Source organism: Pantoea sp. M_10, from assembly GCF_008631515.1.
Lineage (GTDB): Bacteria > Pseudomonadota > Gammaproteobacteria > Enterobacterales > Enterobacteriaceae > Pantoea > Pantoea anthophila.
The window spans coordinates 1-56,805 of record NZ_VWUL01000002.1; the positions used below are offsets into that span (position 1 = coordinate 1).

General features: G+C 55.3%; 53 protein-coding genes and 2 rRNA genes. 14 read left to right on the forward strand and 41 right to left on the reverse strand.

Annotation, left to right across the window (positions count from 1 at the left end; genetic code table 11):
• The 3 genes from F3I47_RS06870 to F3I47_RS06880 all read left to right on the forward strand — a co-directional run.
• Positions 1-100 (forward strand): 23S ribosomal RNA (locus tag F3I47_RS06870); the annotation flags it as partial.
• A gap of 204 nt (positions 101-304) precedes the next feature.
• Positions 305-420 (forward strand): 5S ribosomal RNA (gene rrf, locus F3I47_RS06875).
• A gap of 277 nt (positions 421-697) precedes the next feature.
• Entirely contained in the window at positions 698-1,987 is a 1,290-nt protein-coding gene (locus F3I47_RS06880) for an MFS family transporter (protein WP_150028979.1), read from the forward strand.
• A gap of 158 nt (positions 1,988-2,145) precedes the next feature.
• Here F3I47_RS06880 and pssA read toward each other — a convergent pair whose 3' ends face one another.
• The 4 genes from pssA to trxC all read right to left on the reverse strand — a co-directional run bounded on the left by pssA (position 2,146) and on the right by trxC (position 7,587).
• The gene (pssA, locus tag F3I47_RS06885; RefSeq protein WP_058957954.1) at positions 2,146-3,501 is read right to left on the reverse strand and encodes a CDP-diacylglycerol--serine O-phosphatidyltransferase; all 1,356 of its coding nucleotides are present in this window, start codon (positions 3,499-3,501) and stop codon (positions 2,146-2,148) included.
• 117 nt (positions 3,502-3,618) lie between these two features.
• Positions 3,619-6,276 carry a bifunctional acetate--CoA ligase family protein/GNAT family N-acetyltransferase gene (locus F3I47_RS06890; RefSeq protein WP_150028978.1) on the reverse strand — a complete coding sequence of 886 codons (2,658 nt, stop codon included), beginning with the start codon at positions 6,274-6,276 and terminating at the stop codon, positions 3,619-3,621.
• 125 nt (positions 6,277-6,401) lie between these two features.
• Complete coding sequence (locus F3I47_RS06895) at positions 6,402-7,079, reverse strand: tRNA-uridine aminocarboxypropyltransferase (protein WP_150028977.1); 678 nt, start codon at positions 7,077-7,079, stop codon at positions 6,402-6,404.
• 88 nt (positions 7,080-7,167) lie between these two features.
• Positions 7,168-7,587, reverse strand: a complete 420-nt coding sequence (trxC, locus tag F3I47_RS06900; RefSeq protein WP_009088541.1) for a thioredoxin TrxC — start codon at positions 7,585-7,587, stop codon at positions 7,168-7,170.
• 159 nt (positions 7,588-7,746) lie between these two features.
• Between trxC and F3I47_RS06905 the strand changes: the two genes are divergently transcribed.
• Complete coding sequence (locus F3I47_RS06905) at positions 7,747-8,919, forward strand: tRNA/rRNA methyltransferase (protein WP_058957956.1); 1,173 nt, start codon at positions 7,747-7,749, stop codon at positions 8,917-8,919.
• Between the two features lie 36 nt (positions 8,920-8,955).
• Here the strand turns inward: F3I47_RS06905 and emrB are convergent, their stop codons facing one another.
• The 8 genes from emrB to F3I47_RS06950 form a co-directional block, all read right to left on the reverse strand.
• Positions 8,956-10,491 (reverse strand): multidrug efflux MFS transporter permease subunit EmrB, encoded by a 1,536-nt coding sequence (gene emrB / locus F3I47_RS06910; RefSeq protein ID WP_009088545.1) that lies wholly within the window; start codon positions 10,489-10,491, stop codon positions 8,956-8,958.
• A gap of 16 nt (positions 10,492-10,507) precedes the next feature.
• Positions 10,508-11,683 carry a multidrug efflux MFS transporter periplasmic adaptor subunit EmrA gene (emrA, locus tag F3I47_RS06915; protein ID WP_150028976.1) on the reverse strand — a complete coding sequence of 392 codons (1,176 nt, stop codon included), beginning with the start codon at positions 11,681-11,683 and terminating at the stop codon, positions 10,508-10,510.
• A gap of 153 nt (positions 11,684-11,836) precedes the next feature.
• Complete coding sequence (gene mprA, locus F3I47_RS06920; protein ID WP_003850381.1) at positions 11,837-12,367, reverse strand: transcriptional repressor MprA; 531 nt, start codon at positions 12,365-12,367, stop codon at positions 11,837-11,839.
• A gap of 855 nt (positions 12,368-13,222) precedes the next feature.
• Positions 13,223-14,182, reverse strand: coding sequence for a class 1b ribonucleoside-diphosphate reductase subunit beta (nrdF, locus tag F3I47_RS06930; protein WP_111209037.1), 960 nt, complete (start codon positions 14,180-14,182; stop codon positions 13,223-13,225).
• Positions 14,183-14,190: 8 nt separating this feature from the next.
• Positions 14,191-16,329 carry a class 1b ribonucleoside-diphosphate reductase subunit alpha gene (nrdE, locus tag F3I47_RS06935; RefSeq protein WP_072215515.1) on the reverse strand — a complete coding sequence of 713 codons (2,139 nt, stop codon included), beginning with the start codon at positions 16,327-16,329 and terminating at the stop codon, positions 14,191-14,193.
• Positions 16,299-16,712 carry a class Ib ribonucleoside-diphosphate reductase assembly flavoprotein NrdI gene (nrdI, locus tag F3I47_RS06940; RefSeq protein WP_009088554.1) on the reverse strand — a complete coding sequence of 138 codons (414 nt, stop codon included), beginning with the start codon at positions 16,710-16,712 and terminating at the stop codon, positions 16,299-16,301. The genes nrdE and nrdI overlap by 31 nt, the downstream gene beginning before the upstream one ends.
• A gap of 4 nt (positions 16,713-16,716) precedes the next feature.
• Complete coding sequence (gene nrdH, locus F3I47_RS06945; protein WP_009088556.1) at positions 16,717-16,959, reverse strand: glutaredoxin-like protein NrdH; 243 nt, start codon at positions 16,957-16,959, stop codon at positions 16,717-16,719.
• A gap of 298 nt (positions 16,960-17,257) precedes the next feature.
• Positions 17,258-17,575, reverse strand: coding sequence for a DUF883 family protein (locus tag F3I47_RS06950; RefSeq protein ID WP_009088558.1), 318 nt, complete (start codon positions 17,573-17,575; stop codon positions 17,258-17,260).
• Between the two features lie 153 nt (positions 17,576-17,728).
• Between F3I47_RS06950 and F3I47_RS06955 the strand changes: the two genes are divergently transcribed.
• From F3I47_RS06955 to F3I47_RS06970, 4 genes are all read left to right on the forward strand, one after another.
• Positions 17,729-18,064: a DUF2002 family protein gene (locus F3I47_RS06955; RefSeq protein WP_009088560.1), complete on the forward strand. Its 336-nt coding sequence runs from the start codon at positions 17,729-17,731 to the stop codon at positions 18,062-18,064.
• A gap of 135 nt (positions 18,065-18,199) precedes the next feature.
• Positions 18,200-19,609, forward strand: coding sequence for an S-methylmethionine permease (mmuP, locus tag F3I47_RS06960; RefSeq protein WP_009088562.1), 1,410 nt, complete (start codon positions 18,200-18,202; stop codon positions 19,607-19,609).
• Positions 19,599-20,534 carry a homocysteine S-methyltransferase gene (gene mmuM / locus F3I47_RS06965; protein ID WP_058957958.1) on the forward strand — a complete coding sequence of 312 codons (936 nt, stop codon included), beginning with the start codon at positions 19,599-19,601 and terminating at the stop codon, positions 20,532-20,534. Before mmuP ends, mmuM begins: the two co-directional genes overlap by 11 nt.
• Before the next feature lie 86 nt (positions 20,535-20,620).
• Positions 20,621-21,040, forward strand: coding sequence for a hypothetical protein (locus F3I47_RS06970; protein ID WP_009088566.1), 420 nt, complete (start codon positions 20,621-20,623; stop codon positions 21,038-21,040).
• On the opposite strand, the gene speG is transcribed toward F3I47_RS06970, so the two are convergent.
• The 6 genes from speG to F3I47_RS07000 form a co-directional block, all read right to left on the reverse strand.
• Positions 21,041-21,586: a spermidine N1-acetyltransferase gene (gene speG, locus F3I47_RS06975; RefSeq protein ID WP_009088567.1), complete on the reverse strand. Its 546-nt coding sequence runs from the start codon at positions 21,584-21,586 to the stop codon at positions 21,041-21,043.
• Between the two features lie 157 nt (positions 21,587-21,743).
• Positions 21,744-22,421 carry an ABC transporter ATP-binding protein gene (locus F3I47_RS06980; RefSeq protein ID WP_009088569.1) on the reverse strand — a complete coding sequence of 226 codons (678 nt, stop codon included), beginning with the start codon at positions 22,419-22,421 and terminating at the stop codon, positions 21,744-21,746.
• A complete protein-coding gene (locus F3I47_RS06985; protein WP_058957961.1) occupies positions 22,414-23,244 on the reverse strand; it encodes an ABC transporter ATP-binding protein in 831 nt (276 codons plus the stop codon). The genes F3I47_RS06980 and F3I47_RS06985 overlap by 8 nt, the downstream gene beginning before the upstream one ends.
• Entirely contained in the window at positions 23,234-24,091 is an 858-nt protein-coding gene (locus F3I47_RS06990) for an ABC transporter permease (protein ID WP_009088573.1), read from the reverse strand. The genes F3I47_RS06985 and F3I47_RS06990 overlap by 11 nt, the downstream gene beginning before the upstream one ends.
• Positions 24,088-25,140 carry an ABC transporter permease gene (locus F3I47_RS06995; protein ID WP_046102403.1) on the reverse strand — a complete coding sequence of 351 codons (1,053 nt, stop codon included), beginning with the start codon at positions 25,138-25,140 and terminating at the stop codon, positions 24,088-24,090. The genes F3I47_RS06990 and F3I47_RS06995 overlap by 4 nt, the downstream gene beginning before the upstream one ends.
• Positions 25,140-26,708 carry an ABC transporter substrate-binding protein gene (locus tag F3I47_RS07000; RefSeq protein WP_009088577.1) on the reverse strand — a complete coding sequence of 523 codons (1,569 nt, stop codon included), beginning with the start codon at positions 26,706-26,708 and terminating at the stop codon, positions 25,140-25,142. The genes F3I47_RS06995 and F3I47_RS07000 overlap by 1 nt, the downstream gene beginning before the upstream one ends.
• Positions 26,709-27,365: 657 nt before the next feature.
• On the opposite strand from F3I47_RS07000, the gene mgtA reads away from it, so the two are divergent.
• Positions 27,366-30,068, forward strand: a complete 2,703-nt coding sequence (mgtA, locus tag F3I47_RS07005) for a magnesium-translocating P-type ATPase (protein WP_150028975.1) — start codon at positions 27,366-27,368, stop codon at positions 30,066-30,068.
• Between the two features lie 10 nt (positions 30,069-30,078).
• Positions 30,079-30,165: a magnesium transporter protection protein MgtU gene (mgtU, locus tag F3I47_RS22705; protein WP_350769224.1), complete on the forward strand. Its 87-nt coding sequence runs from the start codon at positions 30,079-30,081 to the stop codon at positions 30,163-30,165.
• 58 nt (positions 30,166-30,223) lie between these two features.
• Here mgtU and F3I47_RS07010 read toward each other — a convergent pair whose 3' ends face one another.
• From F3I47_RS07010 to F3I47_RS07085, 16 genes are all read right to left on the reverse strand, one after another.
• The gene (locus F3I47_RS07010; RefSeq protein ID WP_009088581.1) at positions 30,224-31,078 is read right to left on the reverse strand and encodes a PA4780 family RIO1-like protein kinase; all 855 of its coding nucleotides are present in this window, start codon (positions 31,076-31,078) and stop codon (positions 30,224-30,226) included.
• A gap of 332 nt (positions 31,079-31,410) precedes the next feature.
• Complete coding sequence (locus tag F3I47_RS07015; protein WP_009088583.1) at positions 31,411-31,899, reverse strand: cold-shock protein; 489 nt, start codon at positions 31,897-31,899, stop codon at positions 31,411-31,413.
• 261 nt (positions 31,900-32,160) lie between these two features.
• Positions 32,161-32,406 carry a YmjA family protein gene (locus F3I47_RS07020; RefSeq protein ID WP_150028974.1) on the reverse strand — a complete coding sequence of 82 codons (246 nt, stop codon included), beginning with the start codon at positions 32,404-32,406 and terminating at the stop codon, positions 32,161-32,163.
• A gap of 137 nt (positions 32,407-32,543) precedes the next feature.
• Entirely contained in the window at positions 32,544-33,506 is a 963-nt protein-coding gene (locus F3I47_RS07025) for a ribokinase (protein WP_111208350.1), read from the reverse strand.
• Positions 33,503-34,399, reverse strand: a complete 897-nt coding sequence (gene alsK / locus F3I47_RS07030; RefSeq protein ID WP_150028973.1) for an allose kinase — start codon at positions 34,397-34,399, stop codon at positions 33,503-33,505. The genes F3I47_RS07025 and alsK overlap by 4 nt, the downstream gene beginning before the upstream one ends.
• The gene (alsE, locus tag F3I47_RS07035; RefSeq protein ID WP_058957966.1) at positions 34,396-35,088 is read right to left on the reverse strand and encodes a D-allulose 6-phosphate 3-epimerase; all 693 of its coding nucleotides are present in this window, start codon (positions 35,086-35,088) and stop codon (positions 34,396-34,398) included. Before alsE ends, alsK begins: the two co-directional genes overlap by 4 nt.
• On the reverse strand, positions 35,088-36,137 hold the full coding sequence (locus tag F3I47_RS07040; protein WP_150028991.1) for an ABC transporter permease: 1,050 nt from the start codon (positions 36,135-36,137) through the stop codon (positions 35,088-35,090). Before F3I47_RS07040 ends, alsE begins: the two co-directional genes overlap by 1 nt.
• 15 nt (positions 36,138-36,152) lie before the next feature.
• Positions 36,153-37,142 (reverse strand): ABC transporter permease, encoded by a 990-nt coding sequence (locus tag F3I47_RS07045; protein WP_150028972.1) that lies wholly within the window; start codon positions 37,140-37,142, stop codon positions 36,153-36,155.
• Entirely contained in the window at positions 37,135-38,640 is a 1,506-nt protein-coding gene (locus F3I47_RS07050; protein ID WP_058957968.1) for a sugar ABC transporter ATP-binding protein, read from the reverse strand. Before F3I47_RS07050 ends, F3I47_RS07045 begins: the two co-directional genes overlap by 8 nt.
• A gap of 1 nt (position 38,641) precedes the next feature.
• The gene (locus F3I47_RS07055) at positions 38,642-39,625 is read right to left on the reverse strand and encodes a substrate-binding domain-containing protein (RefSeq protein ID WP_009088600.1); all 984 of its coding nucleotides are present in this window, start codon (positions 39,623-39,625) and stop codon (positions 38,642-38,644) included.
• A gap of 12 nt (positions 39,626-39,637) precedes the next feature.
• Positions 39,638-40,468 carry a DeoR/GlpR family DNA-binding transcription regulator gene (locus F3I47_RS07060; protein ID WP_009088604.1) on the reverse strand — a complete coding sequence of 277 codons (831 nt, stop codon included), beginning with the start codon at positions 40,466-40,468 and terminating at the stop codon, positions 39,638-39,640.
• Between the two features lie 441 nt (positions 40,469-40,909).
• A complete protein-coding gene (gene oxlT, locus F3I47_RS07065) occupies positions 40,910-42,166 on the reverse strand; it encodes an oxalate/formate MFS antiporter (protein WP_150028971.1) in 1,257 nt (418 codons plus the stop codon).
• 304 nt (positions 42,167-42,470) lie between these two features.
• On the reverse strand, positions 42,471-42,950 hold the full coding sequence (locus F3I47_RS07070; protein WP_150028970.1) for a hypothetical protein: 480 nt from the start codon (positions 42,948-42,950) through the stop codon (positions 42,471-42,473).
• 138 nt (positions 42,951-43,088) lie between these two features.
• On the reverse strand, positions 43,089-43,556 hold the full coding sequence (locus F3I47_RS07075) for a DUF943 family protein (RefSeq protein ID WP_150028969.1): 468 nt from the start codon (positions 43,554-43,556) through the stop codon (positions 43,089-43,091).
• A complete protein-coding gene (locus F3I47_RS07080) occupies positions 43,553-44,395 on the reverse strand; it encodes a YPO3983 family protein (protein ID WP_150028968.1) in 843 nt (280 codons plus the stop codon). The genes F3I47_RS07075 and F3I47_RS07080 overlap by 4 nt, the downstream gene beginning before the upstream one ends.
• 1,067 nt (positions 44,396-45,462) lie before the next feature.
• Positions 45,463-45,621 (reverse strand): primase-like DNA-binding domain-containing protein, encoded by a 159-nt coding sequence (locus F3I47_RS07085; protein ID WP_223812714.1) that lies wholly within the window; start codon positions 45,619-45,621, stop codon positions 45,463-45,465.
• A 303-nt stretch (positions 45,622-45,924) separates the two neighbouring features.
• On the opposite strand from F3I47_RS07085, the gene F3I47_RS07090 reads away from it, so the two are divergent.
• Positions 45,925-46,731: a hypothetical protein gene (locus F3I47_RS07090; RefSeq protein ID WP_150041100.1), complete on the forward strand. Its 807-nt coding sequence runs from the start codon at positions 45,925-45,927 to the stop codon at positions 46,729-46,731.
• Here the strand turns inward: F3I47_RS07090 and F3I47_RS07095 are convergent.
• From F3I47_RS07095 to F3I47_RS07120, 6 genes are all read right to left on the reverse strand, one after another.
• Entirely contained in the window at positions 46,728-47,426 is a 699-nt protein-coding gene (locus tag F3I47_RS07095; RefSeq protein WP_223812713.1) for an HAD family phosphatase, read from the reverse strand. The genes F3I47_RS07090 and F3I47_RS07095 overlap by 4 nt on opposite strands.
• Positions 47,427-47,992: 566 nt before the next feature.
• Complete coding sequence (locus F3I47_RS07100; RefSeq protein WP_150028966.1) at positions 47,993-50,317, reverse strand: phage/plasmid primase, P4 family; 2,325 nt, start codon at positions 50,315-50,317, stop codon at positions 47,993-47,995.
• 14 nt (positions 50,318-50,331) lie between these two features.
• Positions 50,332-50,655 (reverse strand): DUF5375 domain-containing protein, encoded by a 324-nt coding sequence (locus tag F3I47_RS07105; RefSeq protein ID WP_009088615.1) that lies wholly within the window; start codon positions 50,653-50,655, stop codon positions 50,332-50,334.
• The gene (locus tag F3I47_RS07110) at positions 50,652-50,876 is read right to left on the reverse strand and encodes a hypothetical protein (protein ID WP_150028965.1); all 225 of its coding nucleotides are present in this window, start codon (positions 50,874-50,876) and stop codon (positions 50,652-50,654) included. The genes F3I47_RS07105 and F3I47_RS07110 overlap by 4 nt, the downstream gene beginning before the upstream one ends.
• On the reverse strand, positions 50,873-51,412 hold the full coding sequence (locus tag F3I47_RS07115) for a host cell division inhibitor Icd-like protein (protein WP_150028989.1): 540 nt from the start codon (positions 51,410-51,412) through the stop codon (positions 50,873-50,875). Before F3I47_RS07115 ends, F3I47_RS07110 begins: the two co-directional genes overlap by 4 nt.
• A gap of 28 nt (positions 51,413-51,440) precedes the next feature.
• The gene (locus F3I47_RS07120) at positions 51,441-51,707 is read right to left on the reverse strand and encodes an AlpA family transcriptional regulator (RefSeq protein WP_150028964.1); all 267 of its coding nucleotides are present in this window, start codon (positions 51,705-51,707) and stop codon (positions 51,441-51,443) included.
• Between the two features lie 532 nt (positions 51,708-52,239).
• Between F3I47_RS07120 and F3I47_RS07125 the strand changes: the two genes are divergently transcribed.
• From F3I47_RS07125 to F3I47_RS07135, 3 genes are all read left to right on the forward strand, one after another.
• Positions 52,240-52,515 carry an ogr/Delta-like zinc finger family protein gene (locus F3I47_RS07125; RefSeq protein WP_111208338.1) on the forward strand — a complete coding sequence of 92 codons (276 nt, stop codon included), beginning with the start codon at positions 52,240-52,242 and terminating at the stop codon, positions 52,513-52,515.
• 17 nt (positions 52,516-52,532) lie between these two features.
• Positions 52,533-53,345, forward strand: a complete 813-nt coding sequence (locus tag F3I47_RS07130; RefSeq protein ID WP_150028963.1) for a hypothetical protein — start codon at positions 52,533-52,535, stop codon at positions 53,343-53,345.
• Between the two features lie 493 nt (positions 53,346-53,838).
• Positions 53,839-55,410, forward strand: a complete 1,572-nt coding sequence (locus F3I47_RS07135) for an LA2681 family HEPN domain-containing protein (RefSeq protein WP_150042058.1) — start codon at positions 53,839-53,841, stop codon at positions 55,408-55,410.
• A gap of 36 nt (positions 55,411-55,446) precedes the next feature.
• Here the strand turns inward: F3I47_RS07135 and F3I47_RS07140 are convergent, their stop codons facing one another.
• Positions 55,447-56,634 carry an integrase domain-containing protein gene (locus F3I47_RS07140; RefSeq protein ID WP_150028961.1) on the reverse strand — a complete coding sequence of 396 codons (1,188 nt, stop codon included), beginning with the start codon at positions 56,632-56,634 and terminating at the stop codon, positions 55,447-55,449.
• Between the last annotated feature and the right edge of the window lie 171 nt (positions 56,635-56,805).

Below are 56,805 nucleotides of genomic sequence, written 5' to 3' on the forward strand. Positions count from 1 at the left end.
CCTGAAGGGACGTTGAAGACGACGACGTTGATAGGCCGGGTGTGTAAGCGCAGCGATGCGTTGAGCTAACCGGTACTAATGACCCGTGAGGCTTAACCTTACAACGCCAGAGGCGTTTTTGAGAGACACGATTTTCAGCTTTGTTTACCGGATTAAAGAATCTGCGGGAACGAAAGATTTTGCGGCGTGACAAGGCGCAGAGCGAGGACATCAGCGGGAGCATACTGAGGTATGTGACCGGTGTGGCTGAGCGATGGCAACGCGGTCATGACGTAAAAGATTCGTTCCGTGCACCAAGAATTTGCCTGGCGGCTGTAGCGCGGTGGTCCCACCTGACCCCATGCCGAACTCAGAAGTGAAACGCCGTAGCGCCGATGGTAGTGTGGGGCCTCCCCATGCGAGAGTAGGGAACTGCCAGGCATTATATAAGTGAAGAAGCCCCGCACTGACGTGCGGGGCTTTTTTACGTCTGAATTTTTCTGTTTTAAACTGAAATGCGGCGCTGATCCTCTGCATTCCTTCACTTTCTGACCTTCCATTTTTCCTGCCTTTATCGCCAGCAAACCGCTGATTTTTCGATAATTAGCGATGCGGCTCACAATAATAATCTCAGATTAGGCCGCCTTTACCTTCCGTGGACTTAAATGCTTTACTCATACTTTAAACGCTGTTGATCAGCAAGGAACAGAGGTAAGGCATGACACCCACAACAAATAAAATGCAGACGGATGATACAAAAAAGCGTATCTGGGCCATCGTCGGTGCGTCATCGGGTAACCTGGTAGAGTGGTTCGACTTTTATGTCTATTCATTCTTCTCACTCTATTTTGCCCACATTTTCTTCCCGCAGGGTGATACCACGACCCAGCTGCTCCAGACAGCGGGCGTATTTGCGGCCGGCTTCTTAATGCGTCCGATAGGGGGCTGGCTGTTCGGCTATATCGGCGACAAACATGGCCGAAAAAATTCGATGCTGGTTTCAGTCTGTATGATGTGTTTTGGCTCACTGGTGATCGCCTGCTTACCCGGTTATGCCACCATTGGTGTGGCGGCTCCGGTCATTCTGCTGCTGGCGCGTATGTTTCAGGGGCTGTCGGTAGGGGGCGAGTATGGAACCAGCGCAACCTACATGAGCGAAGTTGCGCTGGAAGGTCGCAAAGGTTTTTACGCCTCATTCCAGTATGTCACGCTGATCGGAGGCCAGTTAGCCGCAGTGCTCACCGTCGTGGTGTTGCAGTTTCTGCTCACCGATGCAGAACTGCGGAGCTGGGGCTGGCGTATTCCGTTCTTCCTTGGTGCGCTGCTCGCCGTTGTTGCGCTCTGGCTGCGCCGATCGCTGGAAGAGACCTCAGATAAAACCAGCCGTGAACATCGCGATGCAGGAAGCGTAATCGGGTTGCTGCGTAATCATACCCGTCCCTTCCTGATGGTGCTGGGTTTCACCGCTGGCGGCTCTCTGAGTTTCTACACGTTCACGACCTATATGCAGAAGTATCTGGTTAACACCTCGGGGATGGATCCTAAGACCGCCAGCGGCCTGATGACCGGCGCACTGCTGGTCTTTATGCTGATTCAGCCCATTATTGGTGCCCTGTCAGATAAAATTGGCCGTCGTACTTCAATGATGATTTTTGGCGCGGGCGCGGCCATCTGTACAGTCCCGATCCTGACCCTGCTGCAAAATGTGCAGAGCCCCGGCGTGGCTTTCATGTTGATCATGCTGGCGCTGCTAATCACCAGCTTCTACACCGCCATCAGCGGCATCCTTAAAGCCGAAATGTTTCCGCCTCAGGTGCGTGCACTGGGGGTAGGACTCTCCTATGCGGTCGCCAATGCGATTTTCGGTGGGTCGGCCGAGTATGTGGCCTTACTGATGAAGAAGCAGGGCATTGAGACAACCTTCTTCTGGTATGTCTCCGCGATGGGGGCGGTGGCCTTTGTGGTGTCGCTGTTACTGCATAAGCGCGGGAAGGGTATCAGGCTCTGACGCGATTACCGGCCTGGATTCCACGGGGCAATGCCGCTGGCTGTACCGGCGGCATCCCGGGTGAAGCTCCAGCCTGCGCCATCCGACCGGCTCTCATATCCCTTTGCCTGCTCCGGGGCCGCAGGATTCACATAGTGCGGCCTCTGAGCGGCAACCTTTTAAAGAATACGGCTGATTAGGCGATCGATACGGATCCGGCGCAGACGGCGGATCAGTTTCCGCACCTTGGCTGGATAATCCGCAATACTTTCGAGTTCACGGAAATGGTTCACGACCGTGGTGTGCTGCCGGATTAACGTCAGCTCCTTCTCACGCTGGACTGCTAACTCCTGATGCGGATCGTGGATCAGCACCGCATTTTCCAGATCGAGTCGCCATGCGCGCGGATTGAGATTATTACCGGTGATCAGCTGCCACTCATCATCCACCCACATCCCTTTGAGGTGATAGCTGTTCTCGCCATCCTTCCACAACCGTACGACCAGCTGTTCGTTGCTGACGTAGTATTGCAGGCGGCTCAGGAAGCGACGCAGGTTAATCTCATAGAGATAAGGCAGCGCACCAATGATCTTGAAGGGCTGATCGGGGGCGATGTAGAAGTCATTGGCGGTTTTATCCCCCACAATGATCTCAACCTGCTTACCCTGACGCAGCAGATGAATGATATTGCGAACCAGCAGCGCAGGCAGGTTGAAGTAGGGGGTGCAGATAATGAGTTTCTGCTCTGCACAGGGCATCAGGTGGAAAATCGTTTTGTTCAGCAGGCTATGCTTACCCAGTCCCACCAGCGGGGTGACCGCCAGCTCTTCGTTACCCGCATTTCCGTCGAACTGATAGTTAAAGCCACGCAGATCCTGACGAAACTGACGCGTTTCATTTTTGATTTCAGGACTGGAAGGGCGTTCTGCCACGTCGAGCCGGTTGACCGCTTCGGCTGGCTTAAGATTGAGATCGATCCAGGCATACATCGTATCGGTCAGCTGAGCATTGCGGATGATCTGGTAGCGGTCATAGCGATATTTATCATGCTGATGCAGATAGACATCATTAATGCTGGCTCCGCTGTAGATCAGCGTGTCATCAATAATGAAGCCTTTCAGATGGAGCACACCCAGCGCTTCGCGGGTATTAACCGGGATGCCATACACCGGAATCGCAATGTCGGCATGGCGGGTCGCCATTTCGCAATACCAGTCAGCGTTAGTGACGCCTCGCGCGGCACCAATGCGTCCACGCTGTGCACGATGCCAGTCAACCAGGATTGAAATATCCAGTTCCGGACGCGCCTGCTTCGCACGGTAGAGCGCATCCATGATGGCGCGCCCGGCATCATCATTTTCCAGATAGAGCGCAACGATACAGATGCGGGTCTGCGCTGCGGCAATTTTTTCCAGCAGCGTCTCACGAAATTCGGCAGGCGAGTAAAGTGTCGACACATCCGCAACGGATTGTGACAGTTTCGGCAACTGTGCGAGGTGTTGTTGGTGTTTATTACGTTTGAATTTAGACAACATCACAGTGCACTTCTTCTCTGTTCATTGCATGGCCTTTTGCCATCAAATCAGGGTTATAACCATAAATAATAACATTAACTCCGTCGACCCGAACCTTTTTTACCTTTCTCTACAAGGTTAGTTGATCCCCTCCTGTAAAGGCAATTTCAGGCTGACAATACCGTCATCCAGTTGAATATCAACATGAAAGTTAAGTTTTCGTGCCAGCGTAATCATGCCGCGGTTGTGGGGCATGGTGATACCGTTTAATTGTTGCAAGCCGTGATGGCGCGTATAGCGGATCATCTTTTCCAGCAGGCGGCGCCCCATTCCCAGCCCTTTGAGGTCAGAACGCACCAGCACCGAGAACTCGGCGTCGATGTTATCGGCATCTGAGATAGCGCGCGTGACGCCGATGATCTCAGGGTGTCCCTGATGGTGACGCACGGCCACAATCGCCATCTCACGGTCATAATCGATTTGCGTCATGTTGGCGAGGTCTTCATGGGTAAACTCATTGATTTCGCTAAAATAGCGATAGTAGAGATCCTCTTTCGTGACCTGGCTGATAAAGTCGCGCAGCAGGGGTTCATCTTCAGGCAGGATGGGACGGAACAGGCAGAACTGCCCATCTTTTAATTCGACCTGCTCTTCCAGATGCTGCGGATAAGGGCGGATAGCCAGCCGTGCTTCATTGTCACCGTGGAAGGGGGCCAGCGTCAGGGTGACGTCCAGCAGGGTAAAATCACTACCCGCCGCCAGCAGCGGATGGATATCGAGCCGATCGATTTCCGGGCAGTCGACCACAAGGTTTGAGACCTGCACCAGCAGCTGACTTAATCCGGCGATATCCAGCGGATTCAGGGCGCTGCGGCTGCGGATTTTTCCGCTCTTGATCGCCTGAATCACCAGATAGCGCGCCAGCGTCATGTTGAGCGGCGGCAGCGCAACGGCGGCCTGTTTGTCAGCCTGCCACTCGACGCCGCCTTCACCCAGCATGATGATCGGGCCAAACAGTGCATCCTGTTCGACCACAACCCGCAGCTCCTGTGCGCCCGCACGGCTTGCCATGCCCTGAACCAGTAGCCCTTCAATACGCGCCTGCGGCAGCGTCTGCCTGACCCGATCGAAAATGGCTTCGGCGGCGCGCTCCACTTCACTGGCATTGCGCAGGTAGAGCATCACCCCCTGCACCTCCGACTTATGCGCGATATCGGGTGAACGCAGCTTGAGCGCCACCGGATAGCCAATCTGGTCGGCAATCGTTACGGCCGACGCGCTGTCGCTGGCAATCCAGGTCGGCAGCGTGGTCAGCCCGTATGCCTGAAGAACCGGCTGCACTTCGTGCGTATCCAGCGCCGTGATCCCGCGCGCCAGGGCCTGGGAGAGTAACTGGTGAACATGCGCGCTATCCTGCGTCAGCGTCGCGGGGAGGGCAGGGGTTTCGCGCAGCTGCTTCTGGTTACGCCGGTATTCAACCTGATGCATAAACGCGGTGACGGTGCCCTCCGGCGTGCGCCAGGTGGGGATTCCCGCCTGGGTAAAGGCGCGTCGTGCCGCCTGCGAAGAGAACTCTCCGCTCCAGTTAGTCAGCAGGGTTACCCGCTTACCGCGCGGGTGACGGGCAAGGGTTTCGATAAGGTGGCTGGCCGTTTCGGTAGGGGGCGCAACCGCGCTTGGCGCATGAATAATCATCAGCGCATCAAAGTCATGACTGTCGAGCAGGATCTCCACACAGGCGGCATAGCGCGCGGGCGTTGCATCATCCTTTAAGTCGAGCGGATTGCCCCGGCCCGCGCCTGTGGGCAACAGCGCCTCCAGCTGCTGACGGGTCTGTTCGCTGAGCTGTGCCAGTTTGCCGTTGCGGGCATAGAGCTCATCCAGCGCCAGCGCAGCAGGGGCGGCACCATTACTGACGATCATCAGCCGGTCACCCCGCAGCGGCCGCATATGACTCAGCGATTCCACCGCAGAGAAGAGCTCATGGGTATCCTGCACCCGTAGCAACCCGGCACGCTGAATGGCGGCATCCCAGGCCGCATCCAGGCCGCTATGGGTGCCGAGCAGCGCCTGCGCTTCACGGCTGCGACCGCTCTTAATCACCAGAATCGGCTTGTTGCGGGAGGCACTGCGCGAGGCGGAAACGAAACGGCGTGCGTCACTGAGGTGTTCAAGGTAGAGCAGAATGGCGCTGGTTTTACCGTCGCGCGCCAGGAAGTCGAGCAGGTCGTCGACATCGGTGTCCAGGCTGTCACCCAGAGCGATAAACCAGGAGAACCCGAGGTTACGCTGCTGCGCCCAGTCGAGAATGGTATTCGAGACGGCGGCGGACTGGGAGATAAAGGCGAGTCGGCCTTTGGCTATCGGCACCGGTGAGAAGCTGGCATTTAATCCCTGCCAGGGGGCCAGCAGGCCAAGACTGTTTGGTCCCAGCAGGCGTATCTGCCACTGACTGGCGCACGCTTTAAGTTCAGCAGACTGGCTGGCGGGGGCCGAAAGGATGATGCAGGCCTTGCAGCCTTTTTCGCCGAGCTGTTGCAGCAGCGCAAGGTTGCGCTTTGAATGGGTGCAGATGACCGCCAGATCCGGCGCGAAAGGCAGGCTGTCGATGGTGGGCCAGGCCAGGACACCGCTGACCGCCTTATATTTCGGCGTCACCGGCAGCACCGGTCCGCTGAATCCGCCCGCCAGCAGGTTTCGCATCATAAAGTAGCCGGCGCGCCCCGGCGTCACCGAGGCACCAATAACCGCAATGGATTTAGGTCGTAACAGCGCTTCCAGCCCACGTTGACTCATCGCGTCCTCCAGAGTTCGGGATTTGCGTGATTGTAAACGCTTTTTGCGGGCCGTGCTTTCGGGCAGATCGCAGCCTGAGCATCCGGCCGCGCAGGCCTCAGGCAACCGGTGAGAAGCGGTGCCGGTTAATCCTGCCCGGCGTGATGCGGTTTGCCCGCCAGGTAGGCGGCACGAAAGCGATCAAAATGGTGAGATAATGCGTCTGCCGCGAGCCGATCGCCCGCCTGCTCCAGCAGCGCCGCGGCGACTTCAGCGGTACAGTGCTGACCTGCGCCATGGGCTTCGCGCAGCGTGTAACGCGAAGGGGTAGTGACATTCAGCGACATGACCGGCAGGGCATCGAGCCAGGGGCTTTTGCGGAACATTTTGCGCGCTTCGGTCCAGGTGCCATCCAGCATAATAAACAGCGGCGGTTTCCCCTGCGTGGGCGGCGAGGTCAGCACCTCCCGGCCCGGATCGGCATAGCTGGCCGGAAAGACCACCAGCGGCTGGTAATCGGGGTTGCGCACAGCCGCCAGCAGCAGCGGATCGGGCTCGGTGCGTGACCAGCCGAAGGCCTGGGTGTCGGGCAGAATATCGGCAATCAGACGGCCGGTGTTGCTCGGCTTCATCGGTTCGGTATCAAACATCACCAGACAAAAGCGGCTGCGGGCGGCTTGCGGGACGATCTGGCTGCAGAGACAGCTGGCCTCAGGCAGCAGGCAGCCCTGGCAGCGAATGACCCGGTTTCCGCGCGCGAGGAAAGGACGGGTCGCGCGGGCGAGACGTTGGGTGCGCAAGCGCAAAACAGCATTATCAGACATGAGTATTCAGGGCAGGAAAAACGTCAGTGTAATCGAAGCGCAGGCGAAAAGGAAAAGGCCAGCCGGGCTGGCCTGGGAAGATTGAAGATTAAAGGGATTCGTCCAGCCATTCGTTAAACGGCGCTTTGGGCATGGCACCGTTCAGCATGTCGACCCGCTCGCCGTTTTTAAACAGCATGATGGTCGGGATACTGCGAATGTTGAAGCGGGCGCTCAGCGCCGGTTCCGCTTCGGTGTTCACTTTAATGAAGCGCACTTTACCGCTGCGCTCACTGGCGACATCTTTAAAGACCGGCGCAAAGTTGACGCACGGACCGCACCACGGCGCCCAGAAATCAATCACGACGGGCAGGTCGTCCTGGAGATATTTGTCGAAGGTCGCGGCGGTGGCGTTGACCACTTCACCGTCGAACAGTTCGCTTCCACAGCGTCCGCATTTCGCCGCATCGGCAAGGCGCTCTTCGGGAACGCGATTAGTTGCCTGGCAGGAAGCGCATACCGTATTCATAGGAACCTCTGAAGTTGGAAAGTGTCAGTCTGGTAATTATTGTCCATTATGAAAGGGGAGCGATTTACCCTCAATCTGGATCGCTCTATAGGTTCAATAGTTGATAGCTAAGCGCCGGCACATCAGGTAATCTGCGCGCTCTCAATGCAGGAGGAAGACATGAACGACGAATTTAAAGGCAAAAGCGGTAAGGTTAAGGTGATGTACGTGCGTGGCGAGGATGAAAAGAGCACATCTAATCCTCGTACAGGCAAAGGTGGTTACGCTGCCGCCCGCCAGGATGATAATCGTCGTTCATCGGGTTCCCGCACAGAACGTAGCCAGGAAGGCGGCCGCTCTGCGGGTCGTCGCAGCGACGACAGCGGCCGCAGCGGTTCAGCGCGCCGCGACGAAGGCGGACGGGGTGCGCCACGCCGCTCGGGTGAGGGTTCAGGCCGTCGCAACGAGCGCTCTGACGATCGTAGCTACGGCAGCAGCGACTCCCCATGGCGGACCGTGTCACGCGCGCCTTCTGCCGATCGCACCGCGGCGTCAGAAAGCGACAAGCCGGATCACGGCGGCATCAGCGGCAAGAGCTTCGTCGATCCGGAGCAGATTCGTCGTCAGCGTAACGAAGAGACGCGCGTCTATGGTGAGAACGCCTGTCAGGCCCTGTTCCAGAGCCGTCCGGAAGCGATTGTCCGCGCCTGGTTTGTGCAGGAAGTGACACCGCGTTTCCGCGAAACCCTGCGCTGGCTGGCGGCCAACCGCAAAGCCTATCATGTGGTTGAAGATGCCGAGATCACCAAAGCCTCCGGCACTGAGCATCATGGCGGCGTCTGCTTCCTGATCAAAAAGCGCATGGGTATGGCGGTTTCTGAGTGGCTGGGTCAGGCGAATGCCAAAGATTGTGTACTGGCACTGGAAGATGTCAGCAACCCGCATAACCTCGGCGCAATCATGCGCAGCTGCGCGCACTTTGGCGTGAAAGGTCTGCTGGTCAACGACGCCTCTCTGCTGGAGTCCGGTGCGGCGGTGCGTACCGCAGAGGGCGGAGCCGAGCATGTGCAGGCGATCAGCGGTGCCACCTTCAGTGAAGGTCTGGAAGCGTTTCGCAAAGCGGGTTACACCATCGTCACCACCTCCAGCCATCAGGGTACGCCCCTGGCTCAGGCTGAGCTGCCGGAAAAAATGGTGCTGGTATTAGGTCAGGAGCGCGAAGGTCTCTCTGACACGGCGTTTCAGCAGGGGGATATGAGCGTGTCGATTGGCGGCACCGGCAACGTCGAGAGCCTTAATGTCTCGGTTGCTACCGGCGTGCTGCTCGCCGAATGGTGGCGTCAGAACGCATAAAAAAACGGGCCGAAAGGCCCGTTTTGCTTTGTCTCATCAATGCGCGCCACCGCCCCCGCCGCCCGCGCCAAACGGCGGACGGGCAAACCAGATCAGCACCAGCAGGATCAGAAACACCCCCGCCGACGCCCAGAAAATTTCATTCGCTGAAATAATCAGTCCCTGGTTAGTGATCTGCTGCGCGATCCAGGCCGACGCCTGTTGCTGCGTCATCCCCATGCCCTCCAGCTGGCTGTACATCTGCTGCGAATTGACGTTGTACGGGGTAATCGACTCCGTCAGATAGCTGTGATGCATTGACTCGCGATTGGTCCACATGGTGGTGGTAATCGACGTACCCACTGACCCGGCAAAGGTTCGCAGGAAGTTTGACAGGCTGGAAGCGGCCGCCAGACGCTCCGGGGGGAGGCCCGACAGCGTGATGGTGGTCAGCGGCATAAAGAAGCAGGCCACGGCAAAGCCCTGAATAAACTGCGGCCAGGCGGAAGCGCCGAAGTCCATACCCGGTTCAAACGTCCAGGCGCGCCAGTAGAAGCAGACCGCATACATAATGAAACTGAAGGTGACCAGCCGTCGCATGTCGAGCTTATGGGCGAAGCGACCGATAATCGGCGACAGGATCACGGGGATGATCCCCACCGGCGCAGAGGCCAGACCGGCCCAGGTCGCGGTATAGCCGTAGACCTCCTGCAGCAGCTGCGGCAGCAGCACAATCGAGCCAAAGTAGAGCATGTAAGCCAGACTGATCGACAGGCAGCCGATGGTGAAATTGCGCGACTTAAACAGCGACAGGTCGATGATCGGATGATCGTCCGTCAGCTCCCACACCAGCAGCACGGAGAGCGCAATCACGGCCACCACCCCCAGCACGATGATCTCCGTCGAGCTGAACCAGTCGAGCTCTTTCCCGCGATCGAGCATCACCTGCAGACAGCCGATCCCGACGACCAGCAGCACCAGACCGACCGTATCGATGGGGCGGATTTCGGTTTTAGTTTCCCGGCCTCGCAGCGTCTGCAGCGTCAGCATCACCACCACCGCACCAATCGGTACGTTGATGAAGAAGATCCAGCCCCAGTGATAGTTGTCGCTGATCCAGCCGCCCAGAATCGGGCCGCAGATCGGCGCTACGATCACCGTCATCGCCCACAGCGACAGCGCGATACTGCGTTTAGCGGGCGGATAGTTACTGAGCAACAGACTTTGCGACAGCGGGATCAGCGGACCCGCCACGATCCCCTGCAGGATACGGAAGAAGATCAGCATCTCCAGGCTCTCTGACATGCCGCACGCCCAGGAGGCGACAGCAAACAGAATGGTCGCCCAGGTAAACAGCTTCACTTCACCGATGCGTCTGGCCAGCCAGCCGGTCAGGGGGATCGAAATCGCATTGGCTACGCCAAACGAGGTGATCACCCAGGTTCCCTGCGAGTTAGACGCGCCCAGGTTCCCGGCAATGGTGGGGATAGCCACGTTGGCGATGGTCGAGTCCAGCACCTGCATGAACGTGGCCAGCGACAGCGCCACGGTCATCAGGACCAGCGGCATCCCTTCAAGCGGTTTTTGTGCCATTACAGCCTCCGCGGCATCATCCGGCGTTGGCGCGGACGATATCGGTGATCAGTTTATTGACCGGCGCAAGTTCAATCGCCAGGGCGTTGCTGCTGTAAGCGGCCTGCTGCCGGACACTGTTCGCCAGCGTAATGCCCTCTTTGCTGGTGGTATCGATCTTCACCAGCGTTGAGAGGCCAATACGCAGGGGATGTCTGGCGATATCGTCCTGATTCAGTTCGATTCGCACCGGCAGGCGCTGAACCACCTTAATCCAGTTACCGGTGGCATTCTGGGCGGGCAGCAGCGAGAAGGCGCTGCCGGTGCCCATATCCAGACCGGCGACTTTGCCGTGATAGACCACATCATCACCATAGATATCCGCCACCACGGTAGCGGGCTGACCAATACGCACGCCAGCCAGCTGTGTCTCTTTAAAGTTGGCGTCGACCCACAGATTGGTTGCCGGAACAACGGCCAGCAGCGGGGTGCTGGTGGAGATTTGTGAACCCACCTGAACGCTGCGACGGGAGACATAACCGTCCATCGGGCTGCGGATGTCGGTTCGCTGCAGGGCCAGCCAGGCGTCACGCAGTTCAGCGGCGCTCTGCTGCACCGCAGGCTGATTTTCCAGCGTGGTATTGAGGATCATCGCCTGATTGGCATTGTATTGCTGAACGGCGACGTCCAGCTGCGCTTTGGCGGTCGCCACGGCGTCGCGGGCATGCTGCAGCTCTTCACGGCCAATCAGATTAGCGGCACCCAGAGGCTCCCGGCGTTTCAGGTCAGCCTGCGCCTGGGCCAGAGCGGTCTGCTGCAGGGTGATGCTGGCTTCATACTGCTTACCGTTGATCATCAGCTGATGCGTCTGACGCACGCTGGTGGCGAGGGCCGTCTGCGCTTTTTCAAACGCCTGCTCGGCATCGGTCTTATCCAGGGAGACCAGCACATCGCCTTTTTTGACGTAGTCGGTGTCTTCAAACCAGACTTTATTGACGCTGCCGGAGACCTGGGCCATCACCTGCACCTGGTTACCGGCAACGTAGGCATCATCCGTTTCCTGAAAATGGCGCAGTACCAGGAACCAGTAAACACCCCAGGCAATCCCAATCAGCACAAATATCAGCGCCAGCACAATGAGCACACCTTTGCGCTTCTTCTTTTTGTTGCTGGCTGACGGTTGCGGGCTCTGTGCTTCTGCCGTTGCACTCATGTCTTTCTCCACGTATTCCATTGAGTCGGGGAGGGGCAGGGATCCCTGTCCGCCGGCGCCCGAGTCGAAAAAGCCAGCGACTGAGCGCTGGCCAGATAAAAAAGGAACTTAAAATAACGATTCCGACAGGTGATTGTGTCGCACTTATTGCTATCAGCGGGACAGTGAGGCGATCAGCTGATCTTCATCCATTTTGTCGAGGCGGTTAAGCAGCTTGCGGGTGATTCCTTCCAGCTGCGACTTCTCATCAACCGACAGAGAAGACCAGAGATATTGCAGGCTCTGATGCTGCGGGGGCAGCAGCTGACGCAGGAACTCCATGCCTTTGTCGGTCAGATGCAGGTGCAGGCAACGGCGGTCGTGATCGCTTTCGCGACGCTCAATCCAGCCGCGTTTTTCCAGCTCATCAGCAATACGCGTAGCATTGGTGCGTGACGAGCCAAGGGCTGAGCTGAGTTCCGAAGGCTGAATGCTGTGATTTTCCTGAGCATCCAGCGTGATCAGCGCCATAAACAGGGTTTCGTTGATCCCCTGTGCTTTCAACATCTTATTACGATTGTCCAGCAGTTTACCCTGCATATGCATACAGAGACGCGTCAGGATAATTTCCTGTAACGGAAAATCCTTATGGCGATTGGCACGGATGTTTAGCATCTGCTCAATGGGAGTAAACGAACTTTCCATTAAAAAAAACCTCACTAATTGCAACTTGTATAATAACTATGGTGACAGGCTAAGCGTAGTCACTTTTCGGCAGGTGATCGCTGACCGACGCACGCTGCACCATTAAAGGTGTTCCAGGCCATTCCCTGGCCCTGGGTCAAAAACCCGTCCGCCCGGCGGCAGCCGCAGTGCCAGAGCGTTATCAAAAAGGGGGCAAATTTAATAATATCGCGAGGAAAAATAACTGAAGTGAATAGGTTTGCTGCTAACCATAACAAACCTAACCATTTGTGACCAGATGCAATCCGCTTTCCGGACAGAGTTCAGTGAATTTTTCGGGTTCAGCATGCGATCCGGCGGCCCCCACCCGACCCGGCAGGCCGATTTCATCCTCTGAGACGTGACAGGGTGCTCCGGCGAGGCTGACAGAGAGGGAAGAGTGCTGAGCAATCGTATGAGCAGGGGCTGAACGTCGTCGTTGCTGCCCACGCAGAGGCCGGTGGCTACCGACTGCGGGAGCACTGAAACGGGCGTCAGACCCTGACGGGGCGCAGGCATAAACTGTGTCGTTCGCTAATAATCATTTGAGGTTAATAATAACTCAAAAAACTATTTCACACGCATGTTTATTAGCAGGCCAGACCAGTCATAACAAGAGGTTTAAACCTCGGTAGAGGATTTACGGGTGACGTTATGCGAACAGGCTCAGGAAGCATACGCCTTTCGCAAAGACGCAAAAGATGCCATCCATGGCATGCTCAGCGCGGGCCATCCCTGGCCCGCTATGCTTTGCTACAGGCGTATGCTCCCATCGCTTTGAGTTTTGGCGCCGTCTGAATGAAGAAACGCTTTCAGATCAGGACGACCTGCCCGCCATCAGAAGTTCCAGTCCTCATCTTCCGTCTCGACCGCCTTACCCATCACATAGGATGAGCCCGAACCGGAGAAGAAGTCGTGGTTTTCATCTGCGTTGGGTGACAGCGCTGACAGAATGGCCGGATTCACCGCCGTCAGCTCCGCCGGGAACAGCGCCTCGTAGCCGAGGTTCATCAGGGCCTTGTTGGCGTTGTAGTGCAGAAAAGTCTTCACCTCCTCCACCCAGCCGACCTCACCATACAGCGCCTCGGTATAAGCCACTTCATTCTCATACAATGCCAGCAGCAGATCGTATGCGAACTGCTGCAGCGCTTCGCGGCGCTGATCGTCCACCGTCGCCAGCGCCTGCTGGAACTTGTAGCCAATGTAATAACCGTGCACCGCCTCATCACGAATAATCAGGCGGATCAGATCCGCGGTGTTGGTCAGCTTGCCGCGACTCGACCAGTACATCGGCAGCCAGAAGCCGGAATAGAACAAAAACGACTCCAGGAAAACGCTGGCGATTTTTTTCTTCAGCGGATCGTCGGCCTGATAGTGTTCCAGAATGATGCGCGCCTTGTTCTGCAGCGGCGCATTCTCTTCGCTCCACTGATAGGCGGCATCCACATCCTGCGTGTTACACAGGGTTGAGAAGATGGAGCTGTAGGAGCGGGCATGCACCGCCTCCATGAAGCTGATATTCGACAGCACCGCCTCTTCATGCGGGGTTATGGCATCGCCCATCAGTCCCGGCGCACCGATCACGTTCTGAATGGTATCCAGCAGCGTCAGACCGGTAAAAACCCGGATGGTCAGCTGCTGCTGCTGTTTATCCAGCGTCTGCCAGGCAGGCAGGTCGTTGGAGAGCGGCACTTTCTCCGGCAGCCAGAAGTTGCTGGTGAGGCGGTTCCAGACCTCAAGATCTTTCTCATCCTGAAGACGGTTCCAGTTAATGGCCTGAATCTGTTTTAGTTGCATAGTGTTTATCACAGGGAGCAGGAGACGCAGCCCTGAACCTCCGTGCCCTGAAGCGCCATCTGGCGCAGTCGAATGTAATAGAGCGTTTTGATGCCTTTCTTCCACGCGTAAATCTGTGCTTTGTTGATGTCACGGGTGGTGACGTCGTCGCGGAAAAAGAGCGTCAGCGACAGCCCCTGATCAACGTGCTGAGTCGCTTCTGCATAGGTATCAATAATCGCTTCCGGCCCAATCTGATACGCATCCTGATAGAGATGCAGATTCTCATTGGTCATGAACGGCGCGGGATAGTAGACGCGTCCGGTTTTGCCCTCTTTACGGATCTCGATCGGCGAAACAATCGGATGGATGCTGGAGGTGGCGTGGTTGATGTAGGAGATCGAACCGGTCGGCGGGATCGCCTGCAGGTTCTGATTAAACAGCCCGTGCTGCATTACCGCATCGCGCAGCGCCTGCCAGTCCGCCCGGGTCGGCAGCGTCACGCCGGCGTCGGCAAACAGTTTTGCCACCCGTTCGGTGCGCGGCAGCCATTCGCGCTGCAGATATTTGTCGAAATAGACGCCGCTGGCGTACTGCGAATCAGCAAAACCGTCGAAGGTCTGCTGACGCTCCTGTGCCAGCTGATTAGAGGTGCGCAGCGCGTAATAGGTGATGCAGTAAAAGTAGAGGTTGGTGAAATCGAGCGCTTCCGGCGAACCGTAGACGATGCCTTCCCGCGCCAGATAGCCGTGCAGGTTCATCTGACCCAGGCCAATGGCGTGCGACCGCCGGTTTCCTTCGGCGACCGACGGCACCGACGCGATCTCACTCATCATCGACACCGAGGTCAGGGCGCGTACCGCCACGTCCACGGTGCGCGCCAGATCGCGGGAATCCATGGCGTGGGCAATATTGAGTGAGCCAAGATTGCAGGAGATATCTTTGCCGACCCGGCGATAGCTGAGATCGTCAAAGTACTCGCTGGCGCTGTTCACCTGCAGGATCTCTGAACAGAGGTTGCTCATATTGATACGACCGGCAATCGGATTGCTGCGGTTCACGCTGTCCTCATACATGATGTAGGGGTAGCCTGACTCAAACTGAATCTCAGCCAGCGTCTGGAAGAAGTCACGCGGCTGAATCCAGGTTTTGCGGATGCGATCGTCGGCCAGCATCTCGTCATACTTCTCGCTGATGCTGATATCGCCAAAGGCCTGGCCGTAAATGCGCTCAACATCGTAGGGCGAGAACAGCGCCATCGGCTGGTTCTCTTTCGCCAGCCGGAAGGTGACATCGGGGATCACCACGCCCAGCGACAGGGTCTTGATGCGGATCTTCTCATCGGCGTTTTCGCGCTTGGTGTCGAGAAAGCGGAAAATATCGGGATGGTGCGCGTTCAGCCATACCGCGCCCGCGCCCTGACGAGCGCCCAGCTGATTGGCATAGGAGAAGGCATCCTCCAGCATCTTCATGACCGGGATGACGCCCGACGACTGGTTTTCGATACGCTTGATGGGCGCACCGGACTCACGCAGGTTGGAGAGTAAAAAGGCGACGCCGCCGCCGCGCTTTGAGAGCTGCAGCGCGGAGTTCACGGCACGGCCGATGGACTCCATGTTGTCTTCAATGCGCAGCAGGAAGCAGGAGACCAGCTCGCCGCGCTGCTGCTTGCCGCAGTTGAGAAAGGTGGGAGTGGCAGGCTGGAAGCGGCCGCTGAGGATCTCCTCCAGCAGCGCACGCGCCAGGGTTTCATCGCCCTGAGCCAGAGTCAGCGCCACCATGCAGGCGCGCTGTTCAAAGGTTTCCAGATAGCGTTTGCCGTCGAAGGTTTTCAGCGTGTAGCTGGTGTAGTACTTCCAGGCACCCAGGAAGGTTTTGAACTCAAATCCCCACGTCTCCGCCACCTCATGCAGCGCAAGCAGGAAGTCGAAATCGTACTGGTTCAGCACCTCAGCTTCGTAATAGCTCTCCGCCACCAGATAGCGTAAACGCTCGGCGCGGCTGGCGAACTTCACCGTGTTCGGCTCCACATGCTGCAGATGAAACTGACGGGTCGCTTCGCGATCCTTGTCGAACTGGATGCGCCCCTCCGCGTCATAGAGGTTGAGCATGGCGTTGAGCGCGTGATAGTCGAGCGTCACGCCGTTGAGGGTGTCTGTTGTTGCCAAAATTGGGTTACTCCCGCTTTAACGTTCGCGATGTCGTCCGGAGTTCCCATCAGCTCAAAACGATAGAGCAGGGGAACCTGACATTTTTTTGCAATGATGCTGCCCGCCAGACAGTAACCGGCGCCGAAGTTCCGGTTGCCCGCGGCGATGACGCCACGGATTTCCCGCCGGTTGGCCTCATCATTAAGAAACTGAATCACCTGACCGGGTACGGCACCGCGACTGCTGCCACCGCCGTAGCTGGGCACGACCAGAATATAGGGCTGGTCGATATGCAGCGTCTGACGGGCATCAAGCGGGATGCGCCGGGCTGGCAGGCCAAGGCGCGTCACAAACCGGTGGGTGTTTTCCGACTGGCTGGAAAAATAGACCAGCGGGAACATGCGTTTATCCCCCGACAGCGGACAGCGTGCGCAGCGAGGCGATTTTGTCCGGGCGGAAGCCGCTCCAGTGATCGTTATCCGCCATCACCACCGGCACCTGGCGATAACCCAGGGATTTCAGGTTGTCGATCGCCTCGGGCTGGCTGTCGAGATTGATGAGCTGATAGGTCAGACCCTGACGGTCCATCGCACTCTTCGTGGCATTGCACTGGACACAGTTATCTTTAGTGTAAATAATAATGCGCATGATTCGTATTTCCCTCTGTATGCGGTTCGGGTGCCCGGCAATAACGCCACCCGCCTGATTTACGGGTTTCATTCTGGCGGACATCGGGTGTCAGACTGATGGGTTAAATACTAGATGTAGGGGTTTTGGTGGTCAAGCCCACCAGATATAGGGTTTTATGATTTGCATTTGCGCAACACGACCAAAGCCAGCAGGCGTGCGCCCTGCGACGCGGAAAAAATCTTTTGTAAATTTTACGGGCCGGATGACAGGCAAAAAAAAGCCCCGCACGGGGCAGGGCTCAGAAGATTTTTCGCGCTTAGCGGCGTGAGGCCAGCAGGACACCCACCACGATACCGAATGCGGCACCGATACCGACACCGTGCCACGGCTTATCATGTACATAGGTATCAACCTGTGCACCGGCATCACGGGCAACCTGGGTCACACGGTTGCTGCCACCATTCAGTTTAGAACGGGTCTGCTTCAGCAGTTTTTCTGCCTGACTGCGGGCAGAGTCCACTTCGTCTTTGGCATCACTGCCGTAAGATTTCAACAGCGCTTCCAGTGAATCGGCCAGTTCGTTAACGTCCTGATTGATATCAATGTCATCGTTTTTTACAGTGCGATTAAACATTTTTTGGCTCCCTTTGATTTAAAAACGTAATACTAGTGTAGACGACCTTGAGATAAACGAGACGCGGGAGGGGGCTTTAGGGAAAATTCCGAATGCCCGCTCTGTCATGCTGATGTAAGGTTGCGAAGCTTTTGAAAGAGGAGAGGATCGAGCATGTATTTACGACCAGATGAGGTAGCGCGCGTACTGGAAAAAGCGGGTTTCGAAATGGATCAGATTACCCCACGGGCCTATGGCTATCGCCGGGGGGAGAACTATGTCTATGTGAATCGCGAAGCGCGTATGGGGCGCATGGCATTAGTGATTCATCCGACCCTGAAAGAGAAGAGCCAGCCGTTCGCTGAGCCGGCGTCTGAAATGAAAACCTGCGATCACTACACCCAATTCCCTCTCTACCTGGCGGGTGATTCACAGGAACATTACGGCATCCCGCACGGATTCAGTTCCCGCATGGCGCTGGAACGCTACATTCAGAGCGTTTTCGGCTGAGGCATCAGGCCCCGCCGCGACGGGGCACTGACGCGCATGACCCCGCTCCCTGTTCTCCTGCCGTTGCAATTCCCGGCTGTGACGCGTATAAATTTGTCCCTTATAGATGTTTAGACGTCCATACGGATAAAATTGATGAGCGAACAGCCAACTTCCCCGCAGCAACAATTTAAACGCACCATGAAAGTCCGCCATCTGGTGATGTTATCGCTGGGCGGTGTCATCGGCACCGGCCTCTTTTTCAACACCGGCTATATCATCTCCACCACCGGGGCCGCAGGCACGCTGCTCGCCTATCTGATTGGGGCGCTGGTGGTCTGGCTGGTGATGGTCTGTCTGGGTGAACTGTCGGTGGCGATGCCGGAAACGGGCGCGTTCCACGTCTATGCGGCGCGCTATCTCAGTCCGGCGACCGGCTACACCGTGGCCTGGCTCTACTGGCTGACCTGGACGGTGGCGCTGGGCTCCAGCCTGACGGCGGCGGGCTTCTGTATGCAGTACTGGTTCCCGCAGGTGCCGGTATGGGTCTGGTGCCTGGTATTCTGCTGCGCCATCTATCTGCTGAACGTGGTTTCTGCCCGCTTCTTCGCTGAAGGGGAGTTCTGGTTCTCGCTGATCAAGGTGGTCACCATCATCGCCTTTATCCTGCTCGGCGCGGCGGCGATGTTTGGCTTTATCCCGATGAAAGATGGCACGCCTGCACCCGGTCTGAGTAACCTCACGGCGCACGGCTGGCTGCCCAACGGCGTGCTGCCTATCCTGATGACCATGGTGGCGGTGAACTTTGCCTTCTCCGGCACCGAGTTGATCGGGATTGCCGCCGGTGAAACCCAGCAGCCGCAGAAGGTACTGCCGCTGGCGATTCGTACCACGGTGGCCCGGTTGATTCTCTTTTTCATCGGCACGGTGCTGGTGCTGGCGGCGCTGATCCCGATGGATCAGGCCGGTATTGTGAAAAGCCCGTTTGTGCTGGTGTTTGAAAAGATCGGTGTGCCCTGGGCCGCGGATATCATCAACTTCGTGATCCTGACGGCCATTCTGTCAGCGGCCAACTCCGGCCTCTATGCGTCGGGACGTATGCTCTGGTCGCTGGCTAATGAAAACACGCTGCCACGTGCCTTTGCGAAGGTGAACCGGCGCGGCGTGCCGCTGCTGGCGCTGACCGTCAGCATGATCGGCGGCCTGCTGGCGCTGATCTCCAGCGTGGTCGCGCCTGACACGGTATTTGTGGCGCTGTCGGCCATCTCCGGCTTTGCCGTGGTGGCGGTCTGGCTCAGCATCTGCGCCTCGCACTTTGTGTTCCGTCGCCGTCACCTTCAGCAGGGCAAATCGCTGGCCGATCTCGCCTACCGCGCGCCGCTCTATCCGCTGACGCCTGTTCTCGGCTTCCTGCTCTGCCTGCTGGCGTGCGTCGGCCTGGCGTTTGATCCGACACAGCGCATCGCCCTGTGGTGTGGCATCCCGTTTGTGCTGTTCTGCTACGCCGCGTACCATCTGACCCACAAATCATCCCCGAAGCCTGAGGAGGCCAATGATGTCGTATAACCCTGTCGCGCAGGCTTTAACAGAGTCACCGCTGCTGATTCTGGATGGCGCGCTGGCCACCGAGCTGGAAGCGCGCGGCTGTCAGCTTGCCGATGCCTTGTGGTCGGCCAAAGTGCTGATGGAGGATCCTGAGCTGATCTATCAGGTGCACTACGACTACTTTGTGGCGGGTGCCCGCTGCGCCATCACCGCCAGCTACCAGGCGACCCCGCAGGGCTTTGCCACGCGTGGCCTGAGTGAGGATGAGTCCCTGGCGCTCATCGCCCGCAGTGTTGAACTGGCACAGCGCGCCCGTCACGACTATCTGGCGGTGCGGCCCGATGCGAAAACGCTGCTGGTGGCAGGCTCGGTGGGGCCTTATGGCGCTTTCCTGGCGGACGGGTCGGAGTATCGCGGGGATTATGCGCTGCCGGAAGCGGAGATGATGGCGTTCCACCGCCCGCGCGTGCAGGCGCTGCTGGCGGCAGGAGCCGATCTGCTGGCCTGTGAAACCCTGCCTTCCTTTGCCGAGGCGCAGGCGCTGGTGAAACTGCTGGCTGAGTTCCCTGACGCCCGCGCCTGGTTCTCGTTTACGCTGCGTGACGCCGGACACATCAGCGACGGCACGCCGCTGGCAGAGGTGGTGAGCTGGCTGAATCAGCAGCCACAGGTGGTGGCGCTGGGGGTTAACTGCGTGGCGCTGGAGAGCGTAACGCCCGCCCTGCAGCAGTTGCAGACCCTGACCGACAAACCGCTGGTGGTCTATCCCAACTCCGGCGAGCAGTATGATGCCGGCAGTAAAACCTGGCATTCTGCGCCGTCGGGCTGCACCCTGCATGACAAGCTGGCCGAGTGGCAACAGGCGGGTGCCCGGCTGATTGGCGGCTGCTGCCGCACCTCACCGGGCGACATCGCGGCCATCGCCCGCACTTGTCAACCGCAATAAGCTGCCGGAATCGGGCGATGATAGCCCGATTGAGGCGGAGAGGGGAGACTACACTCTGATCACTGATCACTCTGTGGACCCCCTCTATGAAACAGCGAATTCTGGCTCTGGCCGCCGCGCTGCTGCTCAGCGGCTGCGCCACCATTGTCGGCAATGAAACCCAACTGGTGCGCATTGACTCTCTGCCGCAGGGCGCGCGTTTTACCGTGCAGGATGAGCGCGGCTATGCGGTGGCGCAGGGTTTCACGCCCCAGACCGTTGAACTGGCCAAATCCACCGGCCGCTACTTCGGCAAAAAACACTACCTGCTGATGCTGGAAAGTCCGGGCTACGTGCCGGTCACGGTGCCTATCGAAGCACGCGCTAACCTCTGGTATCTGCTGGGCAACATTCCGCTGGGCGGTTTCCCCGGCTGGCTGCTGGTCGACCCCTTCTACGGCGGCATGTATGACCTCAAGCCGGAACATCCGCGTCCCTTTATGAACCCGGTTGGCGCGCGCGGCTGATTACTGCGCGGTCGGCTTCACCATTCCGCCTGGCGTTTTGTGGCGTTCCAGATACTGATGCTGGAAAATGCACATGCGGATGGTGTTGCGGTACTCCCCGTTGATAAAGAACTCATGCTTCAGCACGCCTTCGATTTCGAAGCCGAGTTTGGTGTAGATGTGAATCGCCTTTTCGTTCTCCTGATCCACAATCAGGTAGAGCTTGTAGAGATTCAGCACCGAGAAGCCGTAATCCATCGCCAGTTTCGCCGCCTGTGTGGCCAGCCCTTTGCCCTGATGGGCCGGATCGATGATGATCTGAAACTCGGCGCGGCGGTGCACATGGTTAATCTCAACCAGCTCCACCAGTCCCGCTTTCTGGCCGTCATGCTCCACCACAAAGCGACGTTCGGTCTGATCGTGAATGTGCTTGTTGTAGAGATCGGACAGCTCCACAAACGCCTCATAGGGCTCCTCGAACCAGTAGCGCATCACGCTGGCGTTGTTATCCAGCTGATGGACAAAATGCAGATCTTCCCGCTCCAGCGGACGCAGTTTTACCGTCATCGTCAGACTCCTTGTTAAAAACGTCGTCGCGAGTATACCGCAACGGCCGTGCGTGAGCAGGCGGGAAGCGCGAGCCGTGATGGCCGGGGAGACGATAAGGCGGGCAGAGGCGGAGCAGGAGGGGCCGGACAGCGGAGCGGTGCCGTCCGGCTGGCGATCAGGCGGTGATCTCTTCGATAATACGACCCTGCGCCATGCGCACGGCGCGATCGCACATGTGATCGATCACATCGGGATCGTGGCTGACCAGCACCATGGTCAGGCCATCCTGTCGTTTCAGATCGTTAAGCAGGTTGAGGATCTCCGCCTGCACGGACATATCCAGCGCCGACGTCGGCTCATCCAGCAGCAGGATCTTCGGCTGCAGCAGCAGGGCACGCACGATGGCGACGCGCTGACGCTGACCACCCGAAAGCTGATGCGGATAGCGATCGGCCAGCGCCGGGTCCAGCCCGACGTGACGGAAACCCTGATCGATACGGTCGTTGATGTTATCGCGTTTCAGCAGCTTCAGCGGCTCCGCCAGCGTGCGGCGCAGACGGTGCCGCGGATGCAGCGAGGCATAGGGGTCCTGAAACACCATCTGCACTTCCTGCCGCAGCGCGCCGGTGAAGGCTTTGCCGGGCTGAACCTGATGACCGGCCAGCTGCATCTGACCCTGCCAGTGCGGGTTCAGCCCCGCCAGCACCCACAGCAGCGACGACTTGCCGCAGCCGGACGGGCCGACCAGGCCAAAGCACTCACCCGCTCTGACCGTGAGGTTAACCTCATGCACCACGGTGCGCAGCTCGTAGCCCTGCTTATGGGCGACGCTTAAATTCGCAAGCTCAATCATGATTCGCCTCCAGTGCAGCGCGGTCCAGCACCGGTAACGCCTGGCCGTGGGTCGCCTTGCCCGGCCGGCAGGCCCACAGCGTGCGGGTGTAGGGGTGGGTCGCGCGGGGCAGGTCAGCGGCAGGCAGCGTATCGAGCAGCCGGCCCTTGTACATCACCATCACCCGTTCGCAGTGTTCCGACACCTGCTGCAGGTCGTGGCTGATCAGCAGCAGACCCATGTTGCGTGCCTCCACCAGACCGCGGATCAGCGCCAGCACCTGATCGCGCATCGCATGGTCCAGCGCGGAGGTGGGTTCATCGGCAATCAGGAAGTCGGGATCGGTGATCAGGGCGATGGCCAGCATCACGCGCTGGCCCATGCCGCCCGAGAGCTGATGCGGATAGTGCTGCATCAGGCGACGCGGGTCGGGCAGGCCGACGGCATCCAGCATCTCACACACCTTCTCTTTGCGCTCGGCACGACTCAGGCGGCGATGCAGGATCAGCGGCTCCTCCACCTGCCAGCCGATGGTGCGCGTCGGATTCAGAGCATATTTCGGGTCCTGCATCACCATCGCCACGCGGTTACCGCGTAGCTGGCTCCAGTGGCGCTCACTCAGCGTCAGCGCATTTTCGCCCGCGACCTGCAGCTGGCTGGCCTGCAGATGCAGCGCCGGAGAGAGTAAGCCCATCAGGCTGCGGGCAGTCAGGGACTTACCGGAACCGGACTCACCGACCAGCGCCACGCGTTCGCGGCCCACGGAAAAGGTGATGTTATCGACCAGCAGCGCATCATCGCTGCGAATGGTCAGCCCCTCAGCAGAGAGCAGATTATTTTGCATGACGGGTATCCAGTCGGTCGCGCAGGCCATCGCCTGTCAGGTTAAAGGCCAGGCTGGCAAACAGAATCGCCGCGCCCGGTGCGGCAGCTACCCACCACTGATCGAAGATCACTTTACTGCCTTCGGCCACCATCGACCCCCATTCTGCCGTCGGCGGCTGAACGCCCATGCCAAGGAAACCGAGGCCGGCAGCGGCCAGAATAATTCCGCCCAGGCTCAGCGCGGCGCGCACCACGGCGGTCGGCAGGCAGAGCGGCAGAATGTGACCAAACATCAGACGAAAGCCGGTAATGCCCTGCATCCGCGCGGCGGCCAGGTAGTCGCTGCGGCGCAGCGCCAGGGTTTCCGCGCGCGCCTGGCGGGCGAACGGCGGCCAGCTGGTCAGTGCCAGCGCCAGCGCGCCGTTCATCAGGCCGGGGCCGAGAATCGCCACCAGTGCCAGCGCGATAACCAGGTTCGGCAGCGACAGGAAGATATCGGTAATGCGCATCAGCACGCGCTCCGTCCAGCCGCCCACATACCCGGCGGTGATGCCGATCAGCAGCCCGGCCGGGATGGTCAGCACCAGAATCAGCGACACCAGCAGCAGGGTAGGGCGCGCGCCATAAATCACGCGCGACAGCAGATCGCGGCCAAAGCCGTCGGTGCCGAACCAGTGCTGCGCCGAAGGCGGCAGCAGGCGGCTCGACATGGTCTGCAGATTGGGATCGAACGGCGCAATCAGCGGGGCTAACAGCGCCATCAGGATCAGGATCGCCACCAGCGTCAGCCCAACGGTTAACGAGGTAACGCGTTGACGGCGACGGCGTGGTCGCAGCGTTTCGAGTTCAGAGAGTTGTTGCGTCATCGGGTTCTCGGATCGGTTAACCAGGTTAAAACATCCGCCAGGGTGTTAATCAGGATAAAGCAGCCGCCGATCAACAGGGTTGAGCCCAGAATCGCCGGCACGTCGCCGGAGAAGAGCGCGTTGGTCATATAGCGGCCCACACCCGGCCAGGCGAAGACGGTTTCGGTCAGCACCGAGCCTTCCAGCAGCGTGGCGTAGGAGAGGGCGATAACCGTCACCAGCGTCCCCAGCACGTTGGGGAAGATGTGACGCAGCAGGATGCGCACCCGACCCGCGCCTTTGGCTCGCGCCAGCACCACATACTCTTTGCTGCTCTCTTCCAGCAGCGCGGCACGCAGCAGACGGGTAATGCCCGCCATCGCCAGCAGGCCCAGAATCACCACCGGCAGCCAGAGGTGCGCAATCGCGTTGCGGAACATCTCCGGTTCACCCGACAGCCAGCTGTCGATCAGCACAAAGCCGGTTTTCGGCTCCAGGGTATAGACCCAGATGTCATCCAGCCGTCCCGGTCCGGCAGACCAGTGCAGCACCGCATAAAAGAGCAGCAGACCCAGCAGGCCGAGCCAGAACACCGGCACCGAGTAGCCGAGCAGGGAGATAAAGCGGGCGAGGTTATCGATCCAGCTGCCCGGTTTCCAGGCCGCCAGCAGCGCCAGGGTGACGCCGAAGATAACCGCGAAGATCATCGCACAGGTGGCCAGCTCAATGGTGGCCGGGAAGGTGGACATCAGGTCGCTGCTGACCGACTGATTCGTCAGGCGGGAGACACCGAGGTCGCCCTGCGCCAGATGTTCAATGTAGCGCCAGAACTGTGTCAGCACCGGCTGGTCAAGACCGAGGTCGTGACGCACCTGCGCATAGGTCGCTTCACTGGCGTGATCGCCCGCGATCTGCTGCACCGGATCGATCGGTGAGAGATGCGACAGCATAAAGGTAAAGGCGAGCAGGCCGAGCAGCGTCACCAGCAGCGACAGCACGCTGCCGAGCAGACGCCCGCCCCGCTGCCAAAAAAGCCGGGCGAACCCGGCTGAAGGAACAGACTGAGCCATTACTTGGTGACCTGCGAGTAATACACCATGTCAGGGTTGATGCCCTGGACATAGCCTTTCAGGTTGTCGCGCAGGGCGATCAGGTTCTTCGCCTGCATCCCAATCACGTAAGGTGAGTTCTTCATCACTTCACGCTGCATCGCTTCATACAGTGCCACCCGTTTTTTCGGATCGCTTTCGGCGGTCGCCGCAATCACCTGCTTGTTCAGCTCAGGAATGTGCCAGTCTGAACGGTAAGCAATGGTTTTGCTGCCATCTTCCGGATTGTAGGCAAAGGAGGCGGCATTGGTGTTGGGATCAAAATAGTCGGAGCCCCAGGCGTTCAGCGTCGCTTCATACTTATGCGCCTTCACGTTGGTGGAGACTTCGGAGCTCAGACCCGGCACTACTTCGACCTTCACGCCGCCTTTGGCGAAGCTGCCCTGCAGCGCCTGCGCGATATCCAGATAAGGCGGCTGGTTGCTGGTGGAGAGCTTAAAGGTCACATTGGTCAGGCCCGCTTTCTTCAGAATCGCTTTGGCTTTTTCCGGGTCGTAGCTGTAAGGCGTGTCGTTGATCGCGCCCAGGAAGCCTTTGGGCAGGAAGGACTGATGCACGTCGAACTGGCCTTTCAGCAGCTCATTGGCGATGCCTTTGTAATCCCACAGGTAGCGCGCCGCTTCCCAGAAGGCCGGGTTCTTCAGCGTGTCGTTCGCGCCGATGTTGAACTGGATATAGTAGAGCGACGCCATCGGGATCGCTTCGGTCTTCACGCCCGCTTTGCCGTTCAGGGCGGCGATCTGGTCAGCCCCCAGGTTACGGGCGATATCCGCATCACCCTGTTCCAGCAGCAGACGACGCGCGGCCGGTTCCGGCACGTTTTTGATCAGGATGTTTTTCATTTTTGGTGCGCCCGCCGGTGAGGTCGGGTTAGCACTCAGCAGCACCACCTGATGCATGACCACTTTACGGATCTGATACGGGCCGCTGCCCGCAGAGTGGGTGGCCAGCCAGGCGTTACCGAAGTCGCCATTTTTCTGGTTCGCCATCGCGGTTTTCTCATCGACGATCGAGGAGACCGGGGCGGAGAGCAGGCTCAGAACGTAGGTCGGGCTGACGTTGGCGGTCCAGCTGATCTGCACATGGTTGTCATCGACCTTTTTCAGGAAGCCATCGACGTTCTCTTTGGTCCAGCCGAGCTGCGTCAGAATGAAAGAGGGGTCCAGGTTCAGTTTGACCACGCGGCCCAGCGAGAAGATCACATCTTCCGGACGCACAGGGTTACCGGTAGAGAACTTCGCATCTTTGCGCAGTTCAAAGGTCAGACTGCGGTTGTCGCTGCCAGGCTGCCAGGCGGTCGCCAGCGTCGGCTTCAGATCCACCGGGTTCTGCGGGTCAGACTGGACCAGGCGCTGATAGATGTTGGTGAAGGCCTGAACGCTGGTCAGTTCAAAGCCTTTTGCCGGGTCAAAACTGTCTGCATCGTCTGTGGACTGCGCGATGACCAGCGTATCTTTGGGTGTGGCGGCTTGGGCTGTGAAGGAGGCAGCCAGCGTCAGCGCCAGCAGTGATGGAATTATAGTTTTCATGAAATTTCCTTGCCTTAGAAAGTTACGCGAGTTTACGAAAGGGCCGATGTGAAGAATAGTCGAATATGGGCTAATCATATGCCTTAAAGTTATAAGCGATGGGTTGTGGTTATAACAGCGTAACGGCGTTGTTAGCGAAGCGGCAGGCTGAGCAGAAACAGAACCTCAACGAAGCGGTTATTTCCCGCGAAACGGCTTTACCACAATCCCGCTCTTCTTATAATAGCGGCATCTCACTACTGGAGTATTCCGTTGGACAGTCACCCTGAATTAACGATTATTCTGGCAAGCTGAATTTTCTCTGCTGCTTGCCAACCGGCGAGCAGCGATCCCCCGTTTTAATTCCCGATCGCGCTCCTTAATAATTTCCCGTTGCCTGTGGGAGTGCGCGTTATGCTGCTGTTTATCTTAGCCCTTTTTCCTCCGCCTCGTCTGGCGTAGCTCAGGCTGCGCCCGACCGCTGATATCAGACCCGGATTACGCTGTGTTTAAACAGCGTCACGCTTCGCTGCGCGCGACATTATTTTCTGTGCCGTCAGAAACGCGTGTTCATTTCTCAGGGTCGCCTCATTAAATAACCCGGCTACGCCAGGTTTTATCCATGCACGTTATTTTGCGTGCAGGACAACCATTGCTTTAAAACAGGGAGATGTCGAAATGAGCGACATGAAACTGGAACAGGCTGCCATTCTCGCTTCCGGCAACCGCAACGATAAAAAAAGTAAAAAAACATTTGCCGTGACCCGGCAGGCAGGTCAGCACGTTGAGATGACGCTGGCGAATCTGCGCACGCATCGCCAGGGGCTGACCCAGGCTGAAGCGGCAAAACGCCTGGCCACCTATGGCCGCAATGAAGTGGCCCATGAGAAAGCGCCACCGGCGCTGGTGCAGCTGCTGATGGCGTTTAATAACCCGTTTATCTATGTTCTGCTGGTCCTGGCGCTGGTCAGCCTGTTTACCGACTACATACTGCCGCTGCGCGCCGGTCAGGAGACCGATCTCTCCGGAGTGATCATCATCTGCACGATGGTGACGCTGAGTGGCCTGCTGCGTTTCTGGCAGGAGTTCCGCACCAACCGCGCGGCGCAGGCACTGCAGTCTCTGGTGCGCAGCCAGGTTACCGTGCTGCGGCGCGAGGCGGGCAGTGAAACCGCACAGCGTCAGGATGTGGATATGAGCGAGCTGGTGCCGGGCGATATTATTCTGCTCAGCACCGGCGATCAGGTGCCCGCGGATGTCCGGCTGCTGAGTTCACGTAATCTGTTCATCAGCGAAGCGGTGCTGACCGGAGAGTCTCTGCCGGTGGAGAAACAGAGCCTGGATGCCGGTATCGACGCCCATGACCGAACCGATCAGGAGCTGCTGGCCTCAGCCAACATCTGCCTGATGGGCACCAGCGTGGCCAGCGGCACCGCCAGTGCCGTGGTGGTGGCGACCGGTGGCGACACCTGGTTTGGCTCACTGGCCTCCTCGCTGACCGGCAGCCGTCCGCAGACCGCTTTTGATCGCGGTGTTAACAGCGTCAGTAAACTGCTGATCCGCTTTATGCTGGTGATGGTGCCAGTGGTGCTGCTGATCAACGGCTTTACCAAAGGCGACTGGATGGATGCGACGCTGTTTGCGCTGGCGGTGGCGGTCGGGCTGACCCCGGAAATGCTGCCGATGATTGTCAGTGCCAACCTGGCAAAAGGCGCCATTGCGATGTCACGCCGCAAAGTGATCGTTAAAAAGCTCAATGCCATTCAGAACCTGGGGGCGATGGATGTGCTCTGCACCGACAAAACCGGCACGCTGACTCAGGACACCATTCTGCTGGCGCATCATCTGGACACCCGGGGCGCGGAGGATGCGGAGGTGCTGCTGCTGGCCTGGCTCAACAGCGGCAGCCAGAGTGGCGCAAAAAACCTGATGGATCGCGCCGTGCTCTGCGCCGGAGACAAGGTTATTTCACAGACCCGGCGCAGCCAGTATCAGCTGATCGATGAGGTGCCATTCGATTTTACCCGCCGCCGCGTTTCGGTGCTGGTGGAAGATCTGGCGCAGCATCGCTCACAGCTGATCTGCAAAGGGGCGGTGGAAGAGATGCTGGCGGTGAGCATCGCCGTCCGGCAGGGCGATGAAGTCGTCGCACTGGATGCGGCACAGCGCGAGGCGCTGCTGGCGCAGACCGAACGCTACCATCAGCAGGGCTATCGGGTGCTGCTGGTGGCGACCCGTGATGATGAGCTGCATGCGCCGCTCAGCGAAAGTGATGAGCGCGAACTGGTTATCCAGGGAATGCTGACCTTCCGCGATCCACCGAAAGCCAGCGCCGGCAAGGCGATTAAAGCCCTGCGCGACAGCGGCGTGGCGGTGAAAGTGCTGACCGGGGATAACCCTCTGGTGACGCAGCGGGTCTGTGCCGATGTCGGGCTGACCGATCCGGCGATGCTGACCGGCGAACAGATTGAGGCGATGGACGACACGCAGCTGGCGCTGGAGGCGGAACGCTGCACCCTGTTTGCGAAGCTGACGCCGCTGCAGAAATCACGTCTGGTGCGCCTGCTGCAGCAGAACGGTCATACCGTGGGATTTCTGGGCGATGGCATCAATGACGCGCCTGCGCTGCGGGCGGCTGACACCGGGATTTCCGTAGACAGCGCGGCGGATGTGGCGAAAGCCTCGTCAGACATCATCCTGCTGGAGAAAGATCTGCAGGTGCTGAACGAGGGGGTATTAAAGGGACGTGAGACCTTTGGCAACATCATTAAGTATCTCAACATGACCGCCAGCTCGAACTTCGGCAACGTTTTCTCTCTGCTGGTCGCCAGTGCCTTTATTCCGTTTCTGCCGATGCTGTCGATTCATCTGCTGATTCAGAATCTGATGTATGACGTCTCCCAGCTGGCGCTGCCGTGGGACAAGGTTGACCGTGAGTTCCTGAACAAGCCGCGCAAATGGGATGCCGGCAATATCAAACGTTTTATGCTGTGGATGGGGCCAACCTCGTCGATTTTTGATATCACCACCTTTGCGCTGATGTGGTTTGTCTTCAGCGCGAACCATGCGGGCGTGCAGTCACTGTTCCAGTCCGGCTGGTTTATAGAGGGGCTGCTGTCGCAGACGCTGGTGGTGCATATGCTGCGCACCCGGAAGATTCCGTTTATCCAGAGTCGCGCCACCTTGCCGGTGATGCTGACGACGCTGGCGATCATGGCGCTGGGCATCCTGATTCCGTTCTCACCGCTGGGCGCGATGGTCGGACTGGTGCCGCTGCCCTGGCAATATTTCCCCTGGCTGGTGCTGACGCTGTTCAGCTACTGCCTGGTGGCGCAGGGCATGAAACGTCTCTACATCCGTCGTTTCGGTCAGTGGTTCTGAGGAGGGGAAGATGAAAAAAAGCAGGCTGGACCGCGTTTTTGTCAGCGTGATGATCATCGGCGTCACCCTGATTGCGCTGACGGTTCTGGTGCGGTGACAGGAGAATGAGCGTGCGGCAGCGAGGTGACTCGCTGCCGTTTTTACTGGCGGGGCACCTATTCCTGGTCGCGCTCCCGGCTGGCACGCTGACGCTCGTAATACTCATCTTCAGCGGTGATGATCTCATCCAGCAGGGAATCCATATCCACGTCACGCTCCTCTTCCACAAACTGGCCGGTGAGCGTCGTTTCCGGGGTTAACTTACCCTCTTCATAGAGCTGCCAGATCTCGCCGGCATAGCGCGTCTTTAACAGCTGCGGGGCGAACTGCCCGTAGTAGGCGGTGATGTTATTCACGTCACGCGCGAACATCGACTCCGCATGGTTGTTGGCCGCCGCATCCACCGCCTGAGGCAGGTCGATGATCACCGGTCCCTGATCATCCAGCAGGACGTTGAACTCCGACAGGTCACCATGAACGATACCGGCACAGAGCATGCGAACGATGTTGCGGATCATGGTGTTAAAATCGGTGATCGCCTCCTCTTCGGAGAGCGTTACGTCGCTGAGGCGCGGCGCGACCGAACCATTGGCGTCGGTGACCAGCTCCATCAGCAATACCCCGTCGATGCAGAGATAGGGCTGAGGCACGCGCACACCGGCGTTAGCCAGGCGAAACAGGGCGTCGACTTCGGCGGTCTGCCAGGACTCTTCCTGCTGCTTACGGCCAAACTTTGAGCCTTTCTGCATGGCGCGGGCGTTACGGCTGTTACGGGTTTTCCGGCCTTCCTGATACTGAACCGCCTGCTTAAAGCTGCGCTGGGTCGCCTCTTTATAGACTTTGGCGCACTGCACTTTGTCACCGCAAAGCACGGTGTAGACGTCTGCTTCCTTGCCGCTTTTCAGGCGCTGCAGCACATCGTCAATCAGGCCGTCATCGACCAGGGGCTGAATTCTGTTTGGGATTTTCATGCGGCTTTATACCTTATTTCACCCGCTTTTCGTATCAATTTGCGCTGATGGAAAACCTGAGCCATGCGTGAACAAAGTCTGTAATTCTACCCTGGAAAACGCTTCAGGGGGATGATCCTTGCCTGACCCGCGTTTCTGACCGGTTTTTTTCCGCAGGCCGTCAGAGGGTGGTGTGCTGAAGCAGAAGGGGACACGTGCGGCCCCGTGGCGCAACAGAGAAACCTATGGAGGATGGCGTCAGACGCGCAGCGACGGGACGGGTTCAGGGAGAGAGGGGCAGCGGGCCGGTATCCTGGTGCGGCGGCGCACAGGCATCCGGCCCTGCGGCGGGGTTACTTCAGGGACTTAAGCACTTTGACCGTGCTTTCAATGTCGATCTCATCTTCGGAGAAGATCAGCGTCGAGCCCTGGAAAGTGGTGACCGCCAGCTTTTTCAGCGAGCGCATCTCACCCGGTTTCGCGTCCGATTTAGGCCGGATGTTATTCAGCAGCAGACCTACTGAGAGCACCGCGTTCTCTTTGTCGATACCGGTATCGGCTGGCACTTCTTCGCTGTAGACCAGGTAAGACTTGATCGAGGTGATTTTCAGCCTCTCGCCCGCGATGAAGATATATTTACTCTCCGGGGCCACCTTCACCGCATAGGCGGATAAGCCTTTGTTGTTGGTGGTTGGCTCAAACGTTACCGCCGCATCTTTCTTAATCAGATCAGGATTGGCGACCTTAATCACATGAAAATAGCGGTTATCGCCGTTTTCATCTTTGATAAAGCCGAATCCTTTATCTTTAAACCAGGTTGTGATTGTTCCGTTCATCGCCATTTTTCTTGCCTGCTTACTCTGCTCAGTTTTTACAGCGCGCAGTGTAAAACACAATGCCTGCACAGACTATATCAGTCTGGACGATAATTTTCCGGCGTGCCAGGCACGGCGGCGCGTCAGGCGGCGGGGTCAAAAGCGGGGCGGAAAAGGGGAAGGAGGGGAGAACAGGCTGTCCGGCGCCGTGCTCTGCAGCGCAGTGAGCGGGGAGGCGCACCAGACGGGCTGCCGGAAAGCGCAGGCCCGCCTGAGGATCAATCGCCGTTACTCATTGCCCCAGCGGTTCAGGAACTCAGCGATATCATCAATACGCTGCTCGTCGATGCCCGCTTCACGCGCCATCTCCTGCTGCGACGCTTCACTGATCTCCTCGTTGTTCATTAAACGAGTGATCAGCAGCTGGAAGTAGTGCGCCAGCGGGGTGCGTTCCACTTCGTCCACCGGCTTCGCGGACTCGGTCGCATACTCATCGGCGACATCGTAATACTTAAGAGGGATTTCGTTGGTCATAATGGGGTCCGCTGGATTAACGTCGGTTCAGAGGCTGCCAGGGGGCCTGGCGTGTGGCGCTATTATTTCGTGTCTGGACGGGGGCTGTAAAGGGGGAGAGGCGGCAGATGACACTGCCGCGTGATGAGCTGTCTGCGTCAGGCGGTGATACTCTCAATCGGCTCGACAATACACTCCGGGTGCGCCTGCAGGCGTGCCAGCGCCTCGGCATAGGAGGGCATGGAATCGGCCGCGCCAGCACGCTCGACACAGAGTGAGGCAAATGCCGCAGCAAAGCGCGCCGCCTGCGGCAGGTCATCGCCCGAAGCGAGCCGGGCGGCGAGCGCGCCATTGAATGCGTCTCCCGCACCGGTGGTATCGCGCGGCTGCGCCGGGAAGAGCGGAATGCGCTGCTGCTCCGCAGGCGTTGACAGCAGCGCTCCGGCGATGCCCAGCGTGATGATCACCTGACGCGCCCCTTTGCGATGCAGCACCGCGGCGGCGCGGCGGGCGCTGTCGAAATCGGTGACGGTCACGCCGCTGAGCTGGGTCGCCTCGGTGCTGTTGGGCGTCAGCAGATCGATCTTTGCCAGCAGCGCATCGCTGACTTTCTGCCAGGGGGCCGGATTGAGGATCACAAAGGTGCCGCTGGCTCGGGCGTTATCGATCATGCGCTGGATGGCGCTGAGGTTATTTTCGAGCTGCACCAGCAGAATATCTGCGGCGGCTACCGTCGGCTGACAGCGCGTCACCTCTGCGGCCGTCACGGTGGTATTGGCGCCGGGATAAACCGAAATCATATTTTCCGCATCATCGCCTGCAACATAAATCAGGGCGTTACCGGTGGGCTTCTCCTTACAGGTAAAGAGCGTAATGGCATCAAAGCCGGTTTTCTCCAGATGACGACGCGCAAAGAGGCCGAAATCGTCGTTACCCACTTTCCCGATGTAGTGCACCCGCGCACCTGCGCGCAGCGCCGCTGTGGCCTGATTTGCTCCTTTTCCGCCCGCACCCATCATGCTGTGGTGCGCCGTCAGCGACTCACCCGGTAGCGGAAAGCGGCGCATCACGGCGACCACATCGAGATTAAAAGAGCCGAACACACACACTTTTCCTTTCATCCTGCGCTCCTGAACAGGCGTTCGGCGGCGAGACAGGCACCGCGACAGCCCGTGTAGTCGGTTGAGTGGCTGAAAACAATCTTCAGGTTTTCGCGTGTCACCGGTGGCCGCAGATGCTGCTGGATCTGGCTGCGCAGCAGGGCCAGCGGAAAATCAGCCATCGCCAGCACGCCGCCGCCAAGGATCAGATATTCCGGGTCGAGTATATTCATCTCGGTGGCGATCAGCTGCGCCAGACGTCGCACAAACGCCTGAAGTTCCGGCTGCTCATCATGGCGGGTAAACAGCGCGGCGATCGGCGTGTCGGCGGCGTTCAGAGCGGCCCAGTGACTCAGCCAGTGACCCGAGGTCAGGGTCTCCGCACAGCCGCGATTGCCGCACGGGCAGGGGAGATCGTTTCCGGCGACGGGCACGTGGCCCAGTTCGCCTGCACCACCATGCTCGCCGTGATAAAAGTGGCCATTCAGCCACAGGCTGTTGCCCATCCCGGTGCCGGGATAGAGGCCCACGGCGTTAGCCGGCAGCTGCTCCAGCTGCAGCAGATCCCACAGCATCAGATGGTTCACATCTTTGTCCATCGCGACCGGCACGCCGAGTTGCGCCGCCAGACGTGCCGCCACCGGCTGATGATCCAGCGCCTGAATAAAGGGCAGCGAGATCACCTGTTTTCTGTCGCGGCTGAGGATGCCGGGCAGCCCCAGCATGATGCCACTGACCGGCTGCTGCTCCAGCGTTTCATCAATGAGCTGTGCCAGGGCCTGCAGCGCATCGGGCTGCTGCGCCCAGCTGGTGGTGGGCACCTTGCGAAAGCTGCTCCAGACGCCCCCCTCTTCCATCAGCTGCAGCCGGGTACCGGTGCCGCCGATATCGATACCGAGCCAGCGTGATCTCATGCGGACACCTTCGTCAGCCCCTGGGCCTCATCAATGCTGTCGCGCATCATCTCCCACGCGGTGGCTAAATCGTCATGGATATTAAACAGGCCGGAGGTGCCGACAATCAGCACTTCCGCGCCTGCGCCGATCAGCTGGTGATAGGTGCGGGTGTTGCAGGAGCCGTCGATCTCGATCAGATAGTGAAAGCCGTGCTGCTCCTTCAGCGCTTTCAGCTCACGCACCTTTTCCACCATTTCCGGAATAAAGGGCTGGCCGGCGTAGCCGGGGTCGACCGTCATCACGGTGATCTTATCAAGCAGATGGATATAGTGCTGAAGGTATGACACCGGCGTCGCCGGATTCAGCACCACGCCCACCTTTTTATCGAAGCTGCGGATCAGGTTAATGACGCGAAACGCATCGCGATTGATGGTCTCCGCGTGCGGACAGATATAGTCAGCACCCGCTCTGGCGACCGCCTCGATAAAATCGGTTGGCTCTTCCACCATCAGATGCACGTCGATCGCCACGCGGGTAAAAGGACGGATCTGCTCAATAAAGAAGGGAGAGAGCGTGATGTTCTTAACGTAGTGACCATCCATGATATCCACATGAAGAAAGTCAGCGCGCGAGTCGAGAATCTGCAGCTGGTGCTTGATCTCCATCAGGTTCATACACATCAGTGACGGGGAGATTTGAGTACGCATCATACTTCCTTCTTTTCAGTCAGAGGATTAAGCACCGCGGCCAGCCTGCTGAGCTTTATGGCACGGTGTTCGTTGAATCGGGTTTTGAATTGTTTGAAGGCGAGAACCACAATCAGCACCGCGCCCCACATGGCCAGGCTGACGTGCTGGCTGATGTTCATCAGATTGAAACCGGTGGAGAGCACCTGCAGCGCAATCAGCGCCAGCACCACGCCGGTCACACGGCCGAAGCCACCGTTGGGGTCGGTGCCGCCGAGAATAATGGCCAGCACCGTCAGCAGCAGATAGGCATCGCCGTAGCCCATACGGGCGGAGTTGAAGCGCGCCATCATGATCAGCCCCGCCAGCACGCAGAGCAGGCTGGAGATCACATAGACCAGCATCACCATGTGATGGGTATTGATACCGCTGAACCAGGTGGCGTTGATGTTGCTGCCGCCCATATAGATGCATTTACCGGCGCGGGTTTTACCAAGAAACAGCGCCAGCAGCGCGGCGGCGACCAGGAACACCCAGAGCGGCAGCGGCATGCCCAGCAGCGTGTCAGCCCCCAGCGCCTGCACCACCGGCGGCATGCCGCTGACGGCCGCGCCGCGGGTCAGCCAGATCCCGATGCCGTTCAGCGTCATCATCGTCGCCAGCGTCACCAGAATCGGATGTGCGCCGATCCGCGTCACCATCAGCCCCGTCACGACGCCGATCGCGGCCGCGATCAGCATGGCGCCAAGGATGGCGATAAAGAGCCATAGCAGCTGTAGCGCCATTCCGGCACCGGCGGGCAGGGCGCTCATCAGCGTCCAGGCGATAAACAGCGCCGTGAGGTTAGCGGTCGCGATAATGGCGAGGTTCAGGCCGCCGCTGAGGATGGCGATAAACATCGCCAGCGTCAGTAAACCGAGTTCCGGCAGCTGAAACGCCATACTCATAAAGGTGGAGTCGGTCAGGAAGCGCCCCGGCAGCATCACCGTAAAGGTGGCCAGCGCCAGCGCAATCAGCAGCATCAGGCCGATGTTGGTCCCGTCGGGTCGCAATGCAGTCAGTGATTTCATCATCAGTGCCCTCGGTCACACGAAACTGACGTCAGTTTCTTTGCGTTTTTTGTAGTGGGTCACGGCGATCGCAATCATGATGACGCCGCCTACCACGATATTCATGAAGTAGTTCGAGACGCCGACCAGGTTGAGGCCGTTCTTGAGAATGGCGATCAGGAAGACCCCCATCAGCGTGCCGCTCACCGTGCCTTTGCCTCCCATCAGGCTGGCACCGCCCAGCACGGTGGCGGCCAGCACGTCCAGTTCGCCGCCAACCAGCGCGTTGGGCACCACCTCGCCCATGCGATAGACCTGCACCAGCCCGCCGATGGCCGCCATCGCCCCCAGCCAGCCGTAAGCGAACACGTGAATCAGGCCGACGCGGATACCGATACGGCGGGCCGACTCCGCATCGCCGCCAACGGCATAGAGCTGGCGTCCCAGGTTGGTTTTGTTCAGCAGTAGCGCGGTGATCGCGGCGATCAGCAGCATGGTGACCAGCGGCAGGCCGACCTGGAAACTCTCACCCTGCCAGCTGAACGGCAGCACGTTGCGCAGCGTGATCCACCACTCCGGCAGCGAGTAGAGGCTGCGGCCGCCGGTCACCCACATCAGCAGCCCGAACAGCAGCGACTGCATGCTGATGGTGATGATGATGGAGACCACCCGCAGTGTGGTGATCAGCAGGGCATTGAGCACCCCGAACAGCGTGCCGCACATCACCGCCAGCAGAATGCTGAGCAGCGCATTGTCGAACTGGAACTGTACAAACAGCGAGGCCAGCAGGTACTGCACCACCGAGGCGACGGCCGCAAACGAGATATCGATTCCACCGGTGACCAGCACCACAAACAGGCCCAGCGCAAAGATGCCGGTAACGGCGTAGCTCTCCGCCAGATCCAGCAGATTCTGCATGGTGAGAAACTGGTCGCTGGCGAGCGAGAAAAACAGAATGAACGCCAGCAGCACCCAGGCGAGCCAGCCCTGACTGGAGTGCGGACGGAAACGGGAAAAGTCAGGCATTGATCACCTCCGCCAGCTGCTGCTGTTCGACGCTATCGGGTTGGTATTCGGCATGGATCGTGCCATCGCGGAAGTGCAGGATCCGGTCGCAGTTGTACCAGACCTCCGGCACCTCATCGGAGATCAGGATGATCGACAGGCCCTCTTTCGCCAGCTCATGGATCAGCTGATAGATACTGGCCTTGGCACCCACATCGACGCCGACGGTGGGGGAGTCGAGGATCAGAATGCGCGGCTGGGTCAGCACCCATTTCGCCAGCACAATTTTCTGCTGGTTACCGCCGGAAAGGGTGGAGATAGCGAGATTCGGATCGGCGACGCGCACGCCAAGCTGCTGGATCCACTGCAGAATTAACTTGTTTTTACGGTACTCATCGATCAGGTGAAAGCGGTTCTGCAGCTTGTCGAGGATCGGCAGCACCATGTTGTCCGCCACCGACTGCTGCTGCACCAGGCCCAGCGTCAGCCGATCCTCCGAGACGTAGCCGATGCCCGCTTTGATCGCATCTTCATGGCCGCGAAAGCGCACCGGCTTGCTGTCGAGCCAGATCTTGCCGCTGTCGGGACGGGTCATGCCGAACAGCGACAGCGCCAGCTCGGTACGGCCGGAACCGAGCAGCCCGCACAGTCCGAGCACCTCACCTTCATAGAGTTTAAAATTGACGTCGTGATACTGACCGGCGCGGGTTAACGACTCGATCTCCAGAATGGCGCGATCGCTGTTGCGCGTCGGGGCTTTCAGCTGATAGTCGAGTTTCAGGCCAGTCATCAGCTCTGTCAGATGGTGCGGCGTCATCTCCCGCGCAGGCCAGCAGCCCATTTTGCGCCCGTCGCGGATCACCGTTACGCGGTCGGAGATCTCCAGCACCTCATCCAGCCTGTGGCTGACAAACACCACGCAGATGTTCTTATCTTTCAGGTAGCGCACGGTACGCAGCAGCTGATTGACCTCAGTGCGGGTCAGCGAGGCAGTCGGCTCATCCATGATCACCAGCCGCGCATCGGCGACCAGCGCACGGCAGATCGCCACCTGCTGACGCTGCGCGATAGAGAGCGCCGCGACTTTCTCATCCAGATCGAGATCGAACTTCAGTTCGGTAATGATAGTGCGCGCGCTCTCCCGCAGACGTGCGCGGTGGTGCCAGCGCAGCAGACCGTTGAGGTTATGTTCGAAGGCGATGTTCTCTGCCACGCTGAGGTTGGGGAACAGCGAGAGATCCTGATAAATCACCTGGATACCGAAGTCGCGCGCCTGCCGGGTAGTGAGGCGCGGCAGCGTCGGACCGTCGCCCAGCGTGATGCGGCTGCCGCTGTCCGGGGCGTGCACCCCGGAGATAACTTTGATCAGAGTGCTCTTGCCACAGCCGTTGGTGCCCGCAAGGCAGTGCACTTCGCCTGCCCGCAGAGTCAGGGAGATATCGCTGAGTGCGCGGTTACCACCAAATGTTTTCGACAGATTCCCGAGCGCAATCAATGTCTGTGGAGTGACCTCTTGCATATCAGAGCCCCATTTTTACCAGTTTTGGCAGGTTGGCTTTATCCAGACTTTCGGTGCTGTTACCCAGAATGGTGTGGGTGGCTTCATCCACTTTGACTTTGCCCAGCCCTTCAATCGTCATGCCATCGGTGATCGGCTCCTTCTTCTGCATCATGTCGGCGATGCGGACAAAGACTTCGCCCGCGGTCTCCGGATTCCAGATGTAGCCCCCTTTGATGGCGTTACGCTGCACCAGCGAGGCACCCTGGCCCGGACTGAAAGAGCCAATGACGCAGACCTGGTCGATTTTTTTACGGTTCATCACCGCACGCCCGGCGCCGATAGGCCCCTGTGAACCAAACGCCAGGATCCCTTTCAGATCGGGATATTTTGACATCAGCTCATTGGTGGTACGGATGGAGTCATCCAGCGATTCGCCGACGCCAAACTTGTCGGTGACCAGCTGCATTCTGGGATAGTGTTCTTTCTGGTAAGTGAGCGCGGCGTCGGTCCACTGCTGATGCAGAGGCACCGTCAGGCTGCCGACGTACATGGCATATTTGCCTTCGTCATGCATGCAGCTCGCCAGCGCTTTCATGTGGTTGATGCCGTGAGTGGTCGCATCGACCAGTTCGAAGTCCCAGTTGGCCCCCTGCTGGCCGGGTGACTCATGGGTAATCACCTCGATACCGGCGTCACGGGCCCGTTTCAGCACTGGCTCCAGCACTTTCGGGTCGTTGGGCACCACGCCGATGATATCGACTTTCTGCGCAATCAAATCTTCAATGGCGCGCACCTGAAGCGCCGGGTCCGCGGCGGTCGGACCCACCATCCACGCATCGATACCGCGTTTAGCCGCTTCACTTTTAATGCCCGTCTCCATGGCATTGAACCAGGGAATACCGCCTATTTTGACCACAATACCCATACGTAATTTATCTGCGGCCTGCGCACCGGAGGCGGCAAACAGGGCAAGCAGAGAGCAGGCGATAAGATGTTTTTTCATACAGACTCCGGATTAATTTTTAATTAGCTGCATGGATTGATAACGCTGAGAACAGACGATGACGTTGACACCATTCCATGCCAGTTCCTGTTCAAGCTCTTTATCTTTTAACTGGTCGGTAATAAGAAAATCGACATCACGGTAGTGACAGATTCGGGCAAAAGAGGGGCGCAGAAATTTACTGCCATCCATTAAAAGATGTTTTCTTTCTGCGGCCAGCAGCATCTGTTGTTTCAGGTGCGCATTATTCTCATTGCCTTCGCGTAAATATCCGTCGTTGCCCAGACTGCTACAGGAAAAAAAGATTTTATTAATCTGAAATTCGCGCAGTGGCTGCTCAGCCACCACGCCGTGAAAATCTTCATCGCGATCGGAATATTCCCCACCCAGGCAGATCGTGCGGATACTGCCGCGCGCCGCCAGCGTCTGCACGATGCGCAGCGAATTGGTTAATACCGTTAACTCAATGTCCGGTAGCTGCCGCGCCAGATACCAGCAGGTGGTGCTGCTATCCAGCAGGATGCAGTCGCCGGGGCTGATAAAGTCGAGCGCACGCTTAGCAATGATCATTTTTTCATCAGCGTGCTCATTAATTCGCTGCCGGAAGGATAATTCGTTCTCTTTAGCGATTCTGTTATTTCCCGGCGTGCCGGTGCTTTGTTTTTTTATCAGTACTGCGCCGCCGTGGCTGCGCTGTAATAAACCGCGCTTTTCCAGCTGGCTTAAATCCCGGCGAATGGTTTCCTGTGAAACCTGACACAGCGTGACCAGTTCTGAGACAATTACCCGGCCATTAATATTAATCTCATTAATAATTCTTTGCTGTCTTTCAATCGGCAACATACTTTTCCTCCGATGGAGATAAATTACTGGAAGCGAACATGGGAAAATGTGGACTGGGCAGGAGTCCACGTGGGCAAATAGTGACGCCCTTTATTAAGTGATGAAGTCGAAATAAAACATGCAAAGCCATACAATTAATTGCAGTTGAAAGTGATTCCTCTCACATATTTTCGCGCTGAGGGCCGGTGAAAATAAAATACCGGCTGAACAGACTATACCGCTGTTACGGGAAAGGCATGACTGTTTGTGACCGTTTATGTGGGTTTGACCGTTTAAGCTTACGCTTTAACGTTTTCATGAAGGGAACTGGTCCATCTGACAGCGGGCGGAGGGTGAGAGTCGTACGGCGATTCCGGGCATGGTGAGGGATGGTGCTGCTTTTCTGGCCGGGACTTCGGGTCCCGGCTGTACACTTTCTATTCTGCGTCGCCAGCGCCAGACTTACCGGCGCATAAACCGTGCCCGCCACGGCTTGAGAACCCATAACGCCAGCCCGGCCGTGATGAAGTCGAAGGTAATCGCGCAGCCAAAGACTAGGTGCCAGTTATGGGTGTGCTGATACATCAGCGCCGCCAGCGGGCCGCCAAAGATCGAGCCTATGCCCTGAGAGATATAGAGCCAGCCATAGTTGGCTGAGGCATTTTCACTGCCGAAGGTGTCGGTGAGTGTGGAGGGAAAAAGCGAGAAGATTTCACCCCAGCCAAAGAAGACGACGCCTGAGAGCAGAACGAACAGCAACGGATCTTCACGGCACGCCAGCCACAGCGTCATCGCCACGCCCTCCAGTGCGAAGGCAATAAACATGGTGTTTTCACGCCCATAGCGGTCGGAGATAAAACCAAACAGCGGTCGCGTTAAGCCGTTAGTGAAACGATCGATGGTCAGCGCCAGAGGCAGCGCGGCCATACCGAAAATGACCGCCTTGCTGATGCCAAAGTCTTCGGCAAAAATCGCCATCTGCGACGTCACCATCAAACCCGAGGTCGACATCATCGTCATCATCATAAACATCAGCCAGAACAGCGGCTGACGCAGCATTTCCCCGGATTTAAACTGGCGCTGACTCACTACGGGTGCGGATGATGTGCTGACCGGCGTCATCATGCTGGTGCCGGGCAGCCTTAAATTCTGACTGGCGAGAAGACCTACCGCGGCGAAGAGCAGGCCAAAAACCGTCATTGTCTGTTCAAGACCGTAGCTGTTGAGAGAGATGGAAATGGGGAAGGTGGTAAAAATCGCGCCCATGCCGTAGCCCGCCGCCACAGTTCCGGCGGCAAAACCGCGCTGCTGTGGAAACCATTTCATCACCAGCCCCACGACGCCGATATAAACAATTCCCGTGCCCAGTCCGCCGAGGCAGCCATAAACCAGATAAAGTGCGGCCAGGCTATCGACCCGGGCGGCGATGACCCAACTGAAGCCAGCCATCACCGTACCTATCGAGATCAGCAGACGCGGGCCAAAACGCTCCACCAGTCGACCCTGAAAGGGTGAGAAAAAGGTCTGCAGAATAATCAGCACTGAGAACGTTACCTGCAGTTCCGCCAGCCCGACGCCGAGTCTGGCCATCATCGGTTTGGTCAGCAGCGTCCAGACGTACTGCGGGCTGGAAATGGCTGCCATGCAGATTAAGCCAAGCAGAAGCTGTACCCATTTGCTGTGTTTCGCTATTACCACTGGTTCGCTAATTGAGGTCATGGCTCTCTCCGGAAGTACGTTCTGTTATGCAGCCAGATTTCGCCCGCTCTGTATGCCACTCTTATGGCGTCGCAGATGTCCGGACGGTTAACGGCTGATGCCAAATCTTTAAGATCATCATCCCTGTGGAACGACGTGACTGAAAAAGTTTGCAGGAAGTGTGCCAATCCAAAAACTCTTCAAAATCAGGGGTTAAAAGGGATGGCAAAGTGATAAGTGTGATGCAGTGCAAAATATGAGTGCGCTGAGTTGGTGCGCAGGAAAGGGATGAGCGCGGGTAGGGGAGCTGTAGATCAGGGACTGGTTACCAGCTGCCGTCAGCCCTGGCTGGCGCAGGGGTTGCGGTGATAGCAATGTATTTTCTTAATCCCATTGGACGGCTTACACCAGGAGGATCGGTTAAGGGTAATCTCAGGGAGGGAGTTGGCAACACGTGCACCGTCCATGTCGTATCTCCAATAAAGCTAAAGCTCACAGAATTTTCATTCACATTCAAATTCGCGAAGGTGCCAGTAACATAATGACCACCGAGAGAAAGGCGTTCAATAATTCCAGAATCAGTATCTATATAAAATATATGAAGGCTTTCTTCGTAAAGGATATCGTCAGTGGTAAAGAGTAAAAACCGTTTATCGGACACTCTGACAGCAGCTTCGAGTTCTTTTCCGAAAACAATAATGCCCGTATTTTTATCTTCCAGAAATATTTCACATTGCGTTTCACCAAGCCTTTGGGCTTCCTTCACGACAAAGAGCGAAATGTTGTCAATTAGCTTCATATTCATTTCTAAAACCTGCCCGTTTCTCATGTTGCCACTTTCTAGCTTGAGAGAAAGCCTTTGAGTGTTTTAATGATTTTAAGGATGGCTGATACAGGGGGGGAGGATAGGTGCGTTCATTACTATCCCCATGCGCGAGAGAGTCTATTCGTCTTCAAGTTTTAATATTTTCCCATCTGCTGTAAGGCGATATTCGCTATCGCTTCCTGTAAATATGGTGCCTCTATTCTTGCTATAACTAATTGAAAATACTCTCTCCTTTTCAATACAGTTTACGGGTGGTTTCATATCATCAAAGCAAAGTCTGTCATATTTACCTAACTCTTTATAACCATCCCCGAATAACCAAATAGTCAGGTAAAAATGACCGTTTCTATCAGGTTTTGGAATGCCGTATTTATCATTTAACATTTCCTTGTTTTTTAACCACCAGTTGATTTTTCCTTTATCAGTTGGCGGGAAGCTATTGACCAGAACATCACTAAAACCACTACTTCTTTGATGAACGGCTATGATATCCACGGGGCGCTGAGACAACCACAGCCAGTAGCTAAGTAGCACGCAGCCAGCCAGAAAAAACAGAGCGATAATTATCTTTTCTTTTAGTCTCATTTGCGCATTCCAGTAATTTCCAGAGTTGTTTCCACATTGGTCATGAATGGTTTGAAGCCAAACTGATTGTATCGCTGTAGCACGAACCAGATACAAAAGAAATGAAACTGATTGAATTTTGTATTCAGAATGTCATCACTATCCAGACCAAAGTGATCCTGAACCTTGTAATGTACCACTGCCCGGAAACGATCATTATTAATATGCAGTGATTTTATAGTGATATGCGTTGCCCAGGTATCATGAACGGTGATACCCATGCCGTTAAAATTATCCTGGAATCTGTCGAATTTAGGCAATTTACCACCTGATATGGCTTCATACAGTTTTGCCTTTTCAATCGATGGATAGATGCTATTTTGCCAGTCAATATTATCTTCAAGCGCTTTCTGCAATAATAGACGTGTACTGTTTCCCAGCGAGTTATCATTGATTATATGTTCTTTTAGAGCCTGGTTCAGCGACATATCTTGGAAGGGCGTACCATTGCCGTTCTGCATGTGCGTGATCATCTTTTTGATCAGATGACTATAGGGCCCGTAAAAAGAAAATTTTCGGGATAATGAGCGGAACTCATCAAACAATAGAGCAGCACACTGCTGGCGGGTAATCTTTTCACCCTGGCCGCGCACATTGCAGCAAAACATGGATTGTGGACGATCCATTGAGGAACGCCGGGTAAGCGTCCAGGGATCAACCCGGTCAGAAATGTAATCCAGCCGGTACTGAGACTTTAGCTGTGCTTCGGTCAGATCGCCGCAGCGCATGTCTTTAGCGCCGTAATCGTCCATCCACTTTTGGGTTTTGAATATGGTGCAGGGACAATGTAATGCAGCCATGATTTTACATTCCTTGTGTAATCATCCGTGGTGCTCTTGGCAGGAAATAATACGCTGTTAAAGGTCAGAGTGTAAACACCATATAGCCTCTGCCCTTCATTTTTACAGATGCACTTTCGATGATATGAGCTGATTGATTCTGTATAACACGATAATTAGTAAAATCAGTAAATGATGAGCTTTTAATAAGATGAAGGCTGAAAATGTACGACATATGGGTAGAGATGTAATGATGGCGAAATGAGCGTCGCAGGAAGAAAACCACGTTAACTGGCCGCTGGTATGCGCCACCTTCCACGGTACTCTGCCGGGTCAAGCTGCTTTGCACTCGTGCTTTAGCAATGATGACGGAAAGGTAATTAACGCCTGAATGACAAGGCTGCATATTGCTGATGCTGAACTTTAGGACCTCTTTACCTGATATGATCTATCCTTGTTTCTTTATATATAGCAATGTTAGTTACGTCTTCATAAGCCAGAAGAGATAACTGCATGAAGAAGAAATTTTCTGACGAATAGATAATTAGTATTTTCCACGATACCGAGGTGGAGTCTTGGTTTAGGAACGCCAACTTAACACTATCAGATACCTTATTTTTAGCCTTTTAAAAATCCTAAAGCTGAATGAGGTGGCTAAAAGGTTATGATTTGAATAGTTCTCTTCATAATTCATGGGAAAATAAAGGAAAAAAAGCCCAGAGGGCTTGTTCTGTACGGGCTTCCCGGACGCTGGGCTGGCGGAATCTGATTTTGAATTTTAAATTATTGGAAATTGGAGGTTATTTGTTAGTTCAGCTTTTTAGGTATACCAATGCGTATACCAATGGTTTTTTCCATGTAAAACATGCAACTTCCAGCTCTATAAGCATAATAATAAAAAAATGATTTTATGAAAAATCCTTCACACTCTACACCTTTGGATATTATCCTTTAAAAACAAAACGATAATGGGTGATGAAAGGGTGAAGCATTCCATTAATCATGCACCAGTGGTAAAGGGCGGCCCTTGTTGACGTAATTCCACCCCGGACAGCTTGCCGTAACTAAGTCGCGCCAAACTTTGTTAGTCATGCCGCTGTTGCTTCGTCGCACTTCTGCAGCCAGTCGGCGCTGTTGTCGTCCGTCAGGTAAAGATTGGTCTGAATGCCTGACTTGGTGCGACGCTTCAGGTAGTTCAGCCTGAACTCGAGCAGAATACTCTCCAGCGCTTGGCTGAACGACTTCATGCTGAGCAGGTTGCGTTAGCCATTGGCCTCTATATAGGCCAGATAAGCGTGATACAGGTAGCGACAGGTTTGCATGGGGCGAATGCTGGCGTAACCCACATGCAGGGCATTTGGCAGCCACAGGAGTTAAATTTTCAAGTTAATGGCATGATTTGTAATTTTTTATGGCTTAATAATACCTTTCTATAGAAGTGATGTTGATTGACGACAATAACCTACAGAAACTGTTGGAAATATCTAATGGATACCTTATAACTAACTTCACCATATTCAGAAGTAAAAATAATTTAGGTTAGGTGAAAGATGCAAATAAGCGCTCAGAATGCAATAGACTTTGGCTTTGTCTGTGATAGGTACAATCAAAAACTGACAAAAGACTATTCGAATAAGTCAAGTGTAGACCTCACAATTAGAGATGTTCTCATCAAGGACGATAAAAATAAGGTTAACACTTTAAGGCAGGCGATTCTCAAACCACAAGATTCGGCCTTTGTGATATCGGAAGAAATACTACACGTTCCAGAAGGTTTTGTTGCGTATGTTTTTTTGAAAAACACTCTATCAAAAAAAGGTTTCCTGGCTCTCAATACCGGGATAATTGATTCAAATTATAATGGCCCTATTTCTACGTTGCTCATTAACTTTTCAGCAGTTGAAGAGTATTTACCGATTACTGATAATGATGAGGATAAATCTTTCTTTAGAGTTGTTTTTCATGAAATAGACAAAGATACAAGTTATTACCCTGCTCCCACCAGTTCTAATATTTATGATGTTAAGGAAAGATATGAAAAATACAAATCTTACTGTGCTTCAGATATAGCAAAATTTCCTAAGACATTTTTAGAGCCAGTGGTTCTCAAAGAGGAAATTCAAAAAGAATTAACTAATAAATTAAGTAGCATTTCAATCACAAGGATTGGAATTGTAATTGCTTTAGTTGGGCTACTTATGTCAGTGATTTCAATTGGCAGGGACGTTTATTTTGCCAACCACTATGATTTAGATGATTACAAAGAATACAAAATCAAATCAGAAGAAAAAATAAATAGATTGGAAGAACAAATAAATGCTCTTCAAATTAAAGTTGATGTGAATAAAAAACACTAAAAATTAATAAGATCAATGATCGCAGATAGATCAGGATTTTCTTGGTCAACAATAAATGTAGCTACATCTTTCAGTTCCTTCTGTGCATTGAAGGCTATTGATGTACCTACATTTTTTGCTATGAATACATCATTTTTACCATCACCAATAAAAATGCAATTTTCAAGGTCTGAATCATATTCCGATGCAAGGTGTTTCATGAAAACTAATTTACCTTCCTCATCAGTTGGAAGTAGATTGAAATGCTCAATATTTCCATCTAAATCAAAGAAATACTCACAAGCACTATATGCATGATCTAATTTAAGCTTTCGTTGAGTCAGGTCTGCTAATTCTTTAAATCCACCCGATATCAAAACTGTTAAATATCCATTTTTTTTTAGGAAATTAATGAGCTCCTCAGCACCTCTTTGTATTTTTGCTTGAGATAAAACATTTTGGAGATGATTTTTATTCATCCCATGCTTAATTTGTATCCCTACGGTTTCCTTCATCCATTGCGTATAACTGATATATTTATTTGATAGCCATAAATCTTTCGTTTTTTCTTCTTCAATATAACAGGCTTCGCTGATTTCTTTTGCTAACACAGTCCATGCGCTTGGCGCAACCTTACCATTATCTAATGAAGAATTCTTTACGAGTAAAGTTCCCTCCATATCAAAAAAACAAATTTGCATGACACCCCCAATCATTTACCTCAATCTTAATCATAGCACATGTATATTTGCAAGTATATTATTAAAAGGCTGGGTTTTTTTATTGATGCATAATGAGCGCACATAGCCTAGGTATTTCATTAACAATTAAAGGTTTAATTTTTACTATCATCACATTTTTGTATAAAATTATTTGTTAAGGTTAGCTTTAAAGTATCGCCAATTATCTCATTATTTTCAAATGTAAGTGATTGGAGCCTATAAAGAGAATTTAAATTATTAATATCTGGCTATAATCAACAAACTTTAAGGTTTTCGATTATAGCAATTTAATAACCTTCCCTACTACGGCTAGAGCCAGTAATTTGAGATATCATGGGTATACCACAACTAGTCTATGTCATTAATGGACGTAAATTGAGAGAATGCAATTATAATTTGAATAAAAAATCTTTTAGATATTATTGTTCACGCCCTTCGTCCTTTTTATTAGTGACTTCATACTTATAAAAGGTGAATATTGGAACAAGGTGAAAAGTAAATTGTTCATCTTTCAGCAATATCTAGAAGGAAAAAGACCGGCAGTTACCGGTCTAAAGTGGTTATGCCGCTTCTCCGCACTTAGGCAGCCAGTCGGCGTTGCTGTCGTCCGTCAGGTCAAGGTTGGTCTGTATGCCGGCTTTTGTGCGCCGTTTCAGGTAGCTCAGCCCGTACTCACGCAGGATGCTCTCCAGCGACAGGCCGAACATCTTCATGCTGAGCGGATTCTTATAACCGTTGGCCTCCATGTAGGCCAGGTAGGCATGATAGAGATAACGTCTTGGCTGAAGCGGCCTGATGCTGGCGTTCCCCATGTAAAGCGCGTTTGGCTCCGCCGTGGTGAACAGGTAGCCGCAGAAGTCCACCATCGGGTCCGCATCGCGCTTGATGCGCATCGCCTCGTCAGAGTTCTGCTGCGACTGAAGCAGCGACCGGGCCTGCTGCGGCTGGCTGAACTGCTGCATCAGCTGGCGCACAATGACGGCCAGCTCACCGCTGATTTTTTCCTTCAGCTGCGGGTCGCGCTCGTCTGCCGGGATAATTTCCGGGAAGTGCAGGATCACCCGGCGGCGCGACACGCCCCCGCTGCGGTCGGTGAAGCGCATCGGGTTGTTGTTCACCGCCAGAATCACCGCCGGGATATGGGTTGAGTAGGCGTCGCGGTACTTCGGGTCCACGGAAACCGCATCGCCGCCGGTAATTGCCTTGATGCCCGCGCCGTCGCCGCTCCACTTTTCCTGGTCGGGAAGGATAATCAGCGAGTAGCCAATCACTGCGGCGCGTTCGCGCGACGACTCCAGCGTTTCAATGGTGGCGGAGGTAGTGTTGTCCGTTCCGGCCAGCAGGGTGGCGATTTCCGCCATGATGCTTTTACCACTGCCACCAGGACCGGTGACTTCCAGAAACAGCTGCCAGTCGTAGCGGTTCGCCAGCACCATAAACAGCGCGGCCAGAATAATGTCGCGTTTGGCCGGGACCCGTCCGGCGGCACGATCGAGCCACTGCCAGAAGTGCGGCGCATGGTCTGCCAGCGTTTCACCCTGAACGGGCTTTGTGTAGTCCACCTCGCTGACCGTGCGCAGCCAGAAGTCTTTACTGTGCGGGCTGAAGCCGCCGGTGCGGGTGTCCAGCACGCCATTACGGAAGCCAATCAGGCGGCGCGCCGGGTCGGCCTGCTGCGGCAGCATCAGCTTCAGCGTATCCACTATGCCCGAAATCTTGCCCGCCGAAAACGGCGCGCGCAGGCGCTGAAACAGCTTCGCCACGTCGCGCTCAAACTGCTTCCCGGAAATCACCTTCCACGCACCGGAAAGGTAGCGGGACAGAATTTCCCCGCTGGCGTCCACGGCCAGCGCGCTGCGGTAGTGCTCCGCCACGCGCTCCGCCTTTTCACTGGCGCTCATGGCTGAAAATTCCGCCTCGCTCATTACGTCGAAGGGACTGGCGGCAGGCGGCGTGGCGGCTTCGGCCAGCGCCAGCCGGGTGCTTTCCTCACCGTGCTGCATGAAGGCGTCATTCCAGTCACCGAACACCGGCGGCAGGGCCACGGCGGCGCGACTGGCTTCGGCTGCCTGCCTTGCTTTAGTCTGGCCGTCGCCGTTCAGGTCGCGGTCGGCGGCAATCAGCAGCGGCAGTGCGGCGTGCTTTTCACGGGCAAGGCCAGCCAGAGAAAGGAGGTTAACGGACGACAGGGCAATCCACACCTCATCCCCGGTCAGGTTGTGCACCGTCAGGCCGGTGGCATAGCCCTCCGTCAGCCAGATGCGCGCTGCCGGTTTGCCGGTGCTGAGAACGTGACATGCGCCTTTTACCTGGCCGCCCTTCAGCGTGCGCTTTTCACCTGTGGCGTTAATCAGCTGCACGTTCACCAGCTGGCCGCCCGTATCATGAAGGGGAACGAGCAAATCACCGGCACGATAGGCCGTTAGCGCGACCTTTAGCGGCTTTGCCAGCGTCAGGCAGGACTGATGCGGCCAGCCCTTGCGGGACAGATAGGCATTGCCGCTGGCATGCTGCGCGCTGCTGACCAGCTGCTGTGCCTGCTTCACGGCGGCGGCACGGGCGGCTTCGTTATCTTCGCCCGCGCTGGCGGCAGGCGTGTTGTCCGCCGGTGGCAGGCAGCCGGTCAGGCCGTTAACGCGCGCGGCGGCTTCGGTCAGGCTCAGTGAGAGGGCCTTTTTCACCAGATCCATGCCGTCACCGGCACCGCACTGATTACAAATCCACGTGCCGCGCCCCTCCTGGTCGTCAAAGCGGAAGCGGTCGGTTCCGCCGCATACCGGGCAGGAGGTATGGCGGTTCTTTACCACCTTCACGCCCAGCGCGGGCAGGATGCGGGGCCACTGGCCCTGTGCGGCTTTTGCCGCGTCTGATACGGTCATTTTCATTGTTCTTTTCTCCCTCAGTGCAGCACCGGCGCGTCTTTGAGACGCCCGCAGAGTTCATCCATCACCACCTGTCCCAGAAAGCTCAGGCACGGAACCGACTTCAGCGGCCCGGCGGCCAGCAGATCGTCGAGCAGCGCGCAGGCAATTTCCTGACCGCGCTGGCGTCCGTGCTGGCGCAGGTAGAAGCCCTCCAGCTCGGTTTCAATGGCGTGCTCAAGACGCGCCAGCGTCAGGCCGGGATAGCGCTTCTGTTCGCTGCAGACGGTCAGCCAGGCGCAGGCCACTGCGCGGCGTGAAAGCGCGGAACGCAGCTCAGTTGAAAGGGTATGTGCGCTCATGGCTCAACCTTCCCGTTCATCCAGCCGTTCTGACAGCGGTTTACCACTCCGTCCAGCTGCTCGGTGATGAGGAAAATCAGCGAGTTCAGCTGCGCCTGCTGTGAAGTCGGTGGCTGCTCGTGACACTCCTGAAGCAGGGTCATGTCGCTTATAAAGCGCCCGGCGTTGCGCAGGTGTTCAAGGCGTAACAGGTCGGCGTGGGAAATGGTGGCGTGAGTCATGCGCACACCTCCCGGACCGGCAGGCGGGCGGCAAGTGACAGCACGTAATCGCGGGCCAGTGGCAGGCGTGCGGCGCGTTCGTCAGTGGCAACGGTGCGGAGCATGTGGATACGCTGCTGACGCTCTGTACGGCGCACGGCGGCAAAGACGAAAACAAACTGAGGGTATGGGGAATTAAGGACCGCAGCCATAGGGGCAAACTCCTTTGTTAGCTTTCTACAGCTACCACCAGAGTTCCTACGCTCAAGGGTGGCAGCCCGGACGGGGGTAGGAATACCGGCAACAAAGGAAACCGGCCAGCCCGGAGGCTGCCCCGCCCGGGCCACCATTACGCAGACGGCACAGCGGAAACAGAACCGCTGCCCGAAAAATGGGTGCACATGGGCACAGACACAAAAAAAGACGCATGGCGCGTCTGGTGTCGCCTTTGTTTCGCTCGGGTTCCTACGCCCGGCTGCCGATTTTGCGACAGCAGAAAGACTGTACCAGGGAATGGTCCCGGCGCGCAAGCCGGGGAACAAAGGAAAATGCAGCATGACGGAAAATCTCAACAGTTGGTGAAGATCATGCTGCAAATTCCTGATCGCGTGCGGCGATGCGTGCATTCATCCAGGCGCTGATTTCGCTCGCAAGCCACGCGACGTTCTTGCCGCCAAGCGACACCTGCACCGGAAAAGCACTGCGGCTGATGAGGTCGTAAATGGTTGAGCGGGACAGGCCGCAGACGTGGATCACTTCCGGCAGGCGCATAAAGCGTTCCTGAACCGGGAATGATACCGGCATGGCAGGGGCCGCCGGGGCGGATGAATGCGCGTTTAAAGTCGTGTGCATGAGCTACCTCTTAGGTGTCCGTGAAGCGCCGCACAGGTGTGTACGGCATCGGGTAGCTCTTTATTTTGCGAATATTTTTGCCGGTGACAACAACAGAAATCTGTCTGACCGGACGCAAAAAAACCACACAAAAAATGCGTGTACGTGAATAGTACCAGACTGCACCAAAAAGTACTGATAAGGTTTTATCCAATAATTTTAGATCCAATATAAGGAAGCCTTTAAAACCAATCGTTCTAAAGAATTAATAAGGCCAAAAACCTGCTGATGAACGATGGTGAACAGAGGGTGAAGGATTACTTTTTCACTCTTCACCTATTAACTTACTGTATTTACTATTTTTTTCTCTCTGGTGAAGAATAGTGAAGGATTTATATAAAACTGAAAGCTGATAACAGGCTTTAGTGAGACCTTTTCCTGGCTCGCCAGAAGTAATGCTTTTGTCTGGTCCGTCATACAACGCCCTTCGGTAGAAGCCGCTGTGTCAGACCCGGCACAATTGACTTACTGAAACCAGCCGACAGGAAACGAGATGGCCCTGAAATGTCCCGAATGTGGTCAGGTAGCCCACACCCGCACCAGCGCTTATGAAGCGCCCTCCGTAAAGCGTACCTGGTACCAGTGCCAGAACCTCGACTGCTCCTGCACCTTCACCGCGCTGGAGAGCGTCGAGAAAATCATCATGAAGCCCCATAGGCCCGCATTAGTAGAGCCGGAACGGCAGAATGATGTGCCGGTTCGCCAGCCGCAGACGCTGGGCCGCTATGGTTCAGCCAGCGCCCGCAAAGACCGCCACGCACAGCCCTGACAGAGAGGAAAAACAGCATGACACAGCAGCAGATGACCGACGAACAGATTCATGCCGCCGGTAACCGTATCGGCACAGCGCAGGCCAGAGCACAGCGTCCACTCAAGGAAGCCGGATGGCTCCTGCGATTACCCGAGGCCGACGTTATCAGCCACACCACCGAACTGGTAAAGGGGCTGTCCTCTGACTGGCGTTTACGTATTGAAGACCTCAACACAAAGATGCTGGCCTGGCTGGAGGCAAGACAGGCCGAAAACGCCGCCACTGAAAATCTCAATGAGCTGCGCCAGCGTAAGGCTGAAATGGAGCAGGCAAGCCGGGACAACCGGGCACGCTTCCGTGAACTGCTGGGACAGAATGGCGGCAACGTCACGCCGGAAATGAAGACGCTGCGCGCGGAGTATCTGGAGCAGCAGGAAACGGCATCAGACCTTGCCAGGCTGATTGCCGAAAAGGAAAAGCAGCTGCCGGTGGTGGCAGACGTGACGGGGCGCAAGGCAAATGCTTATGTGTTCTGTCATGAGGGCATCACGGATGAGCGTATTGATACGCTTATTGATGACTTCTTTATCATTCACGGCGCAGAGCTGAGCAGCCTGCTAAGGATGAAATACAGCCAGTTTGAACGGAATGGCTCAACGCATGCACCGGGCGTTATCGAAGGCGCGAACGATGCCGACACGCTGTACCGCGTATATGTCCAGAACCTGATTAAGCGATGGACGAGCGTAAATCAGCCGCTGATGTTCAGGGATGACGTGCTGAGCGTCAGCGGTGCGCATCCTTTCCGGGGAGCCAGAACCGACCGCCACAAGCGTAAACTTTTCTGAGCCTCAGACACAGGAACTCACCGAAGCCCGGCCCGTGCCGGGCTTTTTTACGTCTGCTGCGTGAGTGCATGTCTATGCTGCATGAAAACGCATGAGTCTCTGGCACCCCGGAACGGCAGGAAAGGCCAGCAGCGGCCCGGCTCAGAGCTAATCATGCAGGTGCATGAAAACCGCTGCATAAAGCGGGCAGGCGTGGCGGGGCTACGAGAGCGCGCAACCATAGAATGGTGTAAACACAATCGAAAGAACTGATTGATGATTTTGTTGAGGTAAACTGGGATATCTTTCAGGTACGGCTATGAGTGTTATTTTACCTACCGCTGACAAGTAGCTGATCAACTTTGCATTTGGTGGAAAAAAATGAATCCTACACTTATATTAAAACCATAATAGCTAACTCAAACATGAATTGAATAAAGATGGTCAACCAAGTATGAGATGACTAATTTGTAAGGTTGATGTCATAAAGCTATTAACAACAAAGGAGCGTTGTATGAATGCTAGCGATATACAAGAGTTATGCAGCATAGCCAGAAAACTGGTTTCTAATGGCGAATTTGATGAGGCGTATAGTCTTACGTTACAAATTTATAATTCGCTCGATGAAGAAATCTATGGGATTAATTATTACATTCTTCTTTACAATGTCGCTGCAAACCTTGTTGATATAGGAGGTATGCAACCAAATAAAGATGCCTCAATTCTTGGTTGCGATATGATGGATAAGTATTTTGATTCTTTCTTAGAAGTTATTGATGAGTCAATGCTTTATTATAATCTCGCGAATGCAAAATCTAACTTAGTGGATTTGAATAATGTCTTCGAACAAACTTTTACTACCATTGAAGATATGGTGGAAATTAAGAATTTATACTGGAAAGCTTTTAAATCAATGGATGATGACAATTCAACATATAGCAAAGAGTTAAAAGTTAATCTGGCGAACTCACTTAAGCGGCAATATAGAATTGTAGAGTCCATATCATATTATGATGCTGTGATTTTATCGGAGGAAGACATTCCACAGGCGTGGGTTAACCGTTCGGAAGCCTTGATGCAATTGCTACAAATGTCAGGTTCTCATACAATTAAGCTTATAAGAGAAATTAGGCTTGGATATTTAAAAGCAATTAATTCAGAAAACGTCCCTCCGCCTTGGAAGCCTTACTATCTATTTCGAGTTGATAAGCTTACTCAAGATATAAGTGATATGTCTGACAAACCTTTTTCAGAAAAAGAAGATGACCTTGATGAAAAACAAACATGGGAAGAGTATTACAAACTAAACGATTATCAAAAGTTTGTATTGGACAATCACTTAGTTCTTTCTGAACATGGCCTATATTGCCCTTGTTTAGGCGGAGCAAAAGATAATTTAACCATATTACCAACACACAATGGCGTGTCTGGTGATTTCATAATTCCAATGGAGATGGTTCTAAATAGGTTAAAATCTGAATACTCACTAGCAAGACGATCATTTTTTGAATATAAAACTATGGCAGATATTGATGACGCAATGTGTTACTCGGAATTACATAATGGCGAAGTGCTGAGTTTAGGTGTTGAGAAGCTTAGAAATGCGTTCCGTATATGTTTTGGTATTTTAGATAAAATAGCAATTGCGATATGTGAGTTATACGATGTATACCCAGCAAATAAGATAGTGTATTTTGAGAATTTTTGGCAGTTAAATAAGGATTCTAGAAGGGAAAGGTTTGAGGAGGTTAAAACGCCAGCAATTTTGGCTTTGTATAGTCTTGCTACAGATTTAAATGATAGAAAAAATGGGGAGTTATCTTTCTATAAAGATTGGAGGAATGATTTAGAGCATAATATAGTTGTTGTTCATGAGGGGAGTGAGTTGATAGATCCCTACAACTCGTATATGTATTTGAAAAAAATTAGATTGATATCTGAATCTGATTTTAATCGTCACTTTAAAGTTTTATTGCAAATAGTAAGGTCTGCTATTTTCTTTTTTACATTTATGGTAAGGGATGAGGGGAGAAAAAGAAGTGAAGGGGAGCTATTAATGCCAAACACTTTAGATTGGAGATTGTAATTCTAAAGCGCTGTCGATAATTACAGCGCGGCTTCTTTATTTATTGACTTCTAAGCCCCACCAAGCCATTAGATCAACTCTTTGAGAAAGATATGTAGAACGATTGTATGCTTTCCTGACTTCATTTCTATCTGAATGCGCTAAAGCTGCTTCAATAACATCAGGGTTAAATCCGGCTTCATTGAGCGCAGTGCTTGCTATAGACCTTAACCCATGAGCAACGAGCTTTCCACCATATCCGATTCTTTTAAGCGCAGCATTAGCAGTCTGGCTATTCATTGGCTGCTTAGGGTCATTTCTACTAGGAAAAACATATTCTCGATGGAGACTGATAGGCTTCATAACTTCAAGAATTTCTAGAGCTTGATTTGACAGAGGAACTAAGTGTTCTCGTTTAGCTTTCATACGCTCAGCTGGAATTATCCAAATTTTTGCATCAAGATCGATCTCCTTCCAACGAGTACCTGAAGCTTCGGATGGCCTCACGAGCGTCAAGAGTTGCCATTCAATTAGGCAGCGAGTTGATACTGATAAATTCGACATGGCTAATGATTTCATCAGCCTTGGTAACTCTTCTGGCCGCAGCGTTGGCATATTCTGCTTTTTAGGCTTCTCGAAAGCCATACCAATGCCTGATGCTGGGTTAGCGTCAATCAATCCTATGTTAACTGCATAAATCATTATTTCATTAATCCGCTGAACCAAACGGCGCACAGTTTCAAGTGCTCCGCGTGCTTTAATGGGTTCTAACGCTTCTACTAGTGTTCTTGCTTTAATCTTCTGAACAGTAATATTTCCTACAGACGGAAAAACATCTTTCTCCAATGATCTCCAAATGTCTTTGGCATAATCGGCAGTGACACTTTTGCTTTTGAGCTGGAACCAGTTAGCGGCCACTGTTGAGAAAATACTATCTAGTTCAATTTGTTGCTGTTCCTCCGCAACTTCTGCTTGTACCTGTGGATCAATGCCATTGGCTAACAAAGCTAGATATTCAGCTCTAAGTCCTCTTGCGTTAGCAAGAGAAAGCGCAGGAAAAGCACCTAAGCCAATCATCGTTCGTTGCTTCGTGTTTGGGCGTTGATAACGAAAACGCCACAGTTTCTTCCCGCTAGTTTTCACTATCAGGAATAGTCCATCGCCATCGTGCAATGTCAGATCTTTCTCTGTTGCTTTAGCACGCAGCACTTCTGTATTGGTCAGCGGGCGCGTAGTCCTTGCCATGCCTGTGTTTCCTGCCTGAATTGGTATACGTTATTGGCATACATTCTACCGTATACCAATTCGTATACCAATTATCACCGGATTTAGCCGGATTTGCTCGGACTATCACAGACACAAAAAAGCCCGCAGGGCTTGTGCCGTGCGGGCTTTCAGGATTTCACCGGACGTATC

What these genes read in the sequence shown, in the direction of transcription:
- F3I47_RS06880 (WP_150028979.1), top strand. Translation starts at nt 698, where the DNA reads ATGACACCCACAACAAATAAAATGCAGACGGATGATACAAAAAAGCGT.
- pssA (WP_058957954.1), bottom strand. Translation starts at nt 3,501, where the DNA reads ATGTTGTCTAAATTCAAACGTAATAAACACCAACAACACCTCGCACAG.
- F3I47_RS06890 (WP_150028978.1), bottom strand. Translation starts at nt 6,276, where the DNA reads ATGAGTCAACGTGGGCTGGAAGCGCTGTTACGACCTAAATCCATTGCG.
- F3I47_RS06895 (WP_150028977.1), bottom strand. Translation starts at nt 7,079, where the DNA reads ATGTCTGATAATGCTGTTTTGCGCTTGCGCACCCAACGTCTCGCCCGC.
- trxC (WP_009088541.1), bottom strand. Translation starts at nt 7,587, where the DNA reads ATGAATACGGTATGCGCTTCCTGCCAGGCAACTAATCGCGTTCCCGAA.
- F3I47_RS06905 (WP_058957956.1), top strand. Translation starts at nt 7,747, where the DNA reads ATGAACGACGAATTTAAAGGCAAAAGCGGTAAGGTTAAGGTGATGTAC.
- emrB (WP_009088545.1), bottom strand. Translation starts at nt 10,491, where the DNA reads ATGGCACAAAAACCGCTTGAAGGGATGCCGCTGGTCCTGATGACCGTG.
- emrA (WP_150028976.1), bottom strand. Translation starts at nt 11,683, where the DNA reads ATGAGTGCAACGGCAGAAGCACAGAGCCCGCAACCGTCAGCCAGCAAC.
- mprA (WP_003850381.1), bottom strand. Translation starts at nt 12,367, where the DNA reads ATGGAAAGTTCGTTTACTCCCATTGAGCAGATGCTAAACATCCGTGCC.
- nrdF (WP_111209037.1), bottom strand. Translation starts at nt 14,182, where the DNA reads ATGCAACTAAAACAGATTCAGGCCATTAACTGGAACCGTCTTCAGGAT.
- nrdI (WP_009088554.1), bottom strand. Translation starts at nt 16,712, where the DNA reads ATGTTCCCGCTGGTCTATTTTTCCAGCCAGTCGGAAAACACCCACCGG.
- nrdH (WP_009088556.1), bottom strand. Translation starts at nt 16,959, where the DNA reads ATGCGCATTATTATTTACACTAAAGATAACTGTGTCCAGTGCAATGCC.
- F3I47_RS06950 (WP_009088558.1), bottom strand. Translation starts at nt 17,575, where the DNA reads ATGTTTAATCGCACTGTAAAAAACGATGACATTGATATCAATCAGGAC.
- F3I47_RS06955 (WP_009088560.1), top strand. Translation starts at nt 17,729, where the DNA reads ATGTATTTACGACCAGATGAGGTAGCGCGCGTACTGGAAAAAGCGGGT.
- mmuP (WP_009088562.1), top strand. Translation starts at nt 18,200, where the DNA reads ATGAGCGAACAGCCAACTTCCCCGCAGCAACAATTTAAACGCACCATG.
- mmuM (WP_058957958.1), top strand. Translation starts at nt 19,599, where the DNA reads ATGTCGTATAACCCTGTCGCGCAGGCTTTAACAGAGTCACCGCTGCTG.
- F3I47_RS06970 (WP_009088566.1), top strand. Translation starts at nt 20,621, where the DNA reads ATGAAACAGCGAATTCTGGCTCTGGCCGCCGCGCTGCTGCTCAGCGGC.
- speG (WP_009088567.1), bottom strand. Translation starts at nt 21,586, where the DNA reads ATGACGGTAAAACTGCGTCCGCTGGAGCGGGAAGATCTGCATTTTGTC.
- F3I47_RS06980 (WP_009088569.1), bottom strand. Translation starts at nt 22,421, where the DNA reads ATGATTGAGCTTGCGAATTTAAGCGTCGCCCATAAGCAGGGCTACGAG.
- F3I47_RS06985 (WP_058957961.1), bottom strand. Translation starts at nt 23,244, where the DNA reads ATGCAAAATAATCTGCTCTCTGCTGAGGGGCTGACCATTCGCAGCGAT.
- F3I47_RS06990 (WP_009088573.1), bottom strand. Translation starts at nt 24,091, where the DNA reads ATGACGCAACAACTCTCTGAACTCGAAACGCTGCGACCACGCCGTCGC.
- F3I47_RS06995 (WP_046102403.1), bottom strand. Translation starts at nt 25,140, where the DNA reads ATGGCTCAGTCTGTTCCTTCAGCCGGGTTCGCCCGGCTTTTTTGGCAG.
- F3I47_RS07000 (WP_009088577.1), bottom strand. Translation starts at nt 26,708, where the DNA reads ATGAAAACTATAATTCCATCACTGCTGGCGCTGACGCTGGCTGCCTCC.
- mgtA (WP_150028975.1), top strand. Translation starts at nt 27,366, where the DNA reads ATGAGCGACATGAAACTGGAACAGGCTGCCATTCTCGCTTCCGGCAAC.
- mgtU (WP_350769224.1), top strand. Translation starts at nt 30,079, where the DNA reads ATGAAAAAAAGCAGGCTGGACCGCGTTTTTGTCAGCGTGATGATCATC.
- F3I47_RS07010 (WP_009088581.1), bottom strand. Translation starts at nt 31,078, where the DNA reads ATGAAAATCCCAAACAGAATTCAGCCCCTGGTCGATGACGGCCTGATT.
- F3I47_RS07015 (WP_009088583.1), bottom strand. Translation starts at nt 31,899, where the DNA reads ATGGCGATGAACGGAACAATCACAACCTGGTTTAAAGATAAAGGATTC.
- F3I47_RS07020 (WP_150028974.1), bottom strand. Translation starts at nt 32,406, where the DNA reads ATGACCAACGAAATCCCTCTTAAGTATTACGATGTCGCCGATGAGTAT.
- F3I47_RS07025 (WP_111208350.1), bottom strand. Translation starts at nt 33,506, where the DNA reads ATGAAAGGAAAAGTGTGTGTGTTCGGCTCTTTTAATCTCGATGTGGTC.
- alsK (WP_150028973.1), bottom strand. Translation starts at nt 34,399, where the DNA reads ATGAGATCACGCTGGCTCGGTATCGATATCGGCGGCACCGGTACCCGG.
- alsE (WP_058957966.1), bottom strand. Translation starts at nt 35,088, where the DNA reads ATGCGTACTCAAATCTCCCCGTCACTGATGTGTATGAACCTGATGGAG.
- F3I47_RS07040 (WP_150028991.1), bottom strand. Translation starts at nt 36,137, where the DNA reads ATGAAATCACTGACTGCATTGCGACCCGACGGGACCAACATCGGCCTG.
- F3I47_RS07045 (WP_150028972.1), bottom strand. Translation starts at nt 37,142, where the DNA reads ATGCCTGACTTTTCCCGTTTCCGTCCGCACTCCAGTCAGGGCTGGCTC.
- F3I47_RS07050 (WP_058957968.1), bottom strand. Translation starts at nt 38,640, where the DNA reads ATGCAAGAGGTCACTCCACAGACATTGATTGCGCTCGGGAATCTGTCG.
- F3I47_RS07055 (WP_009088600.1), bottom strand. Translation starts at nt 39,625, where the DNA reads ATGAAAAAACATCTTATCGCCTGCTCTCTGCTTGCCCTGTTTGCCGCC.
- F3I47_RS07060 (WP_009088604.1), bottom strand. Translation starts at nt 40,468, where the DNA reads ATGTTGCCGATTGAAAGACAGCAAAGAATTATTAATGAGATTAATATT.
- oxlT (WP_150028971.1), bottom strand. Translation starts at nt 42,166, where the DNA reads ATGACCTCAATTAGCGAACCAGTGGTAATAGCGAAACACAGCAAATGG.
- F3I47_RS07070 (WP_150028970.1), bottom strand. Translation starts at nt 42,950, where the DNA reads ATGAATATGAAGCTAATTGACAACATTTCGCTCTTTGTCGTGAAGGAA.
- F3I47_RS07075 (WP_150028969.1), bottom strand. Translation starts at nt 43,556, where the DNA reads ATGAGACTAAAAGAAAAGATAATTATCGCTCTGTTTTTTCTGGCTGGC.
- F3I47_RS07080 (WP_150028968.1), bottom strand. Translation starts at nt 44,395, where the DNA reads ATGGCTGCATTACATTGTCCCTGCACCATATTCAAAACCCAAAAGTGG.
- F3I47_RS07085 (WP_223812714.1), bottom strand. Translation starts at nt 45,621, where the DNA reads ATGAAGTCGTTCAGCCAAGCGCTGGAGAGTATTCTGCTCGAGTTCAGG.
- F3I47_RS07090 (WP_150041100.1), top strand. Translation starts at nt 45,925, where the DNA reads ATGCAAATAAGCGCTCAGAATGCAATAGACTTTGGCTTTGTCTGTGAT.
- F3I47_RS07095 (WP_223812713.1), bottom strand. Translation starts at nt 47,426, where the DNA reads ATGATTGGGGGTGTCATGCAAATTTGTTTTTTTGATATGGAGGGAACT.
- F3I47_RS07100 (WP_150028966.1), bottom strand. Translation starts at nt 50,317, where the DNA reads ATGAAAATGACCGTATCAGACGCGGCAAAAGCCGCACAGGGCCAGTGG.
- F3I47_RS07105 (WP_009088615.1), bottom strand. Translation starts at nt 50,655, where the DNA reads ATGAGCGCACATACCCTTTCAACTGAGCTGCGTTCCGCGCTTTCACGC.
- F3I47_RS07110 (WP_150028965.1), bottom strand. Translation starts at nt 50,876, where the DNA reads ATGACTCACGCCACCATTTCCCACGCCGACCTGTTACGCCTTGAACAC.
- F3I47_RS07115 (WP_150028989.1), bottom strand. Translation starts at nt 51,412, where the DNA reads ATGCTGCATTTTCCTTTGTTCCCCGGCTTGCGCGCCGGGACCATTCCC.
- F3I47_RS07120 (WP_150028964.1), bottom strand. Translation starts at nt 51,707, where the DNA reads ATGCACACGACTTTAAACGCGCATTCATCCGCCCCGGCGGCCCCTGCC.
- F3I47_RS07125 (WP_111208338.1), top strand. Translation starts at nt 52,240, where the DNA reads ATGGCCCTGAAATGTCCCGAATGTGGTCAGGTAGCCCACACCCGCACC.
- F3I47_RS07130 (WP_150028963.1), top strand. Translation starts at nt 52,533, where the DNA reads ATGACACAGCAGCAGATGACCGACGAACAGATTCATGCCGCCGGTAAC.
- F3I47_RS07135 (WP_150042058.1), top strand. Translation starts at nt 53,839, where the DNA reads ATGAATGCTAGCGATATACAAGAGTTATGCAGCATAGCCAGAAAACTG.
- F3I47_RS07140 (WP_150028961.1), bottom strand. Translation starts at nt 56,634, where the DNA reads ATGGCAAGGACTACGCGCCCGCTGACCAATACAGAAGTGCTGCGTGCT.